This window comes from Streptosporangium sp. NBC_01469 (assembly GCF_036227305.1).
GTDB lineage: Bacteria > Actinomycetota > Actinomycetes > Streptosporangiales > Streptosporangiaceae > Streptosporangium.
The window spans coordinates 10,630,151-10,687,821 of sequence record NZ_CP109465.1; the positions used below are offsets into that span (position 1 = coordinate 10,630,151).

Below are 57,671 nucleotides of genomic sequence, written 5' to 3' on the forward strand. Positions count from 1 at the left end.
GCGACGGCCAGCAGCCAGAAGGCCCGCCCGCGCATGGCCTCGCGCAGGCCGGCGTCGCTTCGCGACTCCTCCCGCTCGGCGGGGCCGGGCTCCTCGGCGAGGGGTGGCCGCCGGATGAAGAAGGCGTGCAGCGGGATGGTGGTCACGGCGTGGATGACGGCGAGGAAGACCAGGGCGGTACGCCAGCCGTAGAGGTCGACGAGCAGTCCGGTGAGGGGCAGGAAGATGCTGGAGGCGAATCCGGCCACCAGGGTGACGGTCAGCAGGGCGGTGGAGCGGCGGGCGGGGTCGAACCAGGCGACGACGATCGCGAACGCCGGTTCGTAGAGCGTCATGGCCGAGGACAGGCCGATGACGGCGAGGACCGCGTAGAGGGCGGGCAGGTTGTCGACCCGGGACCAGGCGAACGTCGCCAGCGTGCCGGCGACCGAGCCCAGCGTCATGAGGCCGCGCCCGCCGTGGCGGTCCAGCCACCGGCCGACCAGCGGGGCGGCGAGCCCGGTGACCAGCACGGCGAGGGTGAAGGCGCCGGTGACCTGGCTCACGGAGGCGCCCAGATCACGCCGCATGGGACTGAGGAAAACGGCGAACGCGTAGTAGAGCACCCCGTAACCGACGGTCTGCGTTATGGCCAGGGCGACGACGATGCGCCAGCCGTGGGAGATCCGAGGCGGTTTACTCTTTTTACTCTGTTGTTTGACGGTCACTCGCGGTATTCACCTCCGAGTCGGCGGGCTCCGGCCGGTTCGCGTGGATCCGCACCCGCGCGCCCGCGAACAGCCCGGCTGAGTGGCGTTCTCCAGCGGCATTCGAACCGCGTCGCCGGATCCACGGGGATCCCGATGGACGCGGGCGCGTCACCCTGTCGCCGGCACGCACCTTGCGAATAGAGAACCGTTCCCGCCATCCGATGCGGCAATCCACAGAAACACACTGCCCGCCGAATGGCTTCGGTCAACGAATCGGCGCGCGAACGTGACGGGCTTCACAGCGTGGACCACCAATCAATGAAAATAGAAAAATGCGATTTGTTACCGTTTTTCCATCGGCCGCCGAGCACCGCCCGTCAACCGTTGACCGCTGGCCGTGGACCACGACCGCCTTTCGCCACCCCGGACCCCCGGGCCACGGCGTCCACCGTGGCCCGGGGGTCCGGACGTCCTCAAAGATGCTCGGACTCAGAGATGCTCGGAGCAGCAGCCGTCCTTGCGCATGACCCGGGACGTCTCCAGCCAGTCGGTCCCACCGGCCACGGACGTCCCGGCGCCGGCGCTCCGCGTCATCAGCTCCTCCTGCCGGCGCAGCACGCCGTCGCGCATCGTCATCGGGGTCCGCACCAGCGTGGAGAAGTCCCTGAACGGGTCTCCGTCGACGAAGACCAGGTCGGCGAGCTTGCCGGGCTCGACCGTGCCCAGGTCGTCCTCGACGCCGAACACCCGGGCCGGCAGCACCGTGACGGTACGCAGCGCCTGCGTGGCGGAGAAGCCGTACCGGTGCAGCGCCCGCAGGGCCAGGTGGAGATGGAGCCCGACCGGGTAGAGCGGCGAATCGGTGCCCAGCGCGATGCCGGCGTTGTCCTGCCTGATCATGCGCCGGTAGATGTCGACCTCGGTCTCGATCCTGAGCAGCTCGGCGAACGTCGGGGGCTCCGCCGCGGTGCTGCGCACCATGGCGACGTCCCACGGGGGCATCAGCCGGGTCACCCGGGGATCCTCGGCGAGCGAGGGGTCCGCGCCCAGCAGCTGCAGCGCGGAGAAGGGGGTGGCGACGAGGTGGAAATCAGGACTCCGGTAGACCTCCTCGACGTCCTGGTAGGCGCGGCCCAGCGCGGAGGTCGCGTGACCGTACTCCAGCCGCTGGGTGGCCTGCAGGTGCGTCGTGAGGTCCTGCCCCAGGTTGATCCCCGGGTAGCACAGGTGGCTCCCGGCCCGGACGCCGAGTTTCTCGTGGGCGGCCTTGACGGCCTCCTCCATGATCCAGCCGTCCGCGCGCACGTACGTCTTGACGAAGTCGTAGTCCAGCGTGGTCGCCCGGTCGAGGGTGCGGCGCACGCCCTCGCGGGTCTGGTGGGCGCGGCCCATGGTGTAGGCGACCCGGGAGCCGTCGATCAGCTCGCCGGTCGCGAAGAGGCGCGGCCCGTCCACCTCCCCGGCGGCGATGGCCTCGCGGAGGCGTACGCCCTCGTAGGCGAAACCTCCCAGGGAGACGGTCGTGGTGATGCCGTAGGCGAGGTTGACGATGTTCTGCCGGCCGCCGTAGGTGTACTGCCAGGGGTGGACGTGGGAGTCCCACAGTCCGGGCAGCACGGTGTGGGCGGAGGCGTCTATATGGCGTTCGGCGCCGCGGGGCCTGCCCGGCCGGTGCGGCTCGACGGAGACGATGCGGTTGCCACGTACGACGATGTCGACGTTTTCGAGGACCTTGTCGCCGGTGCCGTCCCACAGGCGGCCCGCGTGGACGCGGGTCGTGGCGGAGGGCGGCGACTTGCGACGGTAGGTGAGCGGGACGCGCAGCGCGCGGCGCGACCCGCCTTCGCGGTCGACCAGCCGGAGATCGCCCCCGGCCAGATAGAGGATGGTGCGGGAGTCCTTGGCCCAGGAGGGATGGTCGGCGGCCTCGTCGGTGATCCGCCGTGGTGCCCCGGCGGGAGCGCCGTCGCCGCGGACGGGGAGCACCCACAGCGCGGACTCGGCGACGAACGCCATCCATCGCCCGTCGGGAGACCACACGGGCCCGGAGGCGTAGCGGTCGGACAGCGACATGTGCCCGGAGGGGGCGTGCAGGACCGCCTCCCCCGTGCGCGTGTCGACGACGCGGATGAGGTTGTAGCCCTCGCGGAAGCGCTGGGTCAGCCGGTTGCGGTCGGCGAGGGCGATGTATCGGCCGTCGGGGGACCACGTGGGCGGGCCCGGCAGGCCGCCCGCGCCGAGCGCGGCGATCAGCGTGCGCTCCTCACCGGTCGCCAGGTCGCGGACCAGGAGGTTTCCGGCGGGGTCGTGGCAGGCGAGCCGGGTGCCGTCGGGAGAGAGGGCCGGGTTGACCCGGCCGCCGGTGGCGAGGGTCGTCTCCGTGCCGTCGGCGACGTTCCTGCGGTGCACGGCGTACAGCCCGTCCCGGTCGTCGCAGTAGAGGACGCTGCGGCCGTCGGGCGCCCACACCGGTGACTGGATGTAGTGTTCGGGCTTGGCCTGGACGAGTTTGCGCGGCCGGCCGTCGACGGGCATGAGCCAGAGGGCGTTGAGCACGACGAACGCGACCGATTTGCCGTCCGGCGCGAGCACGGGATGGTGGATCCCGCGCACGGGCCGGGGGGCGGTGGAGTCGAACTCGTACTTCTTGTCCCGGTACGAGGAGTCCGGCACGTCGATCCGCGCGGTGAACGGGATCTCCGTGACGTTCCCCGAGTCCAGCCGCCGAACCCGGACCTGCCCGTCGGCGAGATAGAGCAGCTCGTTCGCGGACAGCCAGCGGGCGGGCACCGGGAAGACGTCCTCTCCCTCGGCGACCCGCCCGCCGTCCACCATGAGGGCGGCGTCGGGCCCCCGCTCTCCGGCGGTGACGTGGATGTAGGCGACCCGCCTGCCGTCGGGCGACGGCGCGGGGCACGACAGGGTGCCCGTGCCGACGGTGCGCACCACGGTGACCTCGCCGCCCTCCGCGGGGACCGAGACGAGGGCGCGGGCCTCCAGCGCCTCGGCTCTGACGAAGAGGATGCTGCGGCCGTCGGCGGACCACGCCGGGTCGTAGTCGTTCTGCGGGCCGGTCGTCAGCTGCGTCAGCCGGCCGTCGCGGACGTCCACGGTCCAGATGTGGTACGAGCTGCCCTTGGCGGGGTCCCCGCCGCGCTCGGAGGCGAAGGCGATCCTTCTGCCGTCCGGGGACCAGCTCACTCCCCTGTCGTCCCAGGGGCCGTCCGTGAGCCGGCGCAGGTTCGAGCCGTCCGGAGCCATGGTCCATATATGGAAACCGCCCCCCTTGTACGCGCACACGGCCACGGTGGAACCGTCGGGGGACCAGGTGGGCCGGGTGGGTTCGAGGTCGGCGGCGGTCAGGGCGACGGCCTTTCCCCCCGCGCGAGGGAGCGACCACAGGATGCCCTGGACCTCCAGGATCAGCCGGTCACCGGTGGGCGAGGCGGTCACGGTCCCGTTGGTGAGACTCGTGAAGGTGAGCGTCCGGCGGCCCCTGACGAGCGTACCCGGCGCGAGCTCGGCCGAGGTGGGTGCGCCCGGGGCGAGCGCCCCAAAAACGGACTCGACACCAGGAACGGCTACTGAACCTGTCGAAGCACCTGTAATCGCTATTGTCTGGATGAAACGCCGTCTGGAAAAGCCATCCAAAGCAAATACTCCTTTCTGGGAGCGTGTCTCCGAACCCTCCGCTATGGCCCCTGAGCGTAAGGAGTACTTCAGATACGATCCAGACCTTGACTTCTCGGAAAATGGGAATGATCTTCCCCGGTCACCGTTCCGCGACACCGCCGGGCCGGGGCGGAGAGGGCCGGACACGGCCACCGGAAAGGACCTCCGGCCTCGGCGCGACCATTCGTCGCCGTCGCCTTACCCGCGCCGCCGGACGCGGATATCAGCACGTCGCGAGGGCGATCGGGGTATTCGTCCGGTATGGATACTGGATGGCATTCCAAGATGATGGCACCGGGCACACTAAGTTGATCTTCGTGTTTTCTTGAGATCTTGACGACCCCGGATCGTCGGCTCGACCGGGCCGGCGGATCGTTAACTTTCCCTCCGGCCGTCAACGGCAAACTCGTGCCATACGGACATTTCCGACTAAAGGTAGTTCACGGGAAGTTATCGTCAACAGGGCGTATTTGACTCTGTCAGTGAAGATCGCCAACAGGAAAGACCCAAGTCAGAGGCCCGGAATCTACCAACAGGGTCCGTTATCAAATCGTGATATTGACATCCGTCAACGAGAAGGTTCGGTGAATCTTTCGTTAACCTCAGCAAACTTCCGACTCCCCCCGCCCGGCACGGCAGAGGGTGACACGACGGTTACTCGCGCATACTTGCGTTCCCCGAGAGCGGTGTGCTGTCTTGCTATAGGAAATACGGAGGCACATAAGCTCCGGTACGCGGAAATTCGACGGCCGCTCGATGCCGCCGTACGCCCCATTCGGGACATCTCCCGCACAGTTCACCTGGAAACTGTTCTCGATTTTCTCCAGATAGGCCCGTCGATGTCTGTTGCACATATTCCGGTCGACACCCTGATTATGGAATCCCCAAGGACCCTGATAGGAGCGGGGCGGGCCGCTGCCGTGGCAAAAGAGGCCGAAAGCGTGGCACGAAGCGCATTTCATCCCGTCCGGGTTCTTCTGGTGGTCGGGACCGGATTCTCCCGGCGCCCGTGGCGCGGCCGAATCGTCGACGCGTTACGCCCGGTCCGTCTCCGCGTGGCCGTCCAACCCGCCATGCCGACGCCCGCGTCCGTCGCCCGGCTGGCCGGTGAGGCTCGCGCCCACCGGGCGGACGTGGTGGTCGCGGTGGGCGGCGGCAGCGTCATGGACGGCGCGAAGGCCGCGGCCGCCCTCGCCTACGAGCCCGCCGACCCCACTCCGGAGTCCGTGGCCGTCGCGTGCGAGGAGGGCGCCCCCGCCGAAGGGGTGCCGGTCGTCGCCGTTCCCACCACCCCGGGCACGGGCGCGGAGGCCACGTCGTTCGCCACGGTCTGGGACGTGGACCGGGGCCGCAAGCTCTCGCTGCGCGGGGACTCCGTGCTCCCCGCCGTCGCGATCCTCGACCCCGATCTGCTCCTCGGGCTCCCCGGCCCGCAGCTCACCTGCGGCCTCCTCGACACCTTCGCCCAGGCCCTTGAGGGGGCGTGGTCGACGCGTGCCGACGCGCGGGCCGAGGCGCTGGGCGCGGCGGCGTGGGCCCGGCTGTCCTGGCTGCTCGACCGGCCGTACCGGTCCCTGGAGGCTCCGGCGGCCTCGGAGCGGGAGGCCGTGCTGCTCGCCGGACACTACGCGGGCCGCGCCATCGCGGTCGCCGGCACCACGGTGTGCCACGCGCTCTCCTACCCGCTGACCCTGCGCTACGGCCTGAACCACGGCCAGGCGTGCGGCGTCACGCTGGGACGGGTGCTGCGGTACAACGCGGCCGTCGAGGACGGGGACTGCGCCGACGCGCGCGGGGCCGGTCGAGTGCGCGCCGCCATCGCCGGCGTCGTCGCCGCCGCGGGAGCGGACGACGCCTTCACCCTGGCCCGGCGGATCGAGGCGTTCCTCGCGTCCGCGGACCTGCCTCCCGTACCGGATCTGCGCCCCGACGCCGCCCGGATAGCCGCCGAGGCTCTCGGCTACGACCGCGCCGGCAACAACCCCCGGCGGCTGAGCATCAAAAGCCTGACCCATCTCCTGACGACGACCGCGCCCTGACCGATTCCTCGGAGGCGAGCATGCGCGTTGACACGTACAAAGTCGTTCACTGGATGAACGTCCGCAAGATGACGACCCGGCAGGTCGCCGAGGCCTCCGGCCTCGACCACGGGCACCTTGAAGGGATGCTCGGCGTGCCCGGCGACGGGGAGTGGCCCGACGCGACGACCACCGCGGTCGCCCGGACGCTCCGGATCGAGCCGGAGAAGCTCGGTGCCAGCGGCCGGCGCGACCTGACCGTGGTCACGCGGACCGCGGAGGAGCTGCGGGCCACGCGGCGGCCCATACAGCGGGACGGCATCCACTTCTACAACTACTACACGATGGCGGCGCCGCCCGGCGCGGTCGCACCGGTCATCCTCGACATCCTCTGTCCCGCCGGCCGCGTCCCGGCCCTCAACAACGGGCATCTGGAGCCCGCGATCACCGTCAACCTCGGTCCCGGCGACATCCACGGCCGCTGGGGAGAGGAGCTCGACGACACGACCTGGCAGGTGATCAGGGCCAACGTCGAGGACGACGCGTGGATCGTCGGCGATTCCTACGTCGAGCCCTCCTACTGCCCGCACAGCTACTCGCTGGTCTCGGACGTCCCGGCCCGCATCGTGTCCTACACCGGCCAGTCCAACCTGGCCGGGCTGCTGGAGGACGTCAACGACTGGGCGGAACCCGCCGTCCTGGAACTCGTCGACCGGCTCGGCCGGGACCCGTCCCCGTCCGCGCTGGCCGACATGCTGCTGGCACGCCGCGGCCACACCCTCGAATCGGCGGCGGCGACCCTGAGCATGAGCGGGGAGAAGCTGGCCGCGGCCCTCGACGACGGCTCCGCCGACGTGCTGCGCGAGCTGGGCTCCGCGCTCGGTTTCGACCACCGGCTGCTGCTGCGCCCTGAGCGCAGGCACGACGCCGCGGGCAAGACGTACCGGGAGGTCGCCGAGTGCCGGCGGGACGCCCGGACCTTCCGTGGGTACGAGGTCACGTCGCTGGCCGCCGCCCCGCACCTGCCCGACCTGGTCGGCCAGTACATGCGGGTGACCGGTGACGCCGGCGGGGAGCTGTGCGAACCCGCCGAGACGCACTACCTGGTGACCCAGGGCACGGTGGAGCTCCGCTGGACCGCCGCCGACGGCCGGACCGGGACCGCCGAGCTGGGCGTGGACGGGACGGCCTGGGCCGCCCCCTTCGTGACGCACCGCTGGTCGGGCGACGGCGCGCTGATCAAGCTCGGCTCCGGGCGGCACCTCGGCTACCTGGACCTGTACGAGCTCACCAACACCTACGCCGCCGCCTCGACGCTGCGCCGCGGACGCCGTGACGGCCGCAGCTGGGGTTACGACTCCTGAGGGAGTCGGTCCGGATACCCGCACCCTCACACCAGGAGAACGATCATGCGTGTCGTTTACACCGACGCGGCCTGGGCCCTGGACGACACGGGCCGGCCGAACCCGGCCCAGGCCGACATCGAGCGGGACGTGTTCGGGCCCGGCGTCGATCTCAGCCTCGGGCTGTTCACCGATCGCTACCGGACCGAAGGACCCGACTTCCACGACCACGTACGCGAGGCCGACGCCCTGGTGATCTACCGCTGCCGGGTCACCAGGGAACTCCTCGACGCCGTCGGGCCGAAGTGCCGGGTCGTCGCCCGCAGCGGCGTCGGCATCGACAATCTCAACGCGCCGCTGCTCGCCGAGGCCGGCGTCATCGGCTTCAACGTCCCCGACTACTGCGGCGACGAGGTCAGCACCCACACGCTCGCGCTGCTGCTGGCCCTGGAGCGCCGGATCTGCACCCAGGACAGGCTCGTCAGGTCCGGCCGGTGGAACATCCACGCCGGCGGGGTGCCCCGGCGCCTGGCGACGCGGACCGCCGGCATCGTCGGTTTCGGCCGCATCGGCCGGGTGACCGCCAGGAAGCTGCGGGCCTTCTACGACAGGATCGTCGCCTACGACCCGTACGTGTCGGCGGACCTGATGGCCGGTCACGGCGTCGCCGCCGCGGCCGACCTCGCCGAGCTGTTCGGCGCCGCCGACGCGGTGGTGGTCCACGCGGCGCTCACCGGCGAGACCGACCAGCTGATCGGCGCGGACGCGCTCGCGCACCTGCGGCCGGGCGCCTTCCTGGTCAACACGGCCAGGGGCCGCCTGGTCGACGTCTCCGCCGTCCTCGACGCCCTCGAACGGGGCGTACTGGGCGGCTTCGCCTCCGACGTGTTCAGTCCCGAGGACCCGAACGACGACCCGGTGGCCCGCAAACTGCTGGGACGCGACGACGTGGTGGTGTCGGCGCACCGCGCGTTCCTGTCCGTCGAGTCGGAGCGGAGTGCCCGGCGACGGGTGGCCGAAGGGGTCGCGTCCGTGCTGGAAGGCGGCCCCCCACCCTCGGAGGGCCGGGTCGCCTGAACCTCGCGGGGCCGCCCGAACCTCACGGAGACACCCGCCCTCGCGGGAGGAGCCACCCCAGCCACACAGAGACACCCGCCCTCGCGGGAGGAGCCACCCCGACTCCCACGGAGGTTGCCTGAGCTTTATGGAGGCCGGCCGAGTTCCACAGAGGCCGCCCGAGCTTCACAGGGAAGGAAGAGACCATGACCACAACCGGTTCTCAGCAACTGCACTGGCCGGAGGCCGAAGCGGAGGCCAGCCCCGGGGCCAGGCTGCGCGCGCTCCTCACGAGCCCGGAACCAGCCCTGCTGATGGGCGCGCACGACGGCCTGAGCGCGCGCATCGCGGCCGACAGCGGATTCCCCGGGCTGTGGGCCTCGGGCTTCTGCATCTCGACCGCGCTGGGGGTACGAGACAGCGACGAGGCGTCGTGGACCGACCTGCTGGGCATGATCGCCAGGGTGGTGGAGGCGGCCGGGCTTCCGGTGCTGGTCGACGGCGACACGGGCTACGGCAACTTCAACACCGCCAGGCTGTTCACCGCGCAGGCCGAGCGGATCGGCGCCGCGGGGGTGTGCCTGGAGGACAAGATCTTCCCGAAGATGAACTCGTTCGTCGGCGACGCGCACGCCCTGGCGCCGATCGGCGAGTTCTGCGGGAAGATCGCCGCCTGCCGGGAGGTGCTCACCGATCCGGAGTTCGTGGTCGTGGCGCGGGTCGAGGCGTTGATCGCCGGTGCCGGGCTGGCAGAGGCGCTTCGCCGGGCGGAGGCCTATCGGCGGGCCGGTGCCGACGCCATCTTCATCCACTCCCGGCAGTCCACCATTAAGGAGATCGCCGAGTTCGCCGGGGAATGGGACGGACGGCTGCCCCTGGTCATCGCGCCGACCACCTACCACTCGACCCCGCTTGAGGAGTTCGCCGAACTCGGCATCTCCGGGGTGATCTGGGCCAACCAGAGCATGCGCGCGGCCGTGACCGCGATGCGGCAGGCCTGCCGGTCGCTGCTCGCCGAGGGGCCGAAGGCGGTGGAGCCGACGATCGCCACGCTGAACGAGGTGTTCACCCTGATGGGCTACCAGAAGCTCGCCGCGGACGAGGAGCGGTACGCCAGGCTCCACTCGGACTTGGACGACTCGTGATCGACGCGCGCACCCTGCTGGGTGAGCTGACCGTCCGCGGGGTGGCCGACGTCACGGGCGTGCCCTGCTCCTATCTGACCCCGCTGATCAACCGCGTGGCCTCCGACCCGGCGGTGGGGTATGTGCCCGCCACCCACGAGGGAGAGGCCGTGGCCGTGGCCACGGGCTGCTGGCTGGCCGGTGTCACGGCGGGCGTCATCGCCCAGAACTCCGGCCTGGGCAACATGGTGAACCCCCTGACCTCGCTGAACCAGCCGAGCGCCATCCCGATCCCCCTCGTCGTCACCTGGAGGGGGGAGCCGGGCCGGCCCGACGAGCCGCAGCACGGGCTGATGGGCGCCATCACACCGGCCCTGCTTGAGCTCCTCGGGATCGGCCACTCGGTGGTGCCCGCCGACCCGGCCGGCCTCACCCACTGCCTGGACGCGGGCTGGGCGGCGATGAGCCGCGAGCGGCTGCCGTACGCCTTCGTCCTGCGCGAGGGCGTCGTGGCACCCGAGGCCCTCGACGAGAAGGTCCCGCCCGCCCCTCGCGTCCCCGGCATCGTCCGTCACGGCCGGAACGGGCCCGCTCCCAGCCGCGTCGCGGCCCTGGAGCACCTGCTCGGCGTCCTGCCCGACGCGGCGGCCGTGGTGTCCACCACCGGCAAGACCAGCCGCGAGCTCTACACCCTCGCGGACCGGCCGCAGCATTTCTACATGGTCGGCGCGATGGGGTCGGCCGCCGCGGTCGGCCTCGGCGTGGCCAGGCACGCGGCGCGACCGGTGGTGGTGGTCGACGGAGACGGCGCGGCCCTGATGCGGCTGGGTACGCTCGCCACCGTCGGAGCCCACCCCGCGCCCAACCTGACCCACGTCCTGCTGGACAACGGCGTGCACGACTCCACGGGAGGCCAGCGGAGCCTGGCGGCGCAGGTGGACTTCCCCGCGATGGCGGCCGCCTGCGGGTACGCCCAGGTACACGACTGCGACGACCTGGTCGGCTTCGTCGACGCGCTCAAGGCCGCGCAGGCGGAGGACGGGCCGGCGTTCGTCTACCTGAGGATCCGGCCGGGTTCGATGGCCCAACTCGGCCGGCCGCGCGTGCACCCGTCGGACGTGGCGCGGCGGTTCAGGGACTTCGTGACGGGACCGGCCCGGTGAGCGGCCCGGTGAGCGGAGTCGGCGTGATCCACGGCCGCTTCCAGCCGCTGCACCTCGGGCACCTGGAGTATCTGCTCGCCGGGGCGGAGCGCTGCGACGTCCTCGTCGTCGGCATCACCAACCCCGACCCCGAGCTCACGGCATACGAGGCCAGCGACCCCGGGCGCGGCACCGCCGAGGCCAACCCGTGCACGTACTACGAGAGATATCTGATGGTCGAGGGGGCGCTGGTGGAGGCCGGGGTGACCAGGGAGCGGATCCGCGTCGTGCCGTTCCCGCACGGTTTTCCCGAGCGGCTGCGCTACTACGCGCCGACCGAGGCCACCTACTACCTGACCGTCTACGACGAGTGGGGCGACACCAAGGTGGCCAGGTTCGCCGAGCTCGGGCTGCGGACCGAGATCATGTGGCGCCGTACGGACAAACCGATCAGCGGGCACAGGGTGAGGGACGCGATCGCCGCCGGTGACGACTGGCAGTCGCTCGTCCCGCCCGCCGTCGCATCCGTGATCGTAGAGAGGGCAATAGATGAGCGCATCCGGCAAGCTGTATCTGATCGCGCTGTGCGGCGGAGGTGACCGGCCGACCGAGACGCTGGGCGGGCGCACACCGTTCGAGGCGGCGTTCACACCGCACCTGGACCGGCTGGCCGCGGACGGCCGCAACGGCCTGCTGGAGATCATCGGCGAGGACATCCCTCCCGAGTCCGACTCGGGGGCGATGGCCCTGCTCGGCTACGACCCCGCCGTGTACTACACCGGCCGCGGCCCGCTCGAAGGCTACGGCAACCGCTACTGGGATCCCGAAGGATACTCGGTGGCCTTCCGGATCAACTTCGCGAGCCTGAACCAGGCGACGGGGCGCCTGGACCGGCGTACGTCCCGCGACCTGACCGACGAGGAGATGCAGCGGCTCGTCACCGAGATCGTCGAGAGGGTGCGGCTGGACCACGACATCGACGTGCGGCTCACCGGCTGGGGACGGCACCGCGGCATCCTGGCCTTCACCAGCAGGACCCGGCCGCTGTCCGGGGAGGTGAGCAACACCGACCCCGGGTTCGTGAAGAAGGGGCCCTTCGGCATGCCGGTCCGCGAGCACTCCAACCGGCCGCTCAGCGCCGAGGCGATGGTCGACGACGGCGCCGCCAGACTGGTCGCCTCCCTGGTCAACACCTTCGTCGAGCAGAGCGCCAAGGTGCTGGAGGCCAGCGAGATCAACGCGCGGCGGATCGCGGAGGGCCGCAAGCCCGCCAACATCCTGCTGGTCCGCGACGGCGGGCACCTCCTGCCGAACCTCCCGCCCGCCACGGCCCGCATCTCCATGTACGGCCAGGTACCGGCCGAACGCGGCCTCGCCCGGCTGATCGGGGCGGAGTTCACCACGGCCAAGGTCGCCCCCGGCCAGGCGGAGTCGGACTTCTACACGCGGCTGCTGCCCCTGCTCCTCGCCGATCCGGCCGACGTCGTGTTCGCGCACATCAAGGGCCCCGACGAACCCGGCCACGACAACCAGCCCGAGGAGAAGGTCCGCGCGATCGCCGACATCGACGCCCACCTGGTCGGGCCGCTGCGCGCGGCCCTCGGCCCGGCGGACGTCCTCGTCGTCACCTGCGACCACGCCACCCCCTGTGCGGCCGGCATCCACACCGCCGACCACGTGCCGCTGGCGGTGGTGGGCCCCGGCGTCGCCCCCGACGCGGTCACCGAGTTCGGCGAGGCCGCGGCGTCGCGCGGCGACCTGCCGGTGCGGCGTGCCAGCGAGCTCATGCCGTGGCTGGCACGGGTCCGGGGGCGCGGATGACCCGGACGACGCCGATAACCGGGGTGCTGCTGCGGGGGATCCTCGACTCGCGGGCCCGTCCCACCGTCGAGGCCGATCTGTCGCTCGGCGAGGTCCGCGGCCGGGGCTCCTGCCCGGTGGCCATCGCGCCCGGCCGCCTGGAGCGGCGTCGCGGCCTGCGCACCGGCGGGCTGGGCCGCCTGCGGGACGGCCCGGCGGGACGGCTGCTCGACCACGCCCTGACCGGTTACACCCCCGACGGCCAGGCCGGGCTGGACGGCCGCCTCCGCGAGCTGGACGACCGGCACGAGCTGGGCGCCGACGTCACACTCGCGGTGTCGCTGGCGTACGCCCGCGCCTCGGCCGCCGTCTCGGGAACGTCGCTGCGCGGGTGGCTGACGGAGCTCGCCGGGTCGGTGCCCGGCCTGCCTCGGCTCCTGGTCAACGCGTTCTCCGGCGGGATACACCGAACCGGCGCCCCCGACTCCTTCCAGCAGGTCATGGCCATCCCGCACGCCGGTTCCCTCATCGACGACGTGCACGCCGCGCTGGAGATCTACGGGGCCGTGGAACGCGGGATCGCCGACGGCGGCGGTACGCCGGCGATCTCCGCGTCGAGCGGTTTCCTGCCGGGCGACCGCGACGTCTCCTGGCAGCTCGCCACGCTCCGGCGGGCGTGCCCGGTGGAGGCCAAGGCCACGCTCGGCGTGGACGTGGCCGCCGAGCACCTGCTGGCCGCGCCGGGCCGCTACCGCTTCCAGGGACGCGAACACGAGTCCGCCGATTTCGGGGCGCTGCTGCTGGATCTGGCCCGTACCCACGGCGTCGAGTACGTCGAGGACCCCTTCGACCCCGCCGACACCGGCGCGTGGCACGCCTTCCTGCCTGCGGCCCGCGAGGCCGGGGTGACCGTCGTCGGCGACGACCTGTTCGCCTCCGACGCCGCGCGGGTCCGCCCTGGACTGGCCGACGCCGTCCTGCTCAAGCCCAGCCAGGCGGGCACGGTCACCGCCACGCTGGACGCCGCGCGGGCCGCCCGCGACGCGGGGCTGCTCCTGGTGGTGTCACACCGTTCGGGAGAGACGGAGGACACCGCCATGTGCGACCTCGCGGTGGCGGTCGGCGCCGAATGGATCAAGGCCGGCGGCCCCAGGAGGGGGGACCGGATCGCCAAGTACAACCAGCTCATCCGCCTCACCGAGAGCCTTTCCTAACCGATTTCCCCCGTTTCACCCGTTGAGTTCGTCAACCGAGTTCGCTGACCGAGTTCGTTAATCGAGTTCGTTAACCGAGGAGGAACGCATGTCGCGTGCCAAGCAGTTCAAGGACCTGATGCTCGCCCCCGAACTCCTGGTGGTGCCCAGCGCGTACGACGCGCTGAGCGCGAAGGTGATCGAGCAGGCCGGTTTCTCCGCCATCCACATGACCGGCTCGGGCACGTCGGCCTCCATGCTCGGCCTGCCCGACCTGGGTTTCGCCACCATCACCGAGATGGCGTGGAACGCCAAGAACATCTCCATGGCCGTGGACCTCCCGGTGATCATGGACCTCGACGCCGGGTACGGCAACGCGATGAACACCTGGCGAAGCGTCCGGGAGTTCGAGAGGGCCGGCATCGTCGGCGGTCACCTGGAGGACCAGGTCGTGCCCAAGCGCTGCGGGCACCTGGAGGGCAAGCGGCTGATCTCCACCCGGGAGATGGTCGGCAAGATCGAGGCCGCGGTGGAGGCGCGCACCGATCCCGACTGGATAGTGATCGCGCGGACCGACGCCCGCGAGAAGCTCGGCCTGGACGAGGCCATCAGCCGCTCCAAGGAGTACGTCGCGGCCGGCGCCGACTGCATCTTCCTGGAGGCCATGCTCAGCGTCGACGAGATGAAGCGCGTACGCGACGAGATCGACGCGCCGCTGCTGGCCAACATGGTCGAGGGCGGCAAGACTCCCTGGCTCACCACCAAGGAGCTGGAGGAGCTCGGCTACAACCTGGCCATCTACCCCCTCTCCGGGTGGTATGCCGCCACCACGATCCTGCGCAAGGTGTTCGCCGCGCTCCGCGACGAGGGCACCACCCAGAGGTTCTGGGAGCGGAACGACCTGCGGATCACCTTCGACGAGCTCTTCGAGGTGTTCGACTACTCGCGCATCTCCGAGCTGGAGGCCCGCTTCGTGGTCAAGGACGAGGACCATGTTTCGTGACGGCGCGCTGCGCGCCGGCGGCGACCTGCTGACGGTGCGCAGCCCCTGGAACGGGGAGGTCGTCGGCTCCGTACCGGCGGACACCCCCGCCGAGGTGGCGGAGGCCGTGCGCGGCCTCCGCGCGGCCTGGCGGCCTCCGCGGCCGCAGCGGCGGGCGGAGGTCCTGCGCCGGAGCGCCGCGCTGCTGAGGGAACGCGCCGCCGACCTGGCCGTGCTGATCTCGCGGGAGTCCGGCGTGTGCGTCACGGAGACCCGCAAGGAGACCGAGAGGGCCGCCGCCAACCTCACCGTCGCGGCCGAGGAGGCGGAACGGCTGCACGGGGAGGGCATCCCCATCCCGGGGCACGACCGGCTGGCGGTCACCGTCCTCGAACCCGCGGGCCTCGTGGCGGCGCTCACCCCGTTCAACCGGCCGCTCAACCAGGTCGTCGTCAAGATCGCGCCTGCCGTGGCGGCGGGCTGCGCGATCGTCGTCAAACCCTCGGAGAAGACACCCCTGACCGCTCTGGCCTTCGCCGAGTTGCTGATCGAGGCCGGTCTGCCCCCCGAGCACCTGGTGGTCACCACGGGCATGCCCGGGACGATCGGCCCGGTGCTCGCGGGGCACCCCGAGATCGACATGGTCACCTTCACCGGCTCGGTGGCCACCGGCCGGGCGGTGGCGCTGGCGGGCGCGGGCAAGAAACTCCTCCTGGAGCTGGGCGGGAACGACCCGCTCATCGTGCTGCCCGACGCCGACCTGAGGCTCGCGGTCCGGCTCGCGGGGGAAGGCGCCTTCGCCACGGCGGGACAGTCCTGCCGGGGGATCAAACGGGTGATCGCGGTGGGCGAGACCGCCGACACCGTGGCGGCCGGGCTGGTCGAGGCCGCCCGGCGAAAACGGGCCGGAGACCCGCTCGACCCGGCGACCGACCTGGGCCCGCTCATCAGCGAGGACTCGGCCGCCGAGGTGGAGCGGCGGATCACGGACGCGGTCGCCGCCGGTGCGAAGCTGCTGTGCGGCGGGGAGCGGCGTGGCGCCCTGCTCACCCCCGCGGTGCTGGACCACGTGCCTCCCGACGCCGAACTCGTGGCCGAGGAGACGTTCGGCCCGGTCGCACCGATAATCCGCGTGGACAGCGTGGAAGAGGCGATCTCGGTGTCCAACGGCACGCGGTACGGCCTGCAGGCCGGCGTGGTCACCTCCGACACGGCGGCGTTCTCGCGGCTCGCGTCGGAACTGCGGGTCGGCGCGGTCAACCTCAACGCCGGTCCCCAGTTCGACTCGCCGCACATCCCGTTCGGCGGAGTGAAGGCCAGCGGGCTGGGCCGCGAGGGCATCCGCTACGCGATCAGGGAGATGAGCGTGACGAAGACCGTCACCTTCCCCTATCCGTAGGTCTCCGCCGGCGGGTCCCCGTCTACGGGCAGGGATTCACGGCGAGCACCCGCAGTGCCGAAATCCCCGGCGAGCGACCTCGTGCCGACCGTGGCGCGAGGTCCTCGCCGAGATCCACAACGCTCGCGCCCCTCCGTACGGTGGCTGGCCGATCTCCGGCGGTGCCCTCAGGACCGGGAGGGATCCGGTCCGCCACGGCCCGGCGTCGGAACCTCAACGGCCCCGCGTACTCCGGAAGTAGGCGTTCGCCGTGGGGCCGAACATCAGCGCCGTGGCGGCCAGAAGGTAGGGACCGCCCTACCTTCCCGACCAGGCCGCCGACAATAGAGGGACAAACCTCAATCTTTGTCGGCGGCTGGTTCCGAGTTCCCGGAGCTCCACTCCGCCCTGATCTCCCGCCAGGAACGGCCCTCGCCCTGCCTCATCTGCCGAAGGCCATCGGCCAACTGGTCGTTCTCCAGAAGCTCCCGGTCCTGCAAGCGGTGCCAGATCGCCTCGGCAGGATCGCGGGTACGGCCAACCCGGCGCAGGTCCTGGACGAGTCTCGCCACGGCGTGGAATCGTTCGGCCTCAAACATCAACCGTGTCCTCCCGCTGACATGCGTGAGCAGCCCTTCTTCGACCCACACGCGAACCGTTTTCTCATCCGCTCAGCGGTCGCCAGTATCTCCATGGGCGGGGACCCCTCTCACCACGGATCGCGGCCAGCCGGGCGGTCGCCTCACCGCGTATCGCGGCGTTTTCCATGCCGATCTGGGCGGCCATGGTGACCAGCGGCCTACGGTCGGTTGTCGCAGAGGGATCAGGGGGTCAGGCCGACCGATCGCCGGCCGCCGTCAGCGCGCGAAGTTCTTGGGTGACGGGCAGGGCATGAGCCTTCTCAGGGGTGACTTCCAGAATGATGCGAGCCGCCGCTCTCACTCGCGCATCCCGCCGTGCGATCGGAAGCGTTTCCACGATCCGCAACGCCTGCCGCGTTCCCTGTTCCGGGTCCGTGCGAGTGTGCAGTGCCGCGTTGTGCAGGGCTATCGTGGCGGTTCCATGATGCCCCGACGAATAGAACTCTTTGGCGGCATCTTGCGCCTCAGTAGCTCGCCGGGCATCGTCGGCGAGTGTGTAGATCAGACTCCGATCGAAGTACATCCAGTGAGGATCCAGGCCGACGGGGCTGGATGGAAGTTGGTCGAACACGTCCTCGGCGCGACGGAGCGCGGTGGTTGCTTCGACGTAGCGCCTCAACATCGCGAGGGTCTGCGCCTCAGCACTGAGAGCAATCACGAGTGGCGCGCTGGGCCGGTCTCCGGCGAGACGACGAGCCCGCTGAGCCACAAGAAGCACATCGCTGAGATCTTCATTCAGGTCAGTCCTTCGATAGGCGGCTTCCCTGCCTGTTAGCCAGGCTGCCAGCAAGGTGTCTCCGGAGCGCTCGCTCAAGCTCCGGGTCTTCCCCCACCAGCGTCGCGCCTCGCGACGATTGCCCAGGTCGAACCACTTCCCGGCAATCAGGGACGCGTGCCGTGCGGCGGCGTGGGCGAGGTCGCGCTGTACCGGCTCGGGCTGATCCTGGCTCAGGTGAGGGGCCATGTCGGCGAAGTCGGCGGCCAGTCCGGCGAGGACGACGGCGGGCGAATCGACATACGCCCGCCGGGCATGGGTGTCTGCGGCGTCCTCCCAGTCGTCGATCATCTCCTGTGACACGCTCGCACCGGAGATCCGAGGCTCGGACGCCTGCCAGGCGTCCGTCAGCGTGGCCAGCACGGGCGCCACCGCGCCGCCGACAGCGACGGCGGCGGCGTCCCGCATCAGTCGTCTACGCTCCATATCCCCACCCTCGTCACGCGTTGAGGCTTTTGCTTCGACTGCTTCGACGGTACTCCTCCGCAGCCGATCGGTGTCGGCCATGGCCATACGAAGCGCCTGTTTCACGAGTTCGCCCCCCGCGCCGAGTTCGGCGTCGAGGATCGTGATCGCCTCGAAAGACGGGCGGTTCTTCCCCTGCTCCCACCTGGCGATGAGCGAGTAGTCCCACCGGATCCGCTCGGCGAGGCCACGCAGGCTCAGCTCGCGTTGCTCTCGCCAGGTCCGCAGGGCACGGCCGAACTCCTGCCAGCCCGCCGAGGTCTTCGATGTCGATTGTCCGGTCACGTCCGCCCTCGCGATCCGTTGTGCGCGTTGCGCCACCTGTGACGCAACCCTGTGCGTCTTTTCCCATGCGCTGAGTCACTTCAACTATGGCACCGGTAAGCGTCATACGAAGCGAAACTCCGCAGGCGTACAGGTCATGCGGGGTTCCCTGATCGCGAAGAGGTGCGATCCATGGACAACCGCAAACCCGTCCCGCCCTGCGTCGACGAGACCACCGTCCAGACTCAGGACGAAGCCCTGGCGGTCGTGCAGCGTCTTCTCACCGAGCGGGGCATTCGTGCCCACCGCCATCACACGATCAGCCTTGGGCTCTTTGCCGCCCCTGAGGTTCCCTTGCCCGACCGTCCTCCGCTTCGGTCGTGGATGAATCGCTACCCGCCCGAACTGGCCGTGATCGGCTCTCAAGGGCGGGATGCCACCGTGACCATTGGGGCGTGTTCCGACTGCTATCTGGTGGCTGTGCGCGGCAGCGACACGGAGACGGTCCGGTGTGAGGAGCCGGAGAGAGTCCTGGACCTCATCCTCGCGATGAGACAGATGGGGCGTACGCGATGACCGCGTCCGCGATGTACGGGTCGGCGGCGGTGGATGCGGCGGAGAGGCTCCGGGAGGCCCTGGCGGGTCACGAGATCGTCGCCGATGTTCACGGCGGCTACGGGCTGGCGCTGGTGTCGGTCGGGGTGGGCCTGGTGGTGTGGTCCAACGGGGAGCGGTTCTGGTGGCACATCGGATGGAACGCCGAACGTCGGCGCGCTGTCTACGCCTCGCAGGAGGCGACCGAACCCGGCCGGGCCGCCCGGCGGATCGCGTTCCACCACGCCCGCCTGTGTGCGGCGGCTCCGCCTGCGCGGGGCACCGGGAGCCCACCGTGACCTTGGCGGAACTGACGAGGCTCTACGGACGCACCTGGGCGATCGCGGAGGGGATCGGGGGCGGCTGGTACGCCGTGCGGCGTGCGGACATGTCGGCGTACGGGCTTGAGCACGGCCTGTCCAACATCCGCTGCGGGGCGACCCTGCCCGAACTGGCCCGTCGCCTGGACACGGAGACACGGCTGGAGAACCAGCCCTGGCGACACGTGCCGCTGAGGGCAGCTCGGCACAACACGTAAGCGGGCGCGGTGTCGCAGGCCCTGAGAGGGGTGGTGCCTTCGCAGCCAGCCCCGGTTCCGAGCCAGGCGTCAGATCAAGCCTGATGCCTGGCTCCCCTGCCGGGGTGCGTTCAAGGGATCAGGCCCTCGGCGGTGAGGTCGGTCCAGAGGGCTTCGGGGACGGGCTTGGCGGTGAGTTCGGCGTTGCGGGTGACCTCGGCGGCGGAGCGGGCGCCGATGACGACGCTGGCGACGGCCGGGTGGCGCAGCGGGAAGGCCAGGGCCGCCTGGGGGAGGGTGACGTCGTGGCGTTCGCAGACGGCGGCGATGCGGCGGGCGCGCTCCAGGAGCGGGCCGGGGGCGGGTGCGTAGTCGTAGGTGCCCGACGGGTCGTGGGTGGCCAGCAGGCCGCTGTTGAACACCCCGGCGGCGAACACCGAGACGCCGCGCTCGGCGCACAGGGGCAGCAGCTCGTCCTCTCCCGACTGGTCGAGGAGGGTGTAGCGCCCGGCGAGCATGACCAGGTCGACACCGGTCTCGCGGACGAATCCGGCGAGCATCCCCGCCTGGTTCATGCCGACCCCGACGGCCTTGACGACGCCCTGGTCACGCAGTTCGGCCAGGGCCGGGAACGCCTCGGAGACGGCCTGCTCCCAGTGGTCGTCCGGGTCGTGGATCAGGACGACGTCGACCGTGTCGAGGCCGAGCCGCTCCAGGCTCTCCTCCAGCGACCGCAGGACCCCATCGCGGGAGAAGTCCCACACCCGGCGCAGCTCTGCGGAAACGTCGAAGCCCTGGTCGTCCCGGCCGAAGGGTCCCTCGCCGACGGCGGGCACGATCAGGCGGCCGACCTTGGTGGACAGGGTGTAGGAGTCACGGGGCCGCTCCGCCAGGGCGGCGCCGAGCCGCCGTTCCGACAGGCCGAGCCCGTAGTGGGGCGCGGTGTCGAACAGGCGGACCCCCGCCTCGTAGGCCGCGTCCACCGCCGCACGCGCCGCGTCCTCGCCGACCTCCGAGAACAGGTTCCCGATCGGGGCCGCGCCGAAGCCGTACCTGCTGACCTGCACCGCTCGCTCCGTTCTGTACGGCTTCATGGTTCTCGTATGGCGGGGCGCCCTGCCGGACCGGCGCCCCGCATCGCCTCACACCCGGACGAGACTCTCACGCCCGGACGACGCGCCGCCGCGTGGCAGTCGCCGCGCGGCAGAGGGACGTCCCCGCGCCGCCGCACGGGTGTGCCGTGCCGCTTCACGGGGACATGTCCTCGCGCCACTTCGCGTTCCTCGTACGGCCTGAGCCTCCGCACGATTTCACGGTCTTGTCCGGACTTCACGCCACTCTCAAAGCGTCAATCTTGGGCCTTACCGCCCGCCAGGCGGCTGATCATCAGGGCGACCAGGATGATCGAACCGTAGACGAGCTGCTTCCACTCGCCGGGGACGCCCTTCAGGGTCAGGATGTTCTCGACGAGGCCGATCACCAGGACACCGGTGAGCGCGCCGAGGATCGTTCCCTTGCCGCCGTCCATGCTGACGCCGCCGATGACGGCCGCCGCGAAGGCCATGAAGATCCAGCCGACGCCCTGGTTGGCGCTGATGCCGCCCAGGCGGCCGGTCTCCAGCACTCCGGCGAGCGCGGCGAGGATCCCGCCGATGACGAAGACGACCCAGACGACCCGCTCGACCCTGATGCCGGCCGCGCGGGCGGCGTCGGCGTTGCCGCCGATGGCGTAGAGCGAGCGGCCGCCCCGGAAGTAGCCGAGGGCGACGATGGCCACCGTGAAGAGGACGCCGGTGATCCAGATGGCCGCCGGCAGGCCCAGCCAGTTGGCGCTGCCGAGGTAGAGGAACGACTCGGGCAGCTCGAACAGGCTCTTGCCCTGGGTGAGACCCAGCTGGAGGCCGTGCACGACGATCATCATGGCCAGCGTGACGATGAAGGCCGACAGCTGGAACCGCAGGATCAGGAAGCCGTTGAAGGCGCCGACCAGGCCGCCGACGAGCAGGCACAGCGGGATCGCCAGGATGCCGGGCAGCTCCAGGCCGAACCCTCCGGCCGCCACCGGGATGACCAGCATCACGCCGACGGCGGGCGCCATGCCGACCGTGGACTCCAGCGACAGGTCGAACTTGCCCGCGATCAGGATGAGCGCCTCGGCGAGAACCACCAGTGCCAGGGCCGACTGCTGCTGCAGCACGTTGGTCAGGTTGCCCGGGGTGAGGAAGACCGGGTCCACGAAGGAACCGGCGATCAGCAGTACGACGATCACCGGGACCAGGGTGAGGTCGCGGAACCGCCCGAGCTGGATGCGACGGCCCTGCGGGGCCGCCAGCACGGGCGGAGGGGTCTTTGTCGTGGTCATGAGTGGTCGATACCTTCCATCGCCGCCACCAGCTCGTTGTCGGTCCAGCCGCGCGGCACGTCCTTGACGATCCTGCCGTGGAACATGACGAGGACGCGATCGCAGATTCGCAGGTCGTCGAGTTCGTCGGAGACCAGTACGGCCCCCGCTCCGCGATCGGCCGCGTCCTCCACGGCGCCGAGCAGGGAGTGCTTGGCCTTGACGTCCACCCCGGCGGTCGGGTTGATGACCACGAGCGCGTTCGGGTCGTCGGCAAGCGCCCTGGCCAGCACCACCTTCTGGGCGTTGCCGCCGGACAGGTCGGCCACCGGCTGGTCGGGGCCCGTCGTCTTGATATCCAGCAGGTCGATCATCCGGGCACCGCGCTCGCGGCGGCGGGCCGGGGAGACCACGCCGTAGCGGCCGAGCTTGTGGGCGATCGGGATGGTCGCGTTCTCGGCGATCGACAGCAGCGGCACGAAACCCTGGTGGTGCCTGTCCTGGGGGACGAACCCGAGCCCGGCGCGGAGCGCGGAGGGCACGTCGCCCTGCCTGATGTCGGTGCCGTTGACGGTCACCGTCCCGGTGTCGGCCCGGTGCAGGCCGACCAGGGTCTCGGCGAGACCGACCTTGCCGCTGCTGCCGGAGCCGGCGAGACCGACGATCTCGCCGGCCCTGACGGACAGGTCCACGTCCTCGTAGCGCCCGGCGAGGGTGAGCGCCTTCGCGGACAGCACCACGGGGGCCTCGGGGGCGGCCGTCCGGGTGCGGTACTCGTAGGCGGCGGTGGCCTCGCCGGTCATCGCGTCCACAAGCTGGTCGTGGGGTAGTTCGCCGACCGTGGCGGTGACGATGTGCCGGGCGTCGCGGAAGACCGAGACGCTCTGGCAGATCTCGTACACCTCCTCCAGATGGTGGGAGATGAACATCATCGTGACGCCCTGCTCCCGCAGGGAGCGCATCCGGTCGAAGAGCCGCTGGATGGCCGGACCGTCGAGCTGCGCGGTGGGCTCGTCCAGGATGATGAACCGGGCGCCGAACGACAGCGCCCTGGCGATCTCCAGCAGCTGGCGCTGCTCGACCCCCAGATCCCCGGCCATGGTCTCCGCGTCGACGTCCACGCCGTACTGCTCCAGCAACTGGCGGGCCCGCGTGCGCAGGCTCCGCCAGCTGATCTTGCCCCGCTCTGTCTGCCGGTTCAGGAAGAGGTTCTCCGCGACGGACAGACTGGGGATGATCGTCGACTTCTGGTAGACGCACGCGACCCTCTGCCGCCAGGCGTCCCGGTCGGCCAACGACGGCGCGGGCTGCCCGGCGAAGCGGACCTCACCCTCGTCGGGGCGCTGGAGCCCGGTCAGGATCGACACCAGCGTGGACTTGCCCGCGCCGTTCCTGCCGACGAGCGCGTGCGTCTCCCCCTCGGTGATGGCGATCCCGGCACCGTTGAGCGCGGTGGTCGGGCCGAAGCGCTTGGTGATCCCAAGCGCCTCGACTGCCTTGACGGAAGATGTCATCACTTGACCTGGTTACCCCAGAGAGCCTGGTCGTCCACGTTCTCCTTGGTGACCAGGGGAGCGGGGAGCTGGTCCTCAAGGCCGTTCGGCAGCTGGATGATCGTGCTGTCGTGGTCGGTCGGGCCAGGCTGGAAGGTCTTGCCCTCGGACGCGGCCTTGGCGTAGAAGAGCGCGTACTTGGCGTAGAGGTCGGCCGGCTGGGAGACCGTGGCGTCGATCTCACCCTTGCGGATGGCGTCGAACTCCTGCGGGATGCCGTCGTTGGAGACCACGAAGACGTGCTTGGGGTCCTCCGGCGGCACGATCAGGCCCTTGGCCTTGAGCACCTGGAGGGTGGGGGCCAGGTGGACGCCTCCGGCGTGCATGTAGACGCCCTTGATGTCCGGGTGCTGCTCGAGACGGGTCTGGAGCATGGAGGCGGCCTTGGTGCCCTCCCACTCGGTCGGCTCCTCGAAGACCGTGATGCCGGGGAACTTGTCCTTCATGCAGCCGCGGAACGCCTCGGCCCGGTCACGGCCGTTGATCGACGACAGCGCGCCCATGAGCTGGACGACCTTGCCCTTGCCGCCGAGCTTCTCGCCGAGGAACTCGCACGCCTTCGTGCCGTACGCCTTGTTGTCGGCCCGCACGACCATGTAGACCTTGCCCTTGTCGGGGCGGGTGTCCACGGTGACGACGGGGATGTTCTTGCCCTCCAGCGTCTGCAGCGTGGAGGCGATGGCGCCGGTGTCCTGCGGGGCCATGACGATCACCTTGGCGCCCTGGCCGGTCAGGGCCTGGGTGTTGGCGACCAGCTTGGCCACGTCGTTCTGCGAGTTGGTCGGGGGCATCAGGTCGACGCCCAGCTCGGTCGCCATCTGGGGGACGTACTTGTTGTACGAGTTCCAGAAGTCGGAGTCGGTGCGGGGGAAGTCGATGCCGACCTTGCCGCCCGCGGGGGCGGCGGGGGCGGCGGACGCGTCACCGGTGGGCTGGGCCGCGGTCGTGGGCTCCGACGATCCACAGGCGGAGAGGGTGAAGGAGATCGCGAGCAGGGCCGCACCTGTCGCCGCGGGTCCGATTTTCATACCGTTGCCTCGATTCAAAGCTATATATGGGGGGTGAATTATCTTTAGACCTATATACCTATGCGTGGATGCCGGTCATGACTTCGGCCGGAGCCTGAGCCCCTGCATCCCGCCGTCCACGGCCAGGGCCGTGCCGGTGGTGGCCGCCGCGAGCGGGCTCGCGAGGTAGGCGATCGCCGCGGCGACCTCCGGGGCGCTTACCAGACGGCCCGTCGGCTGGCGGGCCTCCAGGGCCGCCCGCTCGGCCGCCGGGTCCTGCGCCGCGTTGAGCAGACGCTGCACCCAGGGGGTGTCGGCGGTGCCCGGGTTGACGCAGTTGACCCGGATTCCCTCACGGACGTGGTCGGCCGCCATCGCCAGGGTCAGCGACTGGATGGCCCCCTTGGACGCGCTGTAGAGCGCCCGCTGGGGCAGTCCCGCCGTCGCCGCGATCGAGCAGGTGTTGACGATCGCGGCGTGCGCCGAGCGGCGCAGGTGCGGCAGGCTCGCCCGGGTGACCCGGACGATGCCCAGGACGTTGACGTCCAGGACCCTGGACCACTCCTCGTAGGGGTTGTCCTCGATCGTCCCGGCGGCGCCGATCCCGGCGTTGTTGACCAGGATGTCCAAGCCGCCGAGCTGCTCGACGGCCTGGGCGACGGCCGCGCGGACCGCCTCCTCGTCGGTGACGTCCGCCTTGACCTCGACGAACGGGCCACCGGAGGCGTTGATGTCGAGGGAGGCCACCTTCGCGCCCCGCTCGGCCAGCAGGGTGGCGGTGGCCAGGCCGATGCCGGACCCGCCACCGGTGACCAGGGCGCGCAGGCCGTCGAACTCACCCATTGAGGGACCTCCATACCGGGCCGTCGGGGTAGGTGTAGTCGATGATCGAGGCGGCGTGCATGGCCGCTCCGAAGCCGGGCCGGCTCGGCGCGACGTAGGCGCCCTTCTCGATCACCACGGGATCGACGAAGTGCTCGTGGAGGTGGTCGACGTACTCGATCACCTTGCCCTCCAGCGAGCCGCTGACCGCGACGTAGTCGAACATCGACAGGTGCTGCACCAGCTCGCACAGGCCGACCCCGCCCGCGTGCGGGCAGACCGGGACGCCGAACTTGGCGGCGAGCAGCAGGATCGCGACGTTCTCGTTCACACCCGCGACGCGGGCCGCGTCGATCTGCAGGTAGGAGATCGCGTCGGCCTGCAGGAGCTGCTTGAAGACCATGCGGTTCTGGACGTGCTCGCCGGTGGCCACCGGGATGGGCGCGATGCCCCGGGCGATGGCGGCGTGGCCGAGCACGTCGTCGGGGCTGGTCGGCTCCTCCACCCAGTGCGGGCGGAACTCCGCGAGGGCGTTCACCCAGGCGATGGCGGTGTCGACGTCCCAGCGCTGGTTGGCGTCGATCGCGATGGGGAAGTCCTCGCCGCAGGTCTCGCGGGCGATGCGCATCCGCCGCCGGTCGTCCTCCAGGTCGGCGCCGACCTTCAGCTTGATCTGGGTGAAGCCCTCGTCCATCGCCTCCTTGCACAGGCGGCGCAGCTTGTCGTCGCCGTAGCCGAGCCATCCCGGTGAGGTCGTGTAGGCCGGGTAGCCGTGCTCCCGCAGGTAGGCCACGCGCTCGCGCCTGCCGGGCTCGGCGGCGCGCAGGATCTCCAGCGCCTCCTGCGGGGTGAGCGCGTCGGTGAGATAGCGGAAGTCGACCAGCCCGACGAGCTCCTCGGGGGACATCTCGGCCAGCAGCAGCCAGAGCGGCTTGCCCGCCCGCTTGGCCTTGAGGTCCCAGAGCGCGTTGACCACGGCGGAGATCGCCATGTGCATGACGCCCTTCTCCGGGCCGAGCCAGCGCAGCTGGGAGTCGTGAACCATGTCCTTCCAGAGGGTGCCCATGTCCTCGGCGTCCCTGCCGAGCACGTACGGCTCCAGGGCCCTGATCGCGGCGGTCTGCACCTCGTTGCCGCGCCCGATGGTGAAGGCGAAGCCGTGGCCCTCGAACCCGTCGTCGGTTCGCAGGACCAGGTAGGCGGCCGAGTAGTCGGGGTCGGGGTTCATCGCGTCGGAGCCGTCGAGCTCCAGCGAGGTGGGGAAGCGGATGTCGTGGGTCTCCATCGAGGTGATGCGGTACGCGCCCACCCCCGCCAGGACTCCCTCGGCCGCCTCCACCGCGCCACCCGTCTCGCTCCCGGCCGTTTCCACGGTCGCGTCCTCGCGGGTGTCGATTCTGTCGCTCATGCCTGCCCCACGGTCTGTCGCTGGCTCCCGAGGCCGTCGATCTCCAGCTCCACGATCTGCCCGGCGCGCAGGTAGGGCGTGTCGGGCAGACCGAGCGCGACGCCCGCGGGAGTGCCGGTGTTGATCAGGTCACCGGGTTCGAGGACCATGAACCGGCTGAGGTAGCGGACGACCTCCGCCACGGTGAAGATCATGTTCTTGGTGTCGCCGTTCTGGAACTGCGCGCCGTCCACCCACAGGCGCAGGCCCAGGGACTGCGGGTCGGGGATCTCGTCGGGGGTGACCAGCCAGGGGCCGAGCGGGTTGAAGGTCTCGCAGGACTTGCCCTTGTCCCACTGGCCGCCGCGCTCCAGCTGGAACTCGCGCTCGGAGACGTCGTTGGAGATGGCGTAGCCCGCGATCTTGGACAGTGCCTCCTCGTGCGTCTCGACGTAGCGGGCCGTCTCGCCGATGACGACGGCCAGCTCGACCTCCCAGTCGGTCTTCACGCTCTCCCTGGGGATGAGCACCTCGTCGTTGGGCCCGACGACCGTGTTGGGAGCCTTCATGAAGATGATCGGCTCGGCCGGGATGGCGGCGTTCGTCTCCTCCGCGTGGTCGCGGTAGTTGAGGCCGACGCACACGATCTTCCCCGGCCGCGCGATCGGGGCGCCGATCCGCAGCCCCTCGGCGTCCAGCACGGGAAGGTCGTCCCGCTCCAGCGCCTCTCGGACACGAGCCACTCCCCCGGAAGCGAAGAAAGCCCCGTCGATCTCGGCTTCCGAGATTTCGCGGAGGTTACCGGCCCCGTCCAGGACGGCCGGTCGCTCCTGGCCGACGGGTCCCACTCGCAGCAGCTTCACACCGCACCCTTCGTTGATACATCGGATGTCTTGTCTCGTGATGCTGAACGACGCCGAACCTCGGTGTCAACCCCTCACGGGCCGATACATCCGATCCGTTATCGAGGAGAAACCGCAGCTTGCAGGGGTTATACCGGATCGTCCGCGAACCCTGGCCTCCGGTCATCGGATTTCCTCGCGCGGACGGAAACAGAGATCATCTAGGACGTTCGCGGTGGTGAGAGGCACAAAAGTGGTCAATCAACGATAAACATCGGAGGACGAGACTTGTTACGGCGGAATTTCGGTGCTATCTCCTTGAAACAGCCCAGCCCTGTGATCGGAGGAATCCGTTGCTCCACCCCCCACGACGACGTCTCGGCGTCGCCCTCCTTGCCGCCCTCACCCTTGCCACCGGGTTATACGGCCAGAGTTCAGCTAACGCAGAACTGTCAACAAATCTGACACAGCTAGATACACCCGATGATTTGACACTCTGGTATGACAAGCCAGCCACCGACTGGGAGACCCAGGCGCTGCCGATCGGCAACGGCGCGCTGGGTGCCATGGTGTTCGGCGGTGTCAACAGCGAGCAGATCCAGTTCAACGAGAAGTCCCTGTGGACCGGCGGCCCCGGCGCGAACAACTACAATTTCGGCAACTGGACCACTCCCAGGCCGAACGCGATCGCCGAGGTCCGAGCGCAGATCGACCGTGATGGCAAGATGTCTCCCGAGGCGGTGGCGGCCAAGCTCGGACAGCCCAAGAGCGGCTTCGGCTCCTACCAGACCTTTGGGGACCTCTGGCTGGACATGCCCGAAATCCCGGCGGGCACGGCCACCGGCTACCGCCGGGAGCTGAACCTGCGCGACGCGGTCGCCAAGGTCGGCTACACCGCGGACGGGGTGACCTACTCCCGCGAGTACTTCGCCAGCCACCCCAGCAACGTCGTCGTCGGCCGGATCTCCGCCGACAAGGGCGGTAAGGTCTCCTTCACGCTGCGCACCTCCTCGCCCCGCAACGACAAGCAGGTCTCGGTCTCCAAGGGCCGCCTCACCGTCAAGGGCGTGCTCGCCGACAACGGCATGAAGTTCGAGTCGCAGGTCCAGGTGGTCACCCAGGGCGGCACCCGCACCGACGGCACCGACAGGGTCACCGTCACGGGCGCCAACAGCGCGATGTTCGTGCTGTCGGCGGGCACCGACTACTCCGACGTCTACCCGACCTACCGGACCGTGGACCCGCACGCCAAGGTGACCGCGGCGGTCGACGCGGCCGCCGGCAGGTCGTACGAGGGGCTCAAGTCCAAGCACCTGACCGACTACCGGAACCTGTTCGACCGGGTCAAGCTGGACCTCGGGCAGAAGGCGCCGGCCATCCCGACCGACAGGCTGCGCGCGGCGTACACCGGCGGCGCCTCGACCGACGACCGAGCGCTGGAGGCGTTGTTCTTCGCCTACGGCCGCTACCTGCTGATCGCCTCCTCCAGGGAGGGATCGCTCCCGGCCAACCTGCAGGGCGTGTGGAACAACTCCACCAATCCACCCTGGTCGGCCGACTACCACGTCAACATCAACCTGCAGATGAACTACTGGCTCGCCGAGCAGACCAACCTCGCCGAGACGACCGAGCCGTACGACAAGTACATCCAGTCGATGGTCGCCCCCGGCCAGAAGACCGCGCAGGAGATGTTCGGGGCGCGCGGCTGGGTGGTGCACAACGAGACCAACCCGTTCGGCTTCACCGGCGTGCACAACTGGGCCAGCTCGTTCTGGTTCCCCGACGCGGCGGCGTGGCTGACCCAGCAGATGTACGACCACTACCGCTTCAGCGGCAGCAACAAGTACCTGCGCACGACCGCGTACCCGGCGATGAAGGGCGCGGCCGAGTTCTGGCTGGACACCCTCTACACCGACCCGCGTGACGGCAAGCTCGTGGTCTCCCCCAGCTACTCCCCCGAGCAGGGCGACTTCACGGCCGGCGCCTCGATGTCCCAGCAGATCGTCTACGACCTGCTGACCAACACCCTGGAGGCGGCGAAGGAGCTGAAGAACGACAAGCCCTTCCAGGCCGAGCTGCAGGCCGCGCTGGACAAGCTCGACCCGGGCATCCGGATCGGTTCCTGGGGCCAGCTCCAGGAGTGGAAGCAGGACCTGGACAACCCGCGCAACGACCACCGGCACGTCTCCCACCTCTTCGCCCTGCACCCCGGGCGGCAGATCACGGCCGGTACCCCGGAGGCCGAGGCGGCCAAGATCTCGCTCACCGCGCGAGGCGACGGCGGCACCGGCTGGAGCAAGGCGTGGAAGGTCAACTTCTGGGCCCGCCTGCTGGACGGCGACCACTCGCACAAGATGCTCAGCGAGCAGCTCAAGAGCTCCACGCTGGACAACCTGTGGGACACCCACCCGCCGTTCCAGATCGACGGCAACTTCGGCGCCACCTCCGGCATGGCCGAGATGCTGCTGCAGAGCCAGCACGACACGGTCCACGTACTGCCCGCGCTGCCGTCGGCCTGGTCCAACGGCTCGGTCACCGGCCTGCGCGCCCGGGGCGACGTGACCGTGGACGCCTCGTGGAAGGACGGCAACGCCGACAGGGTCACCGTGCACGCGGGGAGGTCCGGTCCCCTCAAGGTCCGCGCCGCCATGATCAATGGCCGCTACCACGTCGAGGACGAGAGCGGCAAGACGATCACCCCGCCCCGCGACGGTGACGTCATCACCATCGACGCCAAGGACGGAGAGTCCTACACGATCGTCAACGAGGTGACCGTCAAGATCACCGCACCCGTGATCGCGGGCGCCGGCGAGACGATCCCGGTCACCGTCGCCGTCACCGCGACCGGCAATGAGGAGGTCGCCGGCACGCTGGCCCTCACCCTGCCGCAGGGCTGGACCTCCACCCCCGCCTCGATCGAGGTGCCCGCCGTCTCGCCGGGCGACTCCAAGACCTTCTCGTTCTCCGTGGTCGTCGGCCCCTCGAACGGGACCAGGTCCGCACGGGTCGCGGCGGAGCTCTCGGGCGACGGCTGGAAGGCGGGCAGCTCGGCGGCCGTCGGCCTCAACCCGTGCGTCACCCCGCCGACGGACAGGGCCGTCGTCGCCTGGGACCCGACGTCGGGCACGACCGTGACCGACAGCTCGGGCAGCGGCAGGAACGCCAACATCGTCGGTACGGCGACCTACGACGCCACCGCCCCGAGCGGCAGCGGGCTGGTCCTGAACGGCTCGACCTACCTCTCCACGGCGAGCACGCTGCTGGGCTACATGCCCGAGGCGACGTTCGCGGCCGAGGTCAAGATCGGGGGAACCGGCTACCGGAGGCTCTTCGACTCCCAGCCGGGCGGCAACCCCGGCACCGACGGGATCATCATCGACCTCACCCCCTCCAACACCCTGCGCTTCATCGGCGCCGGGCAGAACGTGGGGCTGAGCGGGACGATCCCGACCGGCCGCTACATCGACCTCGTCGTCACCATGAACCGCAACGGCGCGATCAACACCTACGTCGACGGCACCCGGGTCGGCGGCGGCAACGCCACCACCGACGGCATCACCGGCTGCATCGCCCGGCCGCTGCGCTTCGCCGCCGACCAGGACGGCGGCCAGCGCCTGACCGGCGCGGTCGACCGGATGGCCATCCTGCCGAAGGCCCTGACCGCCGCGGAGGTGGGCACCTGGCGCGACATCGCGTTCTGATCCGGTACGCGATCCGTCCCCGGTTCCGGTACGGGATCCGTCTCCGGTTCCCGTATCGGACCCCCACCCCTGACACATCCTGATTCACCCCGCTTAACCCTGTTTCACCCTGTTTCACCCTGTTTCACCCCGCGAGGCCCGAAAAGCACCCACGCTTTTCGGGCCTCGCGGCCGTGTGCGGGGCCGTGCGGGGCACTCGGGGGCGTCGGCCAGGGCGCCAACTTGACGGGACCCCCTTCCCGTAATAGAACACGTTTCAGAAAGAGAATTATCAAACGCCCGATCAAGCGCTTGGTAGCTCAGCGCGTCCCGGGCGGGAGGCGGGAACACCGGAAGGCCCCGCGATCGCCACGTTCGTCACGGATTCCCCGCGAACGGGTAGGGTACGCGGCTGACCGCACCCCCAGGCCGCACCGACAATGAGCCGTGTCACGAGAACGCCGACCCGGTTCGCAGGAGGACCAATGGATATCGATCTGGTCGACCAGGACTTCTATTGGCGGAACGGCGCGCCTTACGATCAGCTGGCCTGGCTACGGGCGAACGCCCCGGTATACGCGCATCCCGGTGACGCCGAGCGGGGCTGGCCGGGCTTCTGGGCGGTCACCAAGCACGCCGACGTGGTGCAGGTCTCCCGCCGCTCCGACCTGTTCTCGTCGAGCAGGAAACTCGCGCTCTTCAACGAGATGCCCGAGGACCAGATGGCCCTCCAGCGGATGATGATGCTCAACCAGGACCCGCCGGAGCACACCCGGCGGCGCTCCCTGGTCAACCGGGGCTTCACCCCGCGCATGATGGGCGCCCTGGAGGAGCACATCCGCGACATCTGCCACGAGCTGGTGGACGAGGCCAAGGGACGCGGCTCGGTCGACTTCGTCAGGGACATCGCCGCCCCGCTGCCGCTGTACGTGATCTGCGAGCTGCTCGGCGCCCCCGTCGAGGACCGCGACAAGATCTTCAACTGGTCCAACCAGATGATCGGGGCCGAGGACCCGGACTACGCGGCCGACCCGGCCGAGGGCGCGAACGCGGCCATGGAGGTCTACGCCTACGCCAACGCCCTCGCCGCCGAGCGTCGCGCACAGCCCCGCCAGGACATCGTCACCAAGCTGATCATGCCCGACGCCGCCGGGGAGACCCTCACCGAGGAGGAGTTCGACCTGTTCGTGCTGCTGCTCGTGGTCGCCGGCAACGAGACCACCCGCAACGCGGCCTCGGGCGGCATGCTCGCCTTCTTCGAGAACCCCGAGCAGTGGCGGCGCCTGGTCGCCGACCCCACCCTGGCCCGCACCGCCGCCGACGAGATCGTCCGCTGGGTCGCCCCGGTGAACCTCTTCCGCCGTACGGCCACCGTCGACACGACGATCGGCGAGCAGGAGATCAAGGCCGACGACAAGGTCGTGATCTTCTACAGCTCCGCCAACCGGGACGAGGACGTGTTCGCCGACCCCGGCACCTTCGACATCGGCCGCGACCCCAACCCGCACATCGGCTTCGGTGGCGGCGGGGCCCACTTCTGCCTCGGCAACCACCTCGCCAAGCTGGAACTGCGCGTCCTGTTCGAGGTGCTGGCCGAGCGGCTGCCCGGCCTGGAGCAGACCGGCGAGGCCCGCCGCCTCCGCTCCAACTTCATCAACGGCATCAAGGACCTGCCGGTCTCCGTCGGCTGAGGTCCGGCGACACCGAGGACGCACCCGGTACGCACCCGAGGGCGCACACCGAGAACGACATCGAAAAGGCCACGCGGGGCCGCTCGACCCCGCGTGGTCTTCTCATGCCGGGGGCGCCGGGGAAACCGGCTCACGTCGGCGCCACCGGGGGATTGGCCGGATTCCCGGCCCCGGGTGCCCGCCCTCACCCCGTTTTCTCCCTGTCCCCACCCCGCCCCGGCCGTCGCCTCACCGGCACGTTCAGCGGGTCGCGAGGGGAACATCACGCCCACCGTTTAAACATTTCGTTGAACTCATCATGTTGACAACAGACCGTTTGTCGGATCATCCTGGTCGCATGCCCGCGAATCACGACGAGTCACCCGACCCCTTCACGCCTCCCGACCCGGGCCTGACCCGGGCGCACCGCGAGTACGCCTCCCTCTCGCGCATCGCCGAGCGCCATGCCGCCGACGAGGCCCAGCGCCTCCGGCAGGTCCACCCCACGGTCCTCGGAGCCCACGAGGCCGTCAGGCTCGTGACGTTCCTGCTGAGCGGCGGCGCCCATCGCGAGGAGGGCGAGCCCGAGGTGGACCACGCCGACATCACGGCCGCCCTGACCCTCATCCCCCGGGTCCGCGCGGAGCTGGACGAGCTGGAGGCGTCCCTCCTCCTCATGGCGCGGGGCCGCGACCTCACCTGGCAGGAGATCGCGTTCGGCCTCGGCCTCGCCACCCCCCAGGCGGCCAAGCAACGTCACGAACGCCTGATCGGCCGCACCACCGCCCGCTGACCCGGGGCTGCGGGTCAGCGTTTTCCATCCTGTCGAACGTGTCGCGGTCGCCGTCGAGCGTCGCGACGGTCTTGAACACGAGCCGGTTTACCAGCCAGACGAGACCTGCGACGAAGACCAGCGAAGCGAGCTCGATGGGCCAGATCGCGGCGAGAAGCTGCCAGACGGAAGTGACGTCCCTGTACACGGTGCCTCATCCTCTCGGCGGTCGGTGGCGAACATCTGTGTCCAGCCTCGCCGCACCGCACCGGCCCGAGAACCGTACAAACCCCCGTATGGGTACCTGTCGCACCGTGTACGGGTACCCGCCCGAGCCGCCCCGGCCGGGTGGATGGCCCACGGGTACCCGCCGCGAGGCATCGGACCACCGTGAGCCCGGCCCGGGGCCACCCGGCCGGCGACGGCCATGGCCCCAGCCCGGCCCCGCGCCCCTGAGCGGCCTCTACGGAACCGCCGGGCTACCGGACGAGGGCTCGTCGCCGTCCTGTCCCCGCTCACCGATCCAGGTCGCGACCTGGACGCGGGAGTTGAATCCAAGCTTGTTCAGGATCTTCTCGACGTGACCTTCGGCGGTGCGCTGGGAGATCACCAGCAGTGCCGCGATCTCCTTGTTGCTCATTCCCGCGGCGACGAGCCGGGCGACCTCGATCTCCCTGTCGGTCAGCTGGGATGTCCGCCCGGACTCCTTGGGCGACCTCTCCACGGGGACATGCCGGTCAAGGGCGTAGGCGATCGCCTCGTCGTAGGACAGCCCGGCCCCCCGCCTGACCGCCGCGTCAAAACGTTGCTCGCGAAGATCACGGCGAATCAGGGACTCGCACTCATCGTGATCGCAAATGAGATTCCCGTACGCGGACAGCGGCGGCACGCCGATCGCATGCCAGACGGTGCGGAGAATTCCCAGCAGCTGCGCCGCCCTTTCGTTCTCGCCCTCCGCGGCGGTGACCGAGGCCAGCACCTCCAGGGCGAGCCCGGCCCCCAGCGGATCGTCGAGCAGGTGCATGATCTTGAGAGCCTTCTTCACCAGCGCGTCGGCGTGTCGGGGGTCGCCCCGACGCCAGACCGCGATCCCCAGCGCCGTCATCGCGTACGCCCTGTGCCAGATCTCCTCGTGGGCGTCGCACATTTCCAGACATTCCTCGGCGGAGGACATGGCCCGCGAAAAATCGCCCAGGCAGGAGTAGCTCAGGGAGAGCCGGAGAAGTGCCTGCACGAGCCCTACCGGATTCTCCGCGGCACGCTGACCGGTCACCGCGTCCTCGTACAGGGTGACCGCGGATTCCACGTCCTTTCGGTACATGGCCACCATTCCGGAGCAGAGCGCGACGTAGGCGAGGTCCGGCACCAGCGACAGTGTTTCCCCGATGGTGCGGCTCTCCTCCAACATGGCCTCGGCCGATGCGAAGTCGGCCTGGTGTATCGCCAGCCAGCTGTTGGTCCACAGCGCACGGGCCCGGACCTCGTCAGGCTCGGTGTAGGCGGCCAGCCCCCGGTCCAGCCAGCAGCGCCCCTCGACGAGGTGGTAACCGGTGAGCCAGTGGAAGTTGAGGTTCGACGCCATGCTCAGGCAGCGCCCGACGTCCGCCGGTTCGCTGAAGTGGTTCTCCAGGGCGGCGCGCAGATTGATGTGATCCAGGTGGAGCCGGTCGGTCAGAGCCTTCTGAGATGGGCCGAAGAGCCGCGTGTTGGCCTCGGCCGCCAATTTCCAGTAGTACTCCCGATGCCTTCGGCGCAGCGTCGCCTCTTTCCCGGACGCGACGAGTCGTTCGAGGCCATATTCCCGGATCGTTTCCAGGAGCCGGTAGCGTACCCTCGACGACTGCTCCTCTCTTGTCAGAATGGACTTGTCGACCAGCGCCGCGACCAGGTCCATCACCTCCTCGCGGGCGATTCCGTCTCCGGAGCAGATCTCCTCCGCCGCCTCAAGATCCAGGCCACCGGCGAACACCGACACACGCGCCCAAAGCTGTTGTTCGTGGTCGGTGCACAGGTTATAGCTCCAGTCGATCAGAGCACGTAGCGTCCGGTGGTGGGGCAGTTTCGTCCACGGTCCGACGGTGAGCAGCCGAGACCGATCTTCCAGCCGTTCGAGCAGCTGATGGACCGACAACGCCCGCAGTCGCACGGCCGCCAGTTCGATCGCCAGCGGAATCCCGTCCAGCCGACGGCAGATTCCCGCCAGCGCGCCCTGGTTCTCCTTGGTGAGGGTGAAATCCTGGACCATGGCCCCGGCCCGCTCCACGAACAGCCGCACCGCGTCGGATTCAACGAGAGACCTGTCATCGGGGTTCGGCAGCGACAGCGTCGGCACGGCCACGAGCTGTTCGCCGCCGACCCCCAACGCCTGTCGGCTGGTGGCCAGGATCCGCAGTTTCGGGCATGACCGCAGCAACATCTCGACGACCACGGTGCACTCGTGCAACACGTGTTCACAGTTGTCCAGGATCATCAACATCTGCTTGTCCCGCAGGTGGTCGATGAGCACTTCCATGGCCGACCGGGTGGAGTGGTCCCGTATCGACAGGGCCTCGGCGACGTTCCGGTGGATCAGTTCCCTGTCGTTGAGGGCGGCGAGTTCGACCAGCCAGACGCCATCGGGAAAGGCCCGCTGCATGTCGGTGGCGACCCGCGTGGCCAGCCGGGACTTACCCACCCCGCCTACGCCGGTCAGTGTCACCAGCCGTGCTTGTGACAGCAACCGCTTGACGTTGGCGATGTCGTGCCGACGCCCCACGAAGCTGGTCGTCTCGGCCGGCAGCCCGTGGGTGCGACTCCTGTGAAGGGTTTTTGCCTCCATCAGATTCCTCATGCCGTCGCAGGGACCAGCGGCGTCACCGCTAGAACCGATCAGCACCAGGTTATGCCTGGGCCGATGCCGTCGACCGGCTCCCCCCTCTCCGGCAGGCCCAGGTGAGGACGGCTTAGGGGACGTTCCGCGACAGGGACGCCTCCAGCAGTTCCTCGATCAGGTCGGCCGCGCGGGCGGTGCCGCCCTCGCCCCGGACCTCGTCCTGGATCTTCGCCAGCCTCGCGGCCACCTCCGGGTCGGAGGTGAGGTCGAGCAGGGCGGCGCGCAGCGCCTCGGGGGTCGCCTCCTCGGTGTCGATTCGACGCCCGACCCCGAGTTCCACGATCCTGTCGGCGTTGCCGAACTGGTCGGCGGCCTGCGGGACGGCGATCATCGGGACGCCGCAGTACAGGCCCTCCTGGGTGCCGCCCATACCCGCGTGGGTGACGAACGCGTCGGCCTGCTCCAGGACCGACAGCTGCGACACCCAGGGGTGCACCTCCACGTTGGCGGGGATCACGCCGAGCTCCGCCGGGTCCACGAACTTCCCGATCTGGAGGACGACGTGCCAGCCGGGCAGGTCGCCGAAGGCGGTCAGGCAGGAGCGGTAGAAGTCCGGCAGGTTGGTGAAGGCCGAGCCCAGGGAGACGAGCAGCACCTTCTCCGCGCCCTCGGGGCGGGGCCAGGGCTCCTGGTGGGAGCGGGTGGCGAAGCAGGGCCCGGTGAAGGTGATCCGGGCGGGGTCGACCCGGTCGGCGTTGGGCTGCAGGACCTTCGGGATGAGGGCCAGCGCCCGTGGCGGACGGCCCCCGAAGTCATGGGAGTCGGTGTCGCGGATGCCGTTGTCGCGCAGCCACTCCTCGAACCGCCGGTAGTGCTCGGCCCCGCCCGGAGCCCTCCTCAGCTCCTCGATCATCGGCGCCATGTCCTCCCGGTAGCCCTCCCAGGCCACGTAGGTCGGCGAGAGCTGCATCAGGGGGATGTCCCAGTTCTCCGAGAGCACCCGGATCGCGTAACCCCCGATGTCGTAGAGGAACAGGTCGGGCCGGTCGTTCTCGTACGCGGCGCGGAGCTGCGGCAGCATCGAGATCGCGTCGCCGAGGAAGACGTCGAGCTGGGCGACCGCGTCCTCCGGCCACTCGGCGGTGTCGCCCATGGGCAGGGTCGAGGCGTACGGGACGAGCTCGGCCCCCGCGCCGGTGATCACCTCGGCGAAGGAGGGGTCGTTGGCGTAGCTCACCCGGTGCCCCCGCGCCACCAGCTCCCTGATCACCTCGATGCTCGGGTTCACGTGGCCCGGCGCGGGGATGCTGACCATCGCGACGTGCGCGCGTCGAGACATGGTTTCTCCTCTGTCGAATGCGTCGAATGCGTCGAATGCCGACGAATTCCGAAATCTACACAAGGGACGAGACGTTTCGTCTCGTCCATGGGTCCAGCATCCCCCTTATCGCGCATGCCGTCAAGACGAGACGTTCCGGCTCGCCTGATGGATGAGAACCGGCCAGGTCAGAGCCGGCCGCGGTCCCCGGGTCCCTTCGGGACCACTTCAAGGCCGCTCGGCCCGGGACGGCACCACCGGCTCGGGCGGCTCGCGCACCCGGCACTCTTAGCCGACACTCGCAGCCGACATGAGAAGCCTCGCCGCCGGACATCGGCCACTCCGGGTGACGTCCTCTCGCGCGGTTTTTTGGAACCGTCGATCCCTCCCGAGGTAATCACGGGTGTCACAGCAAACACCGGAGAGGCATCAGATGCGACACGAGAGCCGGACGGACGCGCCGCCCCGGCCCGCGGCCGTGGAAACGGCCGACGACGCCACGGTGATCAAATGGTCCCGGCACGAGCCCGAACGGTTCGCCGTGCTGTTCACCCGCCACGGGCCGGCGCTCAAGCGCTATGTCATCAGGCGGCTGGGCCAGGACCACGCCGAGGACATCGTCGCCGAGACCTTCGCGGCGGCCTTCGAGCACCGGGAGTCGTACGACCTGGCCCGCGACGACGCACGGCCGTGGCTGTACGGCATCGCCACCAACCTCATCGGGCGGCACCGCCGCCACGAGATCAACCTGTACCGGGCACTGGGTCGCACGGGGATGGACCCGGTGATCGAGCCGTTCACCGATCAGGTCGATCGCAGGGTGGCCGCGGACGCGGCTCGGCGACGGCTCGCCTCGGCGCTGGCGGGGCTCTCCCGGGCACACCGGGACACGCTGCTGCTGGTGACGTGGACGGATCTCACGTACGAGCAGGCCGCACAGGCGCTCGGTGTCCCGGTCGGGACGGTGCGCTCACGGGTCAACCGGGCCCGCGGCAGGCTACGCCGGGCCCTCGGTGGCATCGACCCGACCGCAATCAACGAAGGAGCGACCAGATGAACGAGATCGAGCTTCTCAGGGCGCTGAGGGATGAGGTTCCGGCCGAGCCCGATCTACGGGCCGAGGAGCCTCGGCTGCTCGCCAGGATCAGGGAAGGTTCCTCCGCCCCTCACCGGCGGCCGGGACGGCGGCTCGCGCCCCGCCTGCGCTGGGGGTTCGCCCTGGCCGGGGCCTGCGCCCTCACCGCCACCGTGGTGACCGTGACCCAGTCCGGGGGAACCCCGGGGACGACCTTCGGGGAGACCGGGGCGCCGAGCGTGGCCCAGCCGCCCAGCGCGGCCGTGGTGCTCGAGAACGCCGCGCTCGTCGCGGCGCGGACCAAGGTCGCCGACATCCGCCCGGACCAGTGGCTCTACCACAAGGAGTCGCAGCATTTCGATCAGGACCTCCCGGTCTTCGAGCACTGGTCCCGGATGGACGGGCTCAAGGAGGCCGTCCGGACGAACGGCAAGCTGAAGATCGGCGACGGCGAGAAGGGCCCGACCAACGCGACCAGAACCCAGCGGGAGGTGGAGAGTCTCCCCACCGATCCGGACGCGTTGCTGGAGCACTTCCGCAACCTTGACAAGGAGCGGACGCCGCTCTCGATCTGCCAGCCCAACTGTCCGGCGGGGACCGAGCGGGACATCAAGGCGTTCGGGGCGATCGGGTGGTACATGAAGTACGGGCCCATGATCCCCCCGCAGACGACCGCCGCGATGTACCGGGCCCTGGCGAAGATCCCGAACGTCACGATCGAGGAGAAGACCCTGGACGGGGACGGGCGCGAGGGGATCGGCGTCGTGCTCACCGTGACGCCGGACCTCAAGGGGTACTACATCCTCGACCCCGAGGACTACCGCTACCTCGGCACTAAGGTCGTCGACGGCGACAGGACCTCCGCCATGTCCGTACTGGACACCGGCATCGTCGACGAGGCCGGCCAGACGCCCTGATCAGAGATGGAGCGGCGTCGGTGACGACCGGTGCCCGCCCTCGGGCACAACGGCGCGTCCCCCGCCCGTCCGGCGCGGCCGGGCGGGGGACCGTGCCGAAAGGCCGGCCTCAGGGCCAGGAGGAGTCCTGGTCGGGGTCGCCGCCCTCGGAGAGCAGCTTGACGTCCGACTCGACCATCATCGCCACGAGCTCCTCGAAGGCGACCGTGGGCTCCCAGCCGAGCTGGACGCGGGCCTTCTTCGGGTCGGCGCAGAGCAGGTCGACCTCGGCCGGGCGGTGCAGGGTCTGGTCGGTGACGACGTACCGCTCCCAGTCGAGCCCGGCGGCGGTGAAGGCGGCCTCCACGAGGTCGCGGACGGTGTGGGTGCGGCCGGTGCCGATCACGTAGTCCTCCGGCGTGTCCGCCTGGAGCATCAGGTGCATCGCGCGGACGTAGTCTCCGGCGAACCCCCAGTCGCGGCGTGCCTCCATGTTGCCCAGGCGCAGCTCGGAGGCGAGGCCGAGCTTGATCCTGGCCACGCCGAGCGTCACCTTCCGGGTGACGAACTCGGCCCCCCGGCGCGGGGACTCGTGGTTGAACAGGATCCCCGACACCGCGTACATGCCGTACGACTCGCGGTAGTTCTGCGTCAGGAAGTGTCCGTACGCCTTGGCCACGCCGTACGGCGAGCGGGGGTGAAAGGGGGTGATCTCGGTCTGCGGGGTCTCGCGGACCTGGCCGAACATCTCCGAGGAGGAGGCCTGGTAGAAGCGGATCTGATCCGATCCGGCCACCGTGCGCGAGGAGGAGATGCCGGAGCAGACCCGGATGGCCTCAAGCATGCGCAGCACGCCCATGCCGGTCACCTCGGCGGTGAGCTCGGCCTGCTCCCACGACATGGGGACGAACGAGATGGCGCCCAGGTTGTAGACCTCGTCGGGCTGGACCTTCTCGACGGCGGAGATCAGCGAGCCCTGGTCGAGCAGGTCACCCCGGACGAGCTGGACGTCCTGGAGGAGCTTGCGGAGCCGTGAGACTCGGGGGTTGGCCTGCCCTCGGGCGAGGCCGGAGACCTCGTAGCCCTGACTGAGCAGACACTCGGCCAGATAGGAACCGTCCTGCCCGGTGATACCGGTGATCAGCGCGCGCCTGGCCAACGCGTCCTCCTCGCTTGCGGGGGCGGCGACCTATGCCTGGTCTTGTGCCATTTGATGGCGAATGTACCCTCACACCCCCCGGCGGGCATCATCACCATGCAGCGCACCTAGAACGCGTTACACCGAATCACGCTCGGTAAGGCTAACTTCCCAGTTCGCACGCCGTGAAGCACGATCTAGGAACAATTCCACATCAGATGCAACAGGACTCACGAATGGTAGGGTCCGAGGACTAAGGTCATCTTTCACGGTACCTGTCCCCTTTTCGGGCAGGTTGAGAAGGGGGTTGCCGTGCCGGGTGCTGAATCACTGCGCGTCGCGCTGCTGTCGTACCGCAGCAAGCCGACCTGCGGTGGACAGGGCGTCTACCTGCGTCATCTCAGCCGCGAGCTGGTCGCCCTCGGGCACAGCGTGGAGGTCTTCTCCGGCCAGCCCTACCCGGAGCTCGACGAGGGCGTCGTCCTCACCAAAATCCCCAGCCTGGATCTCTACCGCGACGAAGACCCCTTTCGCACCCCCAAGCTGCACGAGTACCGCGACTGGATCGACTGGCTCGAGGTCGGCACCATGTGGACCGCCGGATTCCCCGAGCCGCTCACCTTCAGCCTGCGGGCGTACCGCGAGCTGAAGAAGCGCGTCGGCGACTTCGACGTCGTGCAGGACAACCAGACCCTCGGCTACGGCGTGCTCGGCATCCAGAGGCTGTTCCCCGTGGTCGGGACCATCCACCACCCGATCAGCGTGGACCGGCGCATCGAGCTGAAGGCCGCGACGCCGCGCAAGAAGCTCTCGATGCGGCGCTGGTACGGCTTCGTGCGCATGCAGGCCAAGGTCGCGCCACGGCTCAACCCGATCCTCACCGTCAGCGAGTCGTCCCTCGCCGACATCCACCGCGACTTCAACGTGCCCCAGAAGAACATGCGGCTCATCCCGCTGGGCGTCGACACCCGCTACTTCCACCCGCGCCCGGAGATGCCCAAGCGGCCCGGTTCCATCGTCGCGGTGGCCAGCGCCGACTCCCCGATGAAGGGCGTCTCGACGCTGCTGCGGGCCGTGGCGAAGCTCGCCACCGAGCGCGACGTCAACCTGACCGTGGTCAGCAAGCCCACCCCCGGCGGCCCGACCGAGAAGCTCGTCGCCGAGCTCGCGCTGCACGACCGGGTCAGGTTCGTCCACGGCATCTCCGACAACGAGCTGGGCGAGCTGATCGCCACCTCGGAGATCTCGGTCGTCCCCTCCCTCTACGAGGGCTTCTCGCTCCCGGCCGTCGAGCACATGGCCTGCGGCACCCCGCTGGTCGCCAGCCGCACCGGCGCGCTGCCCGAGGTCGTCGGCGACGCCGCCGTGCAGGTGGCCCCAGGCGACCCCGAGGAGCTGGCCGCGGTGCTGCGCCGCCTGCACGACTCCCCCGAGGAGCGTGCGGCGGTGGGCCGGAAGGGCTACGACCGGGTCATGGAGCGCTTCACCTGGAACGTCGTCGCCAAGCGGACCGTGGAGGCCTACCACGAGGCCATCCGGGCCCGCCGGGCGCAGTGAGCGACACCCCGAACGACCACCTGTGAAGAGGAGCGGCGAGTGCTGACTGTCGACTTCGACCGGCTGCCCGTGGGACCGGGGACCCGAGTCCTGGACCTGGGCTGTGGCGGCGGACGGCATGCCTTCGAGGTACTGCGGCGCGGTGCCGACGTGGTGGCCTTCGACATGGACGCCAGGGAGCTGGAGGGCGTGGCGAGCATGTTCGCCGCGATGGACAAGGCCGGAGAGGTGCCGCCCGAGGCGACGGCGGACACCGTGACGGGCGACGCGCTCGACATGCCGTTCGAGGACGGCAGCTTCGACCGGGTGATCGCAGCCGAGGTGCTGGAGCACATCCCCGACGACATGGCCGCGATGCGCGAGATCTTCCGGGTGCTCAAGCCGGGCGGCCAGGCGGCCGTCACCGTGCCGAGCTTCCTGCCCGAACGGATCTGCTGGGCACTCGACGAGGCGTACCACACCGCTCCCGGCGGGCATGTCCGCATCTACACGCTGGCCGAGCTGAGCGCGAAGCTCAAGTCGACGGGCTTCACCATCGGCCCGCACCACCACGCCCACGGGCTGCACGCGCCGTACTGGTGGATCAAGTGCGCGGTCGGCGTCGGCAACGACGACCACCCGCTGGCCAAGGCGTACCACGAGCTGCTGGTCTGGGACATCATGAAGCGCCCCGCCGCCACCAGGATCGCCGAGGCCGTGCTCAACCCGCTCATCGGCAAGAGCGTGGTGCTCTACGTCCGGAAGCCTGCGTGACCTCTGGAGGAGAAGCGGTGAGCGGCTCCATGGAGTGGGAACAGGTCGTCCGGACCGCGTGGAGCATCGCGGCGGTGCAGGAGCCCGACGGCGGCGTCCCGTGGCCCGAGGGACACGTGGACGCCTGGAACCACGTCGAGTGCCTGATGGCGATGAGCGTGGCGGGACTGACCGGCCCGGTCCGCCGGGGGTACGACTGGCTGGTCCGCACGCAGCGGGCCGACGGCTCCTGGCCGATGAAGCTGGTCGGGGGCGAGGCCGTCGAGCAGGGCGGGGAGTCCAACCACGCCGCGTACGTCGCGGTCGGCGTCTGGCACGAGCTGCTGGTGACCGGGGACGAGGACTTCGCCCGGCGGATGTGGCCGGTCGTCCGGGCCGCGCTGGACTTCGTGGTCGGCCTGCAGACCACCCGGGGTGAGATCGTCTGGGAGCGCGCGGCCGACGGCAGGGCCGCCGCGTACGCCCTGCTGACCGGCTGCGCCTCCGTCCACCAGGGTCTGCGCTGCGGTGTGCTGCTCGGCGAGCACCTGGGTGACCCGCAGCCCGACTGGGAACTGGCCGCCGACCAGCTCGGCCACGTGCTGGCCGCCCACCCCGAGGCGTTCGCCGACAAGAGCCGCTTCTCGATGGACTGGTACTACCCGATCCTGGGCGGCGCGGTGCGCGGCCCGGCCGCGGAGGCGCGGCTGGCCGAGGAGTGGGACACGTTCGTGGAACCGGACCTCGGCATCCGCTGCGTCTCCGACCAGCCGTGGGTGACCGGCGCAGAGACGTGCGAGCTGGTGCTGACCCTCGACGCCCTGGGCGACCGGGAACGGGCGCGGAAGCTCTTCTCGGACATGCAGCACCTGCGGCACGAGGACGGCTCGTACTGGACCGGCTGGCAGTTCGTGAACGAGAAGCACTTCCCGCACGAGCGCTCGGCCTACACCGCGGCCGCGGTCGTGCTCGCCGCCGACGCGCTGGACGGGCACACCCCCGCCTCGGGCGTCTTCCGTGACGCGGGCGCGTACGTGACCGACCGCCCCACCGCCGCCTGCGGCTGCAGCCACGCCCGCTCCAGAAGCTGAACTCCCCGCCCCCGACCTCACTCCCCGGCCCCGCTCCGCGCTCTCGGCCACCCGGCCCCGCCCTGGCTTCCCGGCCCCGCGCTCGACTCCCATGCCCCGCTTTGGCCACCCGGCCCCGCGCTCGGCTCCCCGGCCCCGCGCTCGGCTCCCCGGCCCCGCGCTCCCGGTCACGGCGCCGGTCGGTGCGAGGCGACGCGTGACCCGATCGGCGGGCCTGACCGACGGGGCCGGTGGAGGCTCCCGGCTCCCCGGCCCCGCGCTCCGGCGGTTTCTTTGCACGGAATCAGAAACGCGGTACTTGAAGGGCTGAACGCGGCTCACTACCTTCGGGTCCGTGAGTAACGCGGAGGGCACTCGGACGGTGGCTCAGAGCGACGACGCCGAGCCGGACCTCCCGGCCCCTCCCGATCCGCCGGACCCTCCGGATGTCCCGGATCCCTCAGACCTCGCACCCCCTCCCGTCTCTCCGGACCCGCCGGACTCCCCGCCCTCTCCGCCCCACCGCGAAACCCCGCGTCCACCCCAGACCCCGAACCCGCCCCACCACGAGACCCCGCGTCCACCCGAAACCCCGAATCCGCCCCACCACGAGACCCCGCGTCCACCCCAGACCCCACGTGCGCCCCACCACAAGAACCCGTGTCCACCCGAGACCCCGCGTGCGCCCGAGGTCCCGAACCCACCCGAGACCCCGAACCCGCCGGAACCATCCCACCCGTGGAGATCCCCCGCGCCGTCCAGGCCGCGGGGTGTGGCCCGGCTGCTGTGGCAGGACCCCGCCCAGGTGGGGTTCGGGGTGCGGCGGTTCCGGCTGGGACCGGCGCGCGAGCGACTGGAGGGCGCGGTAGAGGCGTTCATGGCCGGCTTCAACGCGGTGGTCGCCGGGGAGACCGGGCGGATCGACGACCTCCACGAGGAGCTGCGCGGCTTCGCGTACGAGGGCGCGGGCATGGCCTGCACCACCCTCGACGTGCTCACCCTCACCGGCGGGCGCCGGCTCAGGGAACTGCTGAGCGGGCAGGGCGTGCGCTACCCGCACCTCATCCACATGGGCGCCGGCTGGGCGTACGCCCGCATGCGGCTGCGGCCGATGTGGGGCATCCACTCGGTGCACCCGCTGCTGCGCTGGCTGGCCCACGACGGCTTCGGCTTCCACCAGGGTTTCTTCTCCTCCGACCGCACGGTGGGACGCCAGCGCGCCGCCGGGCTCATGGACCGGACCCGGCGGGCGATCTTCGACCAGGGGCTGGGGCGGATGCTCTGGTTCCACGAGTGCGCGGGGGCGGGCGACGTCGTGCTGCGCATCGCCGAGTTTCCCGCGGGACGCCGCGCCGACCTGTGGAGCGGGGTGGGCCTGGCCGCCACGTACGCCGGGGGCGCGAGCACCGCGGACCTGGAGCGGCTGGCCTCGGCGGCGGCCGAGGACGGCTTCCGCGCCCACCTCGCCCAGGGCTGCGCCTTCGCCTGCGCCTCCCGGCTGATCTCGGCGGTCGTCCCCGAACACACCCTCGCCGCCGCCCCCGTGCTGTGCGGGGCCGAGGCCGACGAGGCCGCGGGCTGGACCGGCACCGCGCTCGTCGCGCTGGGCCACAACGCGCACAGCGGCGACCACTACCAGGCCTGGCGGGCGGGGATCCGGAAGGCCTGGGCACGACGCGACCGCGATTCATGACCACTCATGACCACGATTGGGAGGGGCGGTGGGAACGGTGCCGGGGGTTCGCAGGTACGCGGCGGGAGTCCTGGCCCTGGTGGCCGCCACCGCCGGGTGGAGGCTGACCGCCCTGCCGGACACCTCAGCCGTGGAGACCTCCGCCGACTTCTCCTTCCACGCGAGGTCGCTGGGCCCGCCCGCGCAGGCCGATGACCGCGTCCTGCGACCGGTCGCGCCGGGGTACGCCAACCTCAGGAGCCTGGTGTCGGCGCTGGGCGCCGGGGTGGCCCTGTTCGACGTGGACGGCGAGGTCGTCGCCGACGACCTGTGCCTGGTCGATCCCCGCCGCGACACGGTGACCGTCAGGCCCGCGCCGGGCACCTCCCGCGGCTACCGGCCGTTCACGCTGGTCCCCCCGGAGCGCAGGCGGCACGAGGCGCCGACGGGGTGCCTGCCCGCCGATCTCGACCAGGACGGCTGGGAGGACCTGGTCGTCTACTACTGGGGCCGCTCCCCCTCCCTGTTCCTGCGCGTACCCGGGGCGCCCCCGTCCGGTGCGGCCTTCCGCCACCGCGCGCTGACCGCCGAACCGGAGATCTGGAACACCAGCGCGGCCACGGCCGGTGACTTCGACGGGGACGGCCGCCTCGACCTGGTCTTCGGCAACTACTTCCCCGACGGCGTCAGGGTGCTGGGCGGCGGCACAGCCGGCCCCGGCGACCGCGGCGACGCCGTGATGCCCGACTCGCTGTCCGCCGCCGCCAACGGGGGCGGCGACCGACTCTACCGGGCGACGGGACCCGCGCTGTTCGCGGAGGCCAAGGGGGTGTTCGACGAGGTCGAGGGCGAGGGCGGGGGCTGGACCCTCGCGCTGGGCACCCAGGACCTGGACGGCGACGGGCGGCCCGAGCTGTACGTGGCCAACGACTTCGGCCCCGACCACCTGCTGGTCAACGAGTCGGTGCCCGGCAGGATCCGGTTCACCGAGGCCCGGGGCACCCGGCACCTGACGACTCCCCCCTCCCGGGTCGTCGGCCGCGACTCGTTCAAGGGGATGGGGGTGGCCTTCACCGACCTCAACGCCGACGGCAGGCCGGACATCCTGGTGAGCAACCTCACCGCGAACCACGCGCTCCAGGAGGGCAACTTCGCCTTCGTGTCACGGCCCGGCGGGCTCCACGAGGGGCACGCCCCGTACGACGACCTCGGCGAGGAGCTGGGGCTGAGCCGCAGCGGCTGGTCCTGGGACGTCAAGGCCGCCGACTTCGACAACGACGGCACCGACGAGATCATGCACGCGACCGGGTTCGTCAAGGGTGAGGTCGACCGGTGGGCGCGGCTGCAGGAGGCGGCGTCGGCCAACGACCTGTTCCTCTCCCGCCCCTCGCTGTGGCCGGAGCTGAGGGCCGGGGACGACCTGTCGGGCCGTGACACCAACACCTTCTTCACCAGGGGGCCGGACGGCCGCTACGTGGACGTGGCACGGCGAGCCGGTGTCGGCGGCGACAACGGTGACGGCGAGGGCGGCGAGGGCGGCGAGGGCGGCGAGGGCGGCGAGGGCGGCGAGGGTACTGTCAGCCGGGCCTTCGCCGTGGGCGACGTCGACGACGACGGGCGGCTGGACTTCGCGGTCGCCAACCAGTGGTCCGCGTCGGTGCTCTACAGCAACCACGGCCCGACGGCCCCGTTCGTGGGCCTGCGGCTCCGCCTCCCGGCCGGCACCTGCGGCACGGCCACCGCGACCCGTCCCGCGCGGACACCCGAAGAGCAGACCCGACCGGAACCGGCCTATCCCGGACAGGAACGACTCGGACACGAGCAGCTCAGGCACGAACAGCCCGGACACGAACCACTCGGACACGAACAGCCCGGCGAGGCGCGAGGGCGGGTATGGCCCCAGCCGGAACGTCCCTGGCAGGTGTATCCCGGGCCGACGCGACCCGCCATCGGAGCCGTCGCCACGGTGCGCCTGCCCGGCGGGGTCACGCGCGGCAGGCAGCTCTACCCCGCCAACGGCCACAACGGCGTCTCCGCGCCCGAGCTGCTGTTCGGCCTGGGCGACGACGTGCCTGACTCCACCGTCCCCGTCGAGATCTCCTGGAGGGACGCCTGCGGCGGCGCCCGTACCGCGTCGGTGTCCCTGGAGCCCGGCTGGCACCGGATCCTGCTGGCCGACGGCCGCGCCTCGGAGATCCGGTGGCCATGAACGCCACCCGGAGGCGAGACAAGGCGTTCCGGCGGCTGGCGGAGTCCCTCACCCTGATCACCGTGCTCGGGCACACCGTGCTCGGGTTCGAGCAGTCCTGCCTGGCACCGGTGGTCGGCGTGCTCACCGGCGTGACCGCCGAGTTCGCGCTGGAGACCGTGGAGGCGTGGTCGCGGCGGCGCCCGGCCCGCTACCTCGGGGTGCCCCGCGACCGGGTCGTCGCCTTCCTCCTGCCGTCCTACGTCTGCGGCCTGCTCTGCGCGATGCTGCTGTACGGCAACGGGCGCCTGGCGCCGATCGCGCTGGCCGTCCTCATCGGCGTCGGCGGCACGTACGTCTTCCGCGTGACGGCACCGGGGACGCCGCGAGTCCCGAAGGCGCGGGAGACACCGGAGACGGCGGAAAAGGCCGAGCCGAAGGCCCGCACGGCGGGGCGGGACGCCGAGGACGTGCCGGGGACGCCGTTCCTGAACCCGGCGGCCTTCGGGATCGTCGCCGTGCTGCTGCTGTTCCCGTGGGTCGGCCTCGCTCCGGCGTACCAGTTCACCGCGTGGGTGTCGGGGCCGTTCGACCTGCTCGTGCCGCTGGCCGTACTGGTCTGGGGAACGACGGTGAACGCCAGGCTCGCGGGGAGACTGCCGCTGGTCCTGGGCTGGGTGGGCGGGTTCGCCCTGCAGGCGCTGGTCAGGGGCGCGCTGACCGACGTGTCGGCGGTCGGCGCCCTGCTGCCGATGACCGGGACGGCCTTCGCCCTCTACACCGGATACGTGATCGTCGATCCGGGGACGTCCCCGGCCAGGCCGCGTGACCAGGTCGTGTTCGGCCTGGCCACGGCGGCGGTCTACGGGCTGCTGGTCCAGTGTCACGTCGTCTTCGGGCTGTTCCTCGCCCTGGTGATCGTCGGTGCGGGCCGGGGGCTCCGCGTGGCCCTTCCGGCCCGCCTCCGTACGCCCGGTCCGCCCGGCGTCGGCGGACCCGCCGGACACACGGTGGCGGGCACGTCGTACGGGGAGATCAGCCGATGCCGGGACCGACCCGTTCGAGCACCCGCAGCGAGCCCTCCTGCCGGACCTCCTTGAACGCGCCGGAGGCGAGGGCCCGCTGGTAGACGCGGTATGGGGCCTGCCCGCCCTTGGCCGGGTCCGGGTAGACGTCGTGGAAGACCAGGGCGCCGCCCGGCATGAGGTGCGGGGCCCACCCCTCGTAGTCCTTGGTCACCGGATCCTCGGAGTGGCCGCCATCGATGAAGAGCATCGCGAGCGGGGTGTTCCACAGCGCGGCGACGCGCTCGGACCTGCCGACGATCGCGACGACCTCGTCCTCCAGACCGGCGGAGGCGATGGTGGCACGGAACGTGGGCAGCGAGTCCATCTTGCCGAAGCGGAGGTCCATCAGCGTGGGGTCGTGGTGGGCCCAGCCCGGCTGGATCTCCTCGGAGCCCCGGTGGTGGTCAACGGTGAAGACGACGGACCCGGCCTGCCGGGCACCCGCCCCGAGGTAGACGGCGGACTTTCCGCAGTAGCTGCCGATCTCGCAGATCGGGCCGCGCGGGCCATACTCGGCGGCGGTCTCGAACAGCGCGATTCCCTCCTGGTGTGGCATGAAACCCTTGGCGCGCTGGGCGACGTACAGCAGGTCGGCCGGCATGGTGGCGATGCTCATCGCAGCAGACTACCGAGACCGAACAACATTCCGAATTCCCTTGCCCGGCCTTGTGGAACGTGTTCTACTTTGCACCGTGAACCAGCGCGCCCGCATCGTGATGTCCGACGACGAGGTGACGGCTTTCGTCGGCGAGTCACGGAAGCTGCAACTCGGCACGATCAACCCGGACGGGACACCGCACATGGTGACCATGTTCTACGGGCTGACCGAGGGCAGGATCTCGTTCTGGACCTACGGCAAGGCGCAGAAGACACTCAACCTCCGGCGCGACGCCCGGGTGAGCTGCCTGATCGAGGCCGGGGAGGAATACTCCGACCTGCGCGGCGTCCTGATGTACGGGGTCGCGCGGAGGATCGACGACCCCGAGGGCGTTCTCGGCGTCGGCATGGCCGTGACCAGACGGATGGCCGGGATGCCCGACGCGGAGGAGTCACTCACGGAGTACGTGGCCTACACCGGCCGTAAGAGGGTCGCCTTCGTGGTCGAGCCGAGTCGAGTGATCTCCTGGGATCACCGTAAGCTCGCCATTCCCGATTAGGAGGCCCGTATGAAAATCAAAGTCGACTATCTGGTCTGCGAGGCCAATGCGATCTGCGTGGGACTCGCCCCGGATGTCTTCGAGCTCGACGACGACGACCAGCTGCACGTGCTGCTGCCTGAGCCGCCGCCGGAGATGATGGACCGTGTCCGGCACGCGGTCCGGTCCTGTCCCAAAGCCGCACTCTCCCTCGAGGAGAACTAGGAGGACCCCCCATGCGTGGTGCGCTTCTGCATGCCGTCGGCGACGACAAGCTCGACATCCGCGATGACCTCACCCTCGCACCGGTGGGCCCGACGGACGTCCGCGTCAAGATCAGGGCCACCGGCGTCTGCCATTCGGACCTGTCGGTGATCAGCGGTGTGCTGCCCATGCCGTTGCCGGTCATCCCCGGCCACGAGGGCGCCGGAGAGGTCGTCGAGGTCGGCGGCCACGTGACCTCGGTACAACCCGGCGACCACGTCATCGTCAACTGGACCCCGGCCTGCGGCAGCTGCGCGAACTGCCTGGTGAACCAGCCGTTCCTGTGCATGACGTACGTGATGGACAGCTTCGTCAACGCCCGCTTCCGCTACGGCGGCGACACCCCGGCGTTCGGCATGGCGGGATGCGGCACCTGGTCCGAGGAGATCGTCGTGCCCTGGCAGGGCGCGATCAAGGTCGATCCCGACGTGCCGTTCGAGGCCGCGGCCCTGATCGGCTGCGGGATCACCACCGGCGTCGGCGCGGCGCTGAACACGGCCAAGGTGAGGGCGGGCTCGACCGTCGCCGTGGTCGGCGCGGGCGGCGTCGGCCTGTCGGTGATCCAGGGGGCCCGCATCTCCGGCGCCACCACGATCCTCGCGATCGACCCCCTGGAGTCCAAGCACGCCCTCGCCAAGAAGGTCGGCGCGACCCACGCCATCACCCCGGACCAGCTCATGGACGCGGTCGGCACGCTCACCGGCGGCGCCGGGTTCGACTACGGTTTCGAGGCCGTCGGCAAGTCCGCCGCCATCATGACGGCCTGGCGGGCGACCCGCCGGGGCGGCGACACGATCGTGGTGGGCGCGGGCGCGATGGACGACAACGTCCCGCTGAGCGCCTTCAACCTGCTGTTCGAGGGCAAGAACATCCTCAGCTCGCTGTACGGCGGCTCGGACGTCCGGCGCGACTTCCCGTTCCTCGCCGGGCTCTACAAGGCTGGCAGCCTCGACCTGGAGAGCATGATCAGCTCCCGCATCAGGCTGGCCGACCTCAACGACGCCGTGGCGGCGCTCAGGGGCGGCGAGGTCCTGCGCCAGATCGTCGTCCTGGACTGAGACCGGCACCTTCGGAACCCGGCGCCGACCACCGGCCGGGCCGCCCACCTGAGCGGGGCGGCCCGGCGGCCCGGCCGTATCACCGTGCGCGCCGCGACCGGAGGTCCCCTCCGAGGGTTTCGCACCGGGGGTTTCGCTCCGGGGGGTTTCAGTCCGAGGAGAAGGCGGCGTCGAAGGCGGTGGAGGGCGGGGTGATGGCGTTGAGTTTGCGGATGACGGCCAGGGCGTCGGGGGCGCCGTCGAGGCGGTCCATGCCGGCGTCCTCCCACTCGATGGAGATCGGTCCGGCGTAGCCGATCGCGTTGAGGGCGCGGAAGCAGTCCTCCCAGGGGACGTCGCCGCGGCCGGTGGAGACGAAGTCCCATCCGCGGCGCAGGTCGGCCCAGGGCAGGTGGGAGGCGAGGCGGCCGCGGCGGCCGTCGCCGGTGCGGACCTTGGCGTCCTTGCAGTCGACGTGGTAGATGCGGTCGGCGAAGTCCAGGATGAAGGCGACCGGGTCGATCTCCTGCCACACCATGTGGGAGGGGTCCCAGTTCAGGCCGAACGCGGGGCGGTGGCCGATGGCCTCCAGGGTGCGCACGGTGGTGTGGTAGTCGTAGGCGATCTCGCTGGGGTGGACCTCGTGGGCGAAGCGGACGCCGACCTCGTCGAAGACGTCGAGGATCGGGTTCCACCGGTCGGCGAAGTCGGCGTAGCCGTCCTCGATCATCTGGGGCGGGACCGGGGGGAACATGGCCAGGGTGTGCCAGATGGACGAGCCGGTGAAGCCGACCACGGTGTCGACGCCGAGTTTGGCGGCGGCGCGGGCGGTGTTCTTGATCTCTTCGGCGGCGTTGCGGCGGACCTGCTCGGGGTCGCCGTTGCCCCAGAGGCGGGCGGGCAGGATGCCCTGGTGGCGGGCGTCGATGGGGTTGTCGCAGACGGCCTGGCCGACCAGGTGGTTGGATATGGTGTACACCGACAGGTTGTGCTTGGCGAGCAGTTCCTGCTTGCGGGGGATGTAGTCGTCGTCGCTGAGGGCTTTGTCGACCTCGAAGTGATCGCCCCAGCAGGCGATCTCCAAACCGTCGTATCCCCAGCCCGAGGCCAGGCGGCAGACCTCCTCGAACGGCAGGTCGGCCCACTGGCCGGTGAACAAGGTGATCGGCCTGCTCATATATCCTCCATGTCACAGATTGTGGGCCGCGTGGTGCGCGAGCTCAGTTCGCGCGCGCACCACGCGGGTGACGGGGCCCGCTCATGGGGTGTGCGCCCCACGGGGGGCGGGCTCCGTCATACCTCCTCGATCGCCGTCAACCGGCTCTGGTCGGCGGCGCTGCGCTCGACCGCGGCCAGCACACGCTGAACGTTCAACCCGTCGTCGAACGACGGCGCCGGAGCGATACCCGACGCGATCGCCTCGACGAAGTCCTTCACCTCGTGAGTGAAGGTGTGCTCATAACCCAGGCCATGACCCGGCGGCCACCACGCCCCCGCGTACGGATGCCCCGCCTCGGTGACCAGCACCCGACGGAAACCCGCCTCCTCGGCGGGCAACGCGTGATCGTGGAACCACAACTCGTTCATCGCCTCGAAATCGAACGCCACACTCGCCTTCGACCCGTTGACCTCGATCCGCAACGCGTTCTTACGCCCCGTGGCGAACCGGGTCGCCTCGAACGACGCCAAGGCGCCCCCACTGAGCCGGCCCACGAACAACGCCGCGTCATCGACGTCGACCTCACCCAGCTGCGCACCCGAACCGTTGCCGGTATCGGCCGACAACCCGGCCGACACCCCGGCCAACGGGCGGTGCGTGATGAACGTCTCGGTCAACCCCGACACCTGCGTCAACCTCTGACCGGTGATGAACTGCGCGGTGTCGATGATGTGCGCGCCGATGTCACCCAGCGCCCCCGAGCCGGCCAGCTCCTTTCGCAGCCGCCACACCAGCGGGAACTCCGGATCGACGATCCAGTCCTGCAAGTACTGCGCCCGCACGTGCCGGATGGCGCCCAGCCGGCCCTCGGCCACCCAGCGGGCGGCCTGAGCGATGGCCGGCACCCGACGGTAGTTGAACGCCACCATCGCATACACCCCCCGCTCGGCCGCTGAGCGCGCCGCCGCCGCCATCGCCTCAGCCTCGGCGACCGTGTTGGCCAGAGGCTTCTCACACAACACGTGCTTACCGGCCTCCAACGCGGCGATCGCGATCTCGGCGTGCGAGTCACCCGGCGTGCAGATGTCCACCACAGCCACGTCGTCGCGGGCGATCAGCTTGCGCCAGTCGGTCTCGGTCGCCGCCCAGCCCATCTGCTCGGCCGCCGCCGCCGTCCCGTCCGCCGACCGGCCGCACAACGCGGCCATCACCGGCCGGGCCGGCAGATCGAAGAACGCCGACACACTGCGCCAGGCCTGGGAATGCACCCGGCCCATGAAGGCGTACCCGACCATGCCGATCCCCAGCGTCGGCCCATCGGATTGACTCATCAGGACTCGAATCCCAGCGGCAGGTACTCGGCCACGTTCTCCTTGGTGATCGTCTCCGACGCCAACGTGATCGATTGGGGCACCTGGTTCTCCAGCAGGTCACTCATGCCCTTGCCCTGGGCGATCAGACGCGCCAGCTTGATCGCCGAGGACGCCATCGTCGGGCTGTAGGTCACCGTCGCCTCCAGCACCCCCGACCCGGCCTGAATGTCGCGCATCGCGTTCGCCGACCCGGCGCCGCCGACCATGAAGAACTCGCTGCGCCCGGCCTCCTTGATCGCGGCCAGCACCCCGATCCCCTGGTCGTCGTCGTGGTTCCAGATCGCGTCGATCTTCTTGTGCGCCTGCATCAGGTTGGCGGCCACCTTGGTACCCGACTCCACGGTGAACTGCGCGTCCTGCTTGGCCGTCACACTGAACCCATACGTCTTCAGCGCGTCCTCGAACCCCTTGCTGCGGTCCTGGGTCAGCGGCAGGGTCGCGATGCCCTGGATCTCCAGGATCACCGGGGACGCGACGCCCTTGTCCTTGAGCTTCTTACCGATGTAGTGACCGGCCGCGACCCCCATGCCGTAGTTGTCGCCGCCGATCCAGGTGCGGTAGGAGAGCTTGTCGGGGAAGACCCGGTCCAGGTTGATCACCGGAATACCGGCGTCGGAGGCCTGGCGGGCGATCTGGTTGAGCTGCTGGCCGTCGTTGGGCAGGATCACCAGCGCGGCGACCTTGGCCGCGATCAGCGACTCCACCGCGGAGATCTGCGCGTTGATGTCGTTGGTCGGCTCGACCGGCTTGAACTCGATGTCGGAGTACTCCTTGGCCGCGGCCTCGGCGTTCTTCGCGATCGCGGCGATCCAGCCGTGGTCGGCCGCGGGCGCCGAGAAACCGATGACGACCTTCTCACCGGGGGCGTCGTTCCCGCCGGTCGCGGCCGGAGCCGGCGCCGGAGCCGAAGCCGCCGCCGGAGCCGCCGCCTCGTTACCCGTGCACGCCGTCACCAGCGCACCCGCACCGATAACCGCACCGCCGAGCAGGAAACCCCTGCGCGCGACGTTTTCTGTCATGACCTTGCTCCTTCTTGGGGGTGAATCATGGGGGGTGAAACGTAGGGGTTGGGTGGACGTGCGAGGCGCCCCGCGATCCCCTGACCGGTCCGTGGGACGCGGTCTAGGTTCTCGATTCGAGACTGCGTCGCTGGAGCAGCACGGCCACCACGATGATCAGGCCCTTGGCCACCAGCTGGTCGCTGGTGTTGAGCCCGTTGAGGATGAACAGGTTCGTGATCACGGTGAAGATCAGCAGACCCAGGATCGACCCGATGATCGATCCCCGGCCGCCGGTCAGCAGCGTGCCGCCGATGATGACCGCGGCGATCGCGTCCAGCTCGTACAGGTCCCCGTGGGTGGAGGAACCCGTCGTCGTCCTGGCCATGATCAACACCGCCGCGATACCGCAGCACAACCCCGACAGCCCGTACAACATCACGGTGTGCCGGCGCACGTCGATACCGGCCAGCCGGGCCGCCTCGGGGTTACCGCCCACCGCGTAGGTGCGCCGGCCGAACGTGGTGCGGTTCAACAGCACCCACCCGGCGATCACCACCAGCGCGAAGATGTAGACCAGCAGCGGAATGCCCAGCACCCGGCTGGTCGACAGCTCCACGATCATCTCGTTGCCCTGCTGCACCAGCTGGGTCCGCCGGTCCGACATCCGCTGCGCCAGCCCCCGGGCGGCCACCAGCATCGCCAAAGTGGCGATGAACGGCACCATCCGCCCGTAGGAGATCAGCAACCCGTTGACCAGGCCCGCACCGGTACCGACCAGCACCGCGCACACGATCATCACGAACGGGCCGTAGGACTGGGTGGCCAGCGTGGTCGCCCACACCGACGCCAACGCCATGATCGCGCCCACCGACAGGTCGATACCCCCGCCGATGATCACGAACGTCATGCCGACGGTGATCACCCCGATGGTCGCGGCCAGCGACAGGATGCTCACCATGTTGGAGGTCGTGGCGAAGGTGTCGGGCACCGTGAGCAGGCCCACCGCCGCCAGCAACACCAGCGCGACCACCAGCCCGAGATGGCGCGTCTCTCCGAAGCGGGCGAGCGGGCTCGCCACCACGGGTTTGCGGGCGGGCGCCTCGACGTGGTCGTGCTCGTCCACGGGCGGCTTCACCGGAGCACCGCCACGGCACTCGGGGCTCCGGAACGGAGAGAGATGACGTCCATGAAGACCTGTCGGTTCCTTTCGCTAGTCCCGGCGCGTCCGGCGCTCCCGGTGGGTACGGCGTTCCCGGCGCTCCCGGTGGGTACGGCGCTCCCGGCGTTCCCGGCGTTCCCGGGGGTCCTGAGGGTTCCCGCGCTTCCGTCGTGTCGGGGGTTCCCGGCGTGTCCGGGGTTCACCGGGGGTCGGGGGTTCCCGGCTCTCCCGGGGAACCCGGGGAAGGGGATGGTCACAGGGCACTCCCCTCCATGATCATGTCGAGGACGGCGTGCTCGTCCAGCTCACCGGCACCGGCCTCACGAATGACCCGGCCCTCCCGCAGAACCAGCACCCGATCGGCCAGCCCCAGCACCTCGGGAACCTCGCTGGAGACCAGCAACACCCCGATCCCCTCATCGGCCAGCCGCCGCACCACCGCGTACAACTCCGCCCGAGCCCCCACGTCCACCCCGCGGGTCGGCTCGTCCAACAGCAACAACTTGCGGTTGTTCAGCAACCACCGGGCCAGCACCGCCTTCTGCTGGTTACCGCCCGACAACGTCTTGATCGGCCGCTCCGGATCAGCGGGCCGGATGTCCAGGGCCTGCACCATCTCCCGCGCGTCGGCCGCCTCCCGGCGCCGGTCCATCCAGCCCAGCCGCGAATACCGGCCCAGACTCGCCAGGCTGATGTTGCGCGACACGCTCTGGTCCAGCAGCAACGCCTGAGCCTTACGCTCCTCCGGCGCCAGGCCCATACCCAGCCGCACCGCACCCGTCGTGCCACCACCCCGGCGCACCGGCTTACCCTCCAAAACCACCTGACCGGAGAACCGCCGCGCCCCGTACACCGCCTCGATGATCTCCGAACGGCCCGAGCCGACCAGACCGGCCAGCCCCACGATCTCCCCCGCCCGCACCGAGAACGACACGTCGGCGACGACCCCGGGCACGGTGAGGTTCTCGACCCGCAGCACCTCGTTCCCGGCGACGGGTTCCGCGCGGCGCGGCGGGAAGACGTACTCGACGTTGCGGCCGGTCATCAGCGACACCACCTGCGAGGTCGGCGTCTCCTTCGCCGGCAGGCCCACCGCGACCGTCCGGCCGTCCTTGAGCACCGTCACCCGATCCCCGATCTCGCGGATCTCCTCCAGCCGATGCGAGATGTAGACCACCGCCACCCCTTGGGCGGTCAGCTCCCGGATGATCCGGAACAGGTTGCCCACCTCGTCATGGGCCAGCGCCGCCGACGGCTCGTCCATGATGATCAACCGGGTGTCGTGCGACA

General features: G+C 70.2%; 47 protein-coding genes (2 of these 47 running past the window's edge). 27 read left to right on the plus strand and 20 right to left on the minus strand.

The window, feature by feature from the left end; translation table 11 throughout:
• Together OG587_RS46320 and OG587_RS46325 are read right to left on the minus strand one after the other, a co-directional pair.
• On the minus strand, nucleotides 1-707 hold the 5' portion of the coding sequence (locus OG587_RS46320) for an MFS transporter (protein WP_329085452.1). 514 nt of this gene lie to the left of the window's left edge; the window shows 707 of its 1,221 coding nt (coding positions 1-707); it begins with the start codon at nucleotides 705-707; its stop codon lies off the left edge, out of view.
• 471 nt (nucleotides 708-1,178) lie between these two features.
• Nucleotides 1,179-4,142 (minus strand): amidohydrolase family protein, encoded by a 2,964-nt coding sequence (locus tag OG587_RS46325; protein ID WP_329085453.1) that lies wholly within the window; start codon nucleotides 4,140-4,142, stop codon nucleotides 1,179-1,181.
• 1,094 nt (nucleotides 4,143-5,236) lie between these two features.
• Here OG587_RS46325 and OG587_RS46330 point away from each other — a divergent pair.
• From OG587_RS46330 to OG587_RS46375, 10 genes are all read left to right on the plus strand, one after another.
• Nucleotides 5,237-6,400, plus strand: a complete 1,164-nt coding sequence (locus OG587_RS46330; protein ID WP_329085454.1) for an iron-containing alcohol dehydrogenase — start codon at nucleotides 5,237-5,239, stop codon at nucleotides 6,398-6,400.
• Between the two features lie 20 nt (nucleotides 6,401-6,420).
• On the plus strand, nucleotides 6,421-7,743 hold the full coding sequence (locus OG587_RS46335) for a histidine kinase (protein ID WP_329085455.1): 1,323 nt from the start codon (nucleotides 6,421-6,423) through the stop codon (nucleotides 7,741-7,743).
• A gap of 45 nt (nucleotides 7,744-7,788) precedes the next feature.
• Complete coding sequence (locus tag OG587_RS46340; protein ID WP_329085457.1) at nucleotides 7,789-8,799, plus strand: C-terminal binding protein; 1,011 nt, start codon at nucleotides 7,789-7,791, stop codon at nucleotides 8,797-8,799.
• Between the two features lie 185 nt (nucleotides 8,800-8,984).
• Nucleotides 8,985-9,923 carry a phosphoenolpyruvate mutase gene (aepX, locus tag OG587_RS46345; RefSeq protein ID WP_329085458.1) on the plus strand — a complete coding sequence of 313 codons (939 nt, stop codon included), beginning with the start codon at nucleotides 8,985-8,987 and terminating at the stop codon, nucleotides 9,921-9,923.
• Nucleotides 9,920-11,065, plus strand: a complete 1,146-nt coding sequence (gene aepY / locus OG587_RS46350) for a phosphonopyruvate decarboxylase (RefSeq protein WP_329085459.1) — start codon at nucleotides 9,920-9,922, stop codon at nucleotides 11,063-11,065. Before aepX ends, aepY begins: the two co-directional genes overlap by 4 nt.
• Nucleotides 11,066-11,073: 8 nt before the next feature.
• A complete protein-coding gene (locus tag OG587_RS46355; RefSeq protein ID WP_329085460.1) occupies nucleotides 11,074-11,643 on the plus strand; it encodes an adenylyltransferase/cytidyltransferase family protein in 570 nt (189 codons plus the stop codon).
• Nucleotides 11,594-12,865: a CMP-5'-phosphonoformate--3-phosphoglycerate phosphonoformyl transferase gene (locus OG587_RS46360; protein WP_329085461.1), complete on the plus strand. Its 1,272-nt coding sequence runs from the start codon at nucleotides 11,594-11,596 to the stop codon at nucleotides 12,863-12,865. The genes OG587_RS46355 and OG587_RS46360 overlap by 50 nt, the downstream gene beginning before the upstream one ends.
• The gene (locus OG587_RS46365; RefSeq protein WP_329085463.1) at nucleotides 12,862-14,058 is read left to right on the plus strand and encodes a hypothetical protein; all 1,197 of its coding nucleotides are present in this window, start codon (nucleotides 12,862-12,864) and stop codon (nucleotides 14,056-14,058) included. The genes OG587_RS46360 and OG587_RS46365 overlap by 4 nt, the downstream gene beginning before the upstream one ends.
• An 88-nt stretch (nucleotides 14,059-14,146) precedes the next feature.
• Nucleotides 14,147-15,040 (plus strand): carboxyvinyl-carboxyphosphonate phosphorylmutase, encoded by an 894-nt coding sequence (bcpA, locus tag OG587_RS46370; protein WP_329085465.1) that lies wholly within the window; start codon nucleotides 14,147-14,149, stop codon nucleotides 15,038-15,040.
• Complete coding sequence (locus OG587_RS46375; protein ID WP_329085467.1) at nucleotides 15,030-16,418, plus strand: aldehyde dehydrogenase family protein; 1,389 nt, start codon at nucleotides 15,030-15,032, stop codon at nucleotides 16,416-16,418. Before bcpA ends, OG587_RS46375 begins: the two co-directional genes overlap by 11 nt.
• Before the next feature lie 338 nt (nucleotides 16,419-16,756).
• Here the strand turns inward: OG587_RS46375 and OG587_RS46380 are convergent, their stop codons facing one another.
• Both OG587_RS46380 and OG587_RS46385 read right to left on the minus strand, forming a co-directional pair.
• Nucleotides 16,757-16,996, minus strand: coding sequence for a hypothetical protein (locus tag OG587_RS46380; protein WP_329085469.1), 240 nt, complete (start codon nucleotides 16,994-16,996; stop codon nucleotides 16,757-16,759).
• A gap of 232 nt (nucleotides 16,997-17,228) precedes the next feature.
• Nucleotides 17,229-18,599, minus strand: a complete 1,371-nt coding sequence (locus tag OG587_RS46385) for a helix-turn-helix domain-containing protein (RefSeq protein ID WP_329085471.1) — start codon at nucleotides 18,597-18,599, stop codon at nucleotides 17,229-17,231.
• A gap of 135 nt (nucleotides 18,600-18,734) precedes the next feature.
• On the opposite strand from OG587_RS46385, the gene OG587_RS46390 reads away from it, so the two are divergent.
• Genes OG587_RS46390 through OG587_RS46400 form a run of 3 tightly spaced genes read left to right on the plus strand, consistent with a single transcriptional unit; the run spans nucleotide 18,735 to nucleotide 19,674 of the window.
• Complete coding sequence (locus OG587_RS46390; RefSeq protein WP_329085472.1) at nucleotides 18,735-19,118, plus strand: hypothetical protein; 384 nt, start codon at nucleotides 18,735-18,737, stop codon at nucleotides 19,116-19,118.
• On the plus strand, nucleotides 19,115-19,435 hold the full coding sequence (locus OG587_RS46395) for a hypothetical protein (protein ID WP_329085473.1): 321 nt from the start codon (nucleotides 19,115-19,117) through the stop codon (nucleotides 19,433-19,435). Before OG587_RS46390 ends, OG587_RS46395 begins: the two co-directional genes overlap by 4 nt.
• Nucleotides 19,432-19,674 (plus strand): hypothetical protein, encoded by a 243-nt coding sequence (locus OG587_RS46400; RefSeq protein ID WP_329085475.1) that lies wholly within the window; start codon nucleotides 19,432-19,434, stop codon nucleotides 19,672-19,674. Before OG587_RS46395 ends, OG587_RS46400 begins: the two co-directional genes overlap by 4 nt.
• A gap of 110 nt (nucleotides 19,675-19,784) precedes the next feature.
• Here OG587_RS46400 and OG587_RS46405 read toward each other — a convergent pair whose 3' ends face one another.
• The 7 genes from OG587_RS46405 to OG587_RS46435 all read right to left on the minus strand — a co-directional run bounded on the left by OG587_RS46405 (nucleotide 19,785) and on the right by OG587_RS46435 (nucleotide 27,626).
• The gene (locus tag OG587_RS46405; protein ID WP_329085477.1) at nucleotides 19,785-20,747 is read right to left on the minus strand and encodes an aldo/keto reductase; all 963 of its coding nucleotides are present in this window, start codon (nucleotides 20,745-20,747) and stop codon (nucleotides 19,785-19,787) included.
• A gap of 254 nt (nucleotides 20,748-21,001) precedes the next feature.
• Nucleotides 21,002-22,015, minus strand: a complete 1,014-nt coding sequence (locus OG587_RS46410; RefSeq protein ID WP_329085479.1) for an ABC transporter permease — start codon at nucleotides 22,013-22,015, stop codon at nucleotides 21,002-21,004.
• A complete protein-coding gene (locus OG587_RS46415; protein ID WP_329085480.1) occupies nucleotides 22,012-23,508 on the minus strand; it encodes a sugar ABC transporter ATP-binding protein in 1,497 nt (498 codons plus the stop codon). Before OG587_RS46415 ends, OG587_RS46410 begins: the two co-directional genes overlap by 4 nt.
• Nucleotides 23,508-24,575 (minus strand): sugar ABC transporter substrate-binding protein, encoded by a 1,068-nt coding sequence (locus OG587_RS46420; RefSeq protein WP_329085481.1) that lies wholly within the window; start codon nucleotides 24,573-24,575, stop codon nucleotides 23,508-23,510. The genes OG587_RS46415 and OG587_RS46420 overlap by 1 nt, the downstream gene beginning before the upstream one ends.
• Before the next feature lie 75 nt (nucleotides 24,576-24,650).
• On the minus strand, nucleotides 24,651-25,397 hold the full coding sequence (locus OG587_RS46425; RefSeq protein WP_329085483.1) for an SDR family NAD(P)-dependent oxidoreductase: 747 nt from the start codon (nucleotides 25,395-25,397) through the stop codon (nucleotides 24,651-24,653).
• Nucleotides 25,390-26,784, minus strand: coding sequence for an L-fuconate dehydratase (locus OG587_RS46430; protein ID WP_329085485.1), 1,395 nt, complete (start codon nucleotides 26,782-26,784; stop codon nucleotides 25,390-25,392). The genes OG587_RS46425 and OG587_RS46430 overlap by 8 nt, the downstream gene beginning before the upstream one ends.
• The gene (locus OG587_RS46435) at nucleotides 26,781-27,626 is read right to left on the minus strand and encodes a fumarylacetoacetate hydrolase family protein (protein ID WP_329085486.1); all 846 of its coding nucleotides are present in this window, start codon (nucleotides 27,624-27,626) and stop codon (nucleotides 26,781-26,783) included. The genes OG587_RS46430 and OG587_RS46435 overlap by 4 nt, the downstream gene beginning before the upstream one ends.
• Before the next feature lie 467 nt (nucleotides 27,627-28,093).
• Here OG587_RS46435 and OG587_RS46440 point away from each other — a divergent pair, with 467 nt between their 5' ends.
• The 3 genes from OG587_RS46440 to OG587_RS46450 all read left to right on the plus strand — a co-directional run bounded on the left by OG587_RS46440 (nucleotide 28,094) and on the right by OG587_RS46450 (nucleotide 33,748).
• Nucleotides 28,094-31,306 carry a glycosyl hydrolase family 95 catalytic domain-containing protein gene (locus tag OG587_RS46440; protein WP_329085488.1) on the plus strand — a complete coding sequence of 1,071 codons (3,213 nt, stop codon included), beginning with the start codon at nucleotides 28,094-28,096 and terminating at the stop codon, nucleotides 31,304-31,306.
• A gap of 464 nt (nucleotides 31,307-31,770) precedes the next feature.
• The gene (locus OG587_RS46445) at nucleotides 31,771-32,976 is read left to right on the plus strand and encodes a cytochrome P450 (protein ID WP_329085489.1); all 1,206 of its coding nucleotides are present in this window, start codon (nucleotides 31,771-31,773) and stop codon (nucleotides 32,974-32,976) included.
• A 337-nt stretch (nucleotides 32,977-33,313) separates the two neighbouring features.
• Complete coding sequence (locus OG587_RS46450) at nucleotides 33,314-33,748, plus strand: DNA-binding protein (RefSeq protein WP_329085492.1); 435 nt, start codon at nucleotides 33,314-33,316, stop codon at nucleotides 33,746-33,748.
• Between the two features lie 442 nt (nucleotides 33,749-34,190).
• Here the strand turns inward: OG587_RS46450 and OG587_RS46455 are convergent, their stop codons facing one another.
• Together OG587_RS46455 and OG587_RS46460 are read right to left on the minus strand one after the other, a co-directional pair.
• Nucleotides 34,191-36,545, minus strand: a complete 2,355-nt coding sequence (locus OG587_RS46455) for an ATP-binding protein (protein WP_329085494.1) — start codon at nucleotides 36,543-36,545, stop codon at nucleotides 34,191-34,193.
• A gap of 124 nt (nucleotides 36,546-36,669) precedes the next feature.
• The gene (locus OG587_RS46460; RefSeq protein ID WP_329085496.1) at nucleotides 36,670-37,878 is read right to left on the minus strand and encodes a macrolide family glycosyltransferase; all 1,209 of its coding nucleotides are present in this window, start codon (nucleotides 37,876-37,878) and stop codon (nucleotides 36,670-36,672) included.
• A gap of 412 nt (nucleotides 37,879-38,290) precedes the next feature.
• Here OG587_RS46460 and OG587_RS46465 point away from each other — a divergent pair, with 412 nt between their 5' ends.
• Entirely contained in the window at nucleotides 38,291-38,914 is a 624-nt protein-coding gene (locus tag OG587_RS46465) for an RNA polymerase sigma factor (RefSeq protein ID WP_329085497.1), read from the plus strand.
• The gene (locus OG587_RS46470) at nucleotides 38,911-39,849 is read left to right on the plus strand and encodes a CU044_5270 family protein (protein WP_329085499.1); all 939 of its coding nucleotides are present in this window, start codon (nucleotides 38,911-38,913) and stop codon (nucleotides 39,847-39,849) included. The genes OG587_RS46465 and OG587_RS46470 overlap by 4 nt, the downstream gene beginning before the upstream one ends.
• A gap of 109 nt (nucleotides 39,850-39,958) precedes the next feature.
• Here OG587_RS46470 and OG587_RS46475 read toward each other — a convergent pair whose 3' ends face one another.
• Entirely contained in the window at nucleotides 39,959-40,987 is a 1,029-nt protein-coding gene (locus OG587_RS46475; RefSeq protein WP_329085500.1) for a GDP-mannose 4,6-dehydratase, read from the minus strand.
• Between the two features lie 291 nt (nucleotides 40,988-41,278).
• On the opposite strand from OG587_RS46475, the gene OG587_RS46480 reads away from it, so the two are divergent.
• The 6 genes from OG587_RS46480 to OG587_RS46505 all read left to right on the plus strand — a co-directional run bounded on the left by OG587_RS46480 (nucleotide 41,279) and on the right by OG587_RS46505 (nucleotide 49,285).
• Nucleotides 41,279-42,523 (plus strand): glycosyltransferase family 4 protein, encoded by a 1,245-nt coding sequence (locus OG587_RS46480; protein ID WP_329085502.1) that lies wholly within the window; start codon nucleotides 41,279-41,281, stop codon nucleotides 42,521-42,523.
• A 39-nt stretch (nucleotides 42,524-42,562) separates the two neighbouring features.
• On the plus strand, nucleotides 42,563-43,276 hold the full coding sequence (locus OG587_RS46485; protein ID WP_329085504.1) for a class I SAM-dependent methyltransferase: 714 nt from the start codon (nucleotides 42,563-42,565) through the stop codon (nucleotides 43,274-43,276).
• A gap of 29 nt (nucleotides 43,277-43,305) precedes the next feature.
• Nucleotides 43,306-44,346, plus strand: coding sequence for a prenyltransferase (locus tag OG587_RS46490; RefSeq protein ID WP_329094226.1), 1,041 nt, complete (start codon nucleotides 43,306-43,308; stop codon nucleotides 44,344-44,346).
• A gap of 751 nt (nucleotides 44,347-45,097) precedes the next feature.
• On the plus strand, nucleotides 45,098-46,018 hold the full coding sequence (locus OG587_RS46495; protein ID WP_329085505.1) for a DUF1702 family protein: 921 nt from the start codon (nucleotides 45,098-45,100) through the stop codon (nucleotides 46,016-46,018).
• A 28-nt stretch (nucleotides 46,019-46,046) separates the two neighbouring features.
• A complete protein-coding gene (locus tag OG587_RS46500; RefSeq protein WP_329085507.1) occupies nucleotides 46,047-48,206 on the plus strand; it encodes a CRTAC1 family protein in 2,160 nt (719 codons plus the stop codon).
• Nucleotides 48,203-49,285 (plus strand): enediyne biosynthesis protein UnbU, encoded by a 1,083-nt coding sequence (locus tag OG587_RS46505; RefSeq protein ID WP_329085509.1) that lies wholly within the window; start codon nucleotides 48,203-48,205, stop codon nucleotides 49,283-49,285. The genes OG587_RS46500 and OG587_RS46505 overlap by 4 nt, the downstream gene beginning before the upstream one ends.
• Here the strand turns inward: OG587_RS46505 and OG587_RS46510 are convergent.
• The gene (locus OG587_RS46510; protein WP_329085510.1) at nucleotides 49,221-49,868 is read right to left on the minus strand and encodes a class I SAM-dependent methyltransferase; all 648 of its coding nucleotides are present in this window, start codon (nucleotides 49,866-49,868) and stop codon (nucleotides 49,221-49,223) included. The two genes, OG587_RS46505 and OG587_RS46510, sit on opposite strands and share 65 nt — an antisense overlap.
• Nucleotides 49,869-49,944: 76 nt before the next feature.
• On the opposite strand from OG587_RS46510, the gene OG587_RS46515 reads away from it, so the two are divergent.
• The 3 genes from OG587_RS46515 to OG587_RS46525 are packed head-to-tail and all read left to right on the plus strand — an operon-like array spanning nucleotide 49,945 to nucleotide 51,710.
• The gene (locus OG587_RS46515) at nucleotides 49,945-50,409 is read left to right on the plus strand and encodes a pyridoxamine 5'-phosphate oxidase family protein (RefSeq protein ID WP_329085512.1); all 465 of its coding nucleotides are present in this window, start codon (nucleotides 49,945-49,947) and stop codon (nucleotides 50,407-50,409) included.
• A gap of 9 nt (nucleotides 50,410-50,418) precedes the next feature.
• Entirely contained in the window at nucleotides 50,419-50,613 is a 195-nt protein-coding gene (locus OG587_RS46520) for a ferredoxin (protein WP_329085514.1), read from the plus strand.
• An 11-nt stretch (nucleotides 50,614-50,624) separates the two neighbouring features.
• On the plus strand, nucleotides 50,625-51,710 hold the full coding sequence (locus tag OG587_RS46525) for a Zn-dependent alcohol dehydrogenase (RefSeq protein ID WP_329085516.1): 1,086 nt from the start codon (nucleotides 50,625-50,627) through the stop codon (nucleotides 51,708-51,710).
• Between the two features lie 148 nt (nucleotides 51,711-51,858).
• Here the strand turns inward: OG587_RS46525 and OG587_RS46530 are convergent, their stop codons facing one another.
• The 5 genes from OG587_RS46530 to OG587_RS46550 form a co-directional block, all read right to left on the minus strand.
• The gene (locus tag OG587_RS46530) at nucleotides 51,859-52,866 is read right to left on the minus strand and encodes a sugar phosphate isomerase/epimerase family protein (protein WP_329082829.1); all 1,008 of its coding nucleotides are present in this window, start codon (nucleotides 52,864-52,866) and stop codon (nucleotides 51,859-51,861) included.
• 116 nt (nucleotides 52,867-52,982) lie between these two features.
• Nucleotides 52,983-54,143: a Gfo/Idh/MocA family protein gene (locus OG587_RS46535; RefSeq protein WP_329085517.1), complete on the minus strand. Its 1,161-nt coding sequence runs from the start codon at nucleotides 54,141-54,143 to the stop codon at nucleotides 52,983-52,985.
• A gap of 35 nt (nucleotides 54,144-54,178) precedes the next feature.
• A complete protein-coding gene (locus OG587_RS46540; protein ID WP_329085518.1) occupies nucleotides 54,179-55,240 on the minus strand; it encodes a substrate-binding domain-containing protein in 1,062 nt (353 codons plus the stop codon).
• 103 nt (nucleotides 55,241-55,343) lie between these two features.
• The gene (locus OG587_RS46545) at nucleotides 55,344-56,357 is read right to left on the minus strand and encodes an ABC transporter permease (protein ID WP_329085520.1); all 1,014 of its coding nucleotides are present in this window, start codon (nucleotides 56,355-56,357) and stop codon (nucleotides 55,344-55,346) included.
• Between the two features lie 277 nt (nucleotides 56,358-56,634).
• Nucleotides 56,635-57,671, minus strand: the 3' portion of a protein-coding gene (locus tag OG587_RS46550; protein ID WP_329085521.1) for a sugar ABC transporter ATP-binding protein. It continues 475 nt past the right edge of the window; 1,037 of the gene's 1,512 nt are visible here — the last part of the coding sequence; the start codon falls outside the window, past its right edge — the gene reads right to left on this strand; its stop codon occupies nucleotides 56,635-56,637.

What these genes read in the sequence shown, in the direction of transcription:
- OG587_RS46330 (WP_329085454.1), top strand. Translation starts at nt 5,237, where the DNA reads ATGGAATCCCCAAGGACCCTGATAGGAGCGGGGCGGGCCGCTGCCGTG.
- OG587_RS46335 (WP_329085455.1), top strand. Translation starts at nt 6,421, where the DNA reads ATGCGCGTTGACACGTACAAAGTCGTTCACTGGATGAACGTCCGCAAG.
- OG587_RS46340 (WP_329085457.1), top strand. Translation starts at nt 7,789, where the DNA reads ATGCGTGTCGTTTACACCGACGCGGCCTGGGCCCTGGACGACACGGGC.
- aepX (WP_329085458.1), top strand. Translation starts at nt 8,985, where the DNA reads ATGACCACAACCGGTTCTCAGCAACTGCACTGGCCGGAGGCCGAAGCG.
- OG587_RS46360 (WP_329085461.1), top strand. Translation starts at nt 11,594, where the DNA reads ATGAGCGCATCCGGCAAGCTGTATCTGATCGCGCTGTGCGGCGGAGGT.
- OG587_RS46365 (WP_329085463.1), top strand. Translation starts at nt 12,862, where the DNA reads ATGACCCGGACGACGCCGATAACCGGGGTGCTGCTGCGGGGGATCCTC.
- bcpA (WP_329085465.1), top strand. Translation starts at nt 14,147, where the DNA reads ATGTCGCGTGCCAAGCAGTTCAAGGACCTGATGCTCGCCCCCGAACTC.
- OG587_RS46375 (WP_329085467.1), top strand. Translation starts at nt 15,030, where the DNA reads ATGTTTCGTGACGGCGCGCTGCGCGCCGGCGGCGACCTGCTGACGGTG.
- OG587_RS46380 (WP_329085469.1), bottom strand. Translation starts at nt 16,996, where the DNA reads ATGTTTGAGGCCGAACGATTCCACGCCGTGGCGAGACTCGTCCAGGAC.
- OG587_RS46390 (WP_329085472.1), top strand. Translation starts at nt 18,735, where the DNA reads ATGGACAACCGCAAACCCGTCCCGCCCTGCGTCGACGAGACCACCGTC.
- OG587_RS46395 (WP_329085473.1), top strand. Translation starts at nt 19,115, where the DNA reads ATGACCGCGTCCGCGATGTACGGGTCGGCGGCGGTGGATGCGGCGGAG.
- OG587_RS46405 (WP_329085477.1), bottom strand. Translation starts at nt 20,747, where the DNA reads ATGAAGCCGTACAGAACGGAGCGAGCGGTGCAGGTCAGCAGGTACGGC.
- OG587_RS46410 (WP_329085479.1), bottom strand. Translation starts at nt 22,015, where the DNA reads ATGACCACGACAAAGACCCCTCCGCCCGTGCTGGCGGCCCCGCAGGGC.
- OG587_RS46415 (WP_329085480.1), bottom strand. Translation starts at nt 23,508, where the DNA reads ATGACATCTTCCGTCAAGGCAGTCGAGGCGCTTGGGATCACCAAGCGC.
- OG587_RS46420 (WP_329085481.1), bottom strand. Translation starts at nt 24,575, where the DNA reads ATGAAAATCGGACCCGCGGCGACAGGTGCGGCCCTGCTCGCGATCTCC.
- OG587_RS46425 (WP_329085483.1), bottom strand. Translation starts at nt 25,397, where the DNA reads ATGGGTGAGTTCGACGGCCTGCGCGCCCTGGTCACCGGTGGCGGGTCC.
- OG587_RS46430 (WP_329085485.1), bottom strand. Translation starts at nt 26,784, where the DNA reads ATGAGCGACAGAATCGACACCCGCGAGGACGCGACCGTGGAAACGGCC.
- OG587_RS46445 (WP_329085489.1), top strand. Translation starts at nt 31,771, where the DNA reads ATGGATATCGATCTGGTCGACCAGGACTTCTATTGGCGGAACGGCGCG.
- OG587_RS46450 (WP_329085492.1), top strand. Translation starts at nt 33,314, where the DNA reads ATGCCCGCGAATCACGACGAGTCACCCGACCCCTTCACGCCTCCCGAC.
- OG587_RS46455 (WP_329085494.1), bottom strand. Translation starts at nt 36,545, where the DNA reads ATGGAGGCAAAAACCCTTCACAGGAGTCGCACCCACGGGCTGCCGGCC.
- OG587_RS46460 (WP_329085496.1), bottom strand. Translation starts at nt 37,878, where the DNA reads ATGTCTCGACGCGCGCACGTCGCGATGGTCAGCATCCCCGCGCCGGGC.
- OG587_RS46465 (WP_329085497.1), top strand. Translation starts at nt 38,291, where the DNA reads ATGCGACACGAGAGCCGGACGGACGCGCCGCCCCGGCCCGCGGCCGTG.
- OG587_RS46470 (WP_329085499.1), top strand. Translation starts at nt 38,911, where the DNA reads ATGAACGAGATCGAGCTTCTCAGGGCGCTGAGGGATGAGGTTCCGGCC.
- OG587_RS46490 (WP_329094226.1), top strand. Translation starts at nt 43,306, where the DNA reads ATGGAGTGGGAACAGGTCGTCCGGACCGCGTGGAGCATCGCGGCGGTG.
- OG587_RS46505 (WP_329085509.1), top strand. Translation starts at nt 48,203, where the DNA reads ATGAACGCCACCCGGAGGCGAGACAAGGCGTTCCGGCGGCTGGCGGAG.
- OG587_RS46510 (WP_329085510.1), bottom strand. Translation starts at nt 49,868, where the DNA reads ATGAGCATCGCCACCATGCCGGCCGACCTGCTGTACGTCGCCCAGCGC.
- OG587_RS46520 (WP_329085514.1), top strand. Translation starts at nt 50,419, where the DNA reads ATGAAAATCAAAGTCGACTATCTGGTCTGCGAGGCCAATGCGATCTGC.
- OG587_RS46525 (WP_329085516.1), top strand. Translation starts at nt 50,625, where the DNA reads ATGCGTGGTGCGCTTCTGCATGCCGTCGGCGACGACAAGCTCGACATC.
- OG587_RS46530 (WP_329082829.1), bottom strand. Translation starts at nt 52,866, where the DNA reads ATGAGCAGGCCGATCACCTTGTTCACCGGCCAGTGGGCCGACCTGCCG.
- OG587_RS46535 (WP_329085517.1), bottom strand. Translation starts at nt 54,143, where the DNA reads ATGGTCGGGTACGCCTTCATGGGCCGGGTGCATTCCCAGGCCTGGCGC.
- OG587_RS46540 (WP_329085518.1), bottom strand. Translation starts at nt 55,240, where the DNA reads ATGACAGAAAACGTCGCGCGCAGGGGTTTCCTGCTCGGCGGTGCGGTT.